The sequence below is a fragment of the uncultured Campylobacter sp. genome (genome assembly GCF_938045345.1).
Taxonomy (GTDB): Bacteria; Campylobacterota; Campylobacteria; order Campylobacterales; family Campylobacteraceae; genus Campylobacter_B.
Window position 1 is genome coordinate 1 of record NZ_CALIMS010000013.1, and the last position, 54,158, is coordinate 54,158.

Consider the following 54,158-nt stretch of genomic DNA (forward strand, 5'->3'; position numbering starts at 1 on the left):
CAGCTAGAGCAAGCGGGATCCAAGACTGCAGATACCGCGTCTACCAATGAGTAAATTCTATAAAATTTACAGACGCAATTATCGGCTTCGCGGTTGCTATGTATCTTGCAAAATTCTATAAATTACGCCGATTTAAAATTTGCGTCGTTTTTGCTTTATAAAACACATGGAATTTTGCCGCTATGACGCAAGCGGTTTGCAAAAAATTCCGGCGCGTATGTAAATTTTAAAAATTCCAAGAGTTGCGGCGCGTTAAATTATATAAATTTAGGCGTTAAAATTCTACCGATATAGACACCCGCGAAATTCGCCGCTTAAAATTTCGCGCTACAAATTCTTAAATTCCATCTCCAGCTGCTTGCGCCAGTCTTGCAGCGAGCGCTCTGCGCTAGCGGCGTATTTTTCGATCAGAGCGTCCGTTTTACTTAGAAACTCAAATAGCTTGCCCTCCCACACGGTGGGGTTTAGGTTGCTTTGATGCATCGTTTTGATATAGACTAACTCCTTGCTAAGAGTCTCGAGCTCGCCTAGATAGCTCTCGCGAGCGCTTTCGTCGTGCAGTTCAAGCCGCTTTAAATCTCGCAGTTTGCCCTCTAAAATATCGCAAAATTTCATATACCTTTGCGAGCTAAGCTCGGGATCTGCGGCGTCTGCGCGCGCGGAAGCCTTTTGGACCTGAAAATACACGAGCGCGCCCACCGCAAGGGCGACTGCGAACATCAAAGCGAAATTAGCCATTTTTTCTCCTTAAGCCGTCTAGGCCCACGACCGCGAGCCCGAACCAAATTAGCGAAAAGCTCAAAATTTTATAAGTCTCAAGCTCCTCGCCGTAAACAAATACCGCGATTAGCATACTCATGCTGGGGCTGATATATTGCATAAAGCCGATCGTGGATAGCGGCAGATACTGCGTGCTTACGGCGAAGGTAAGCAGCGGCAAAATCGTAATCAGTCCGCTTGCAAACAGCAGCGCGCCGCTTACGCTAAAGCCGAAGGCGCCGCTTCCTTTCAACGCGCAGTAGATCAGAAACGCAAGCGCGGGCAGCAGCATCAGCGTCGTCTCGCAAAACAGCCCCTCAAAGCTAGGCACTTTTACCTTCTTGCGTATGAGGCCGTAAAATGCAAAGCTAAGCGGCAGCACGAGCGAGATTATGGGAAGCCTACCCAGCGCGTAAATTTGCACGCCGATCGCCGCAAAGGCTAGCAGAAGGGAAAATTTCGCCGCCGCGCTTAGCCGTTCGTGCAGAAACAAAGCGCCCAAAAGTACCGAAAATAGCGGATTTATAAAATATCCGAGGCTGGTGGCTAAAATTTGATCGGAATTTACCGCGTAGATATAAATGCCCCAGTTCGTGCTGATAAGTAGTCCCGTACAAAGCAGCGTGAGAGCGATTTTAGGGGTGCTAAGAAGGCGCGCGACGTTTTTTAAGCGGTGCGTAAAGCAGAGAAAAACGAGCAGCAGCAGGAAGGACCAAACTACGCGATGCGCTAAAATTTGCACCGCATCCACGTCCTTTATGAGCTTGAAAAATATCGGAAAAACGCCCCACATAACAAAGGTGGCAAGAGCAAGCATTAGCCCTTTAGTGCGGTTTTCTTCCATAAAATTCCTTCCAAATTGCCTAAAGGCGCTATTTTAAGATTTTTTGGGTTAATAAAAGCTTATTTCGGTATAATCGTGAAATTTTACGAAACCTAGGAGGGGCTATGAGTTGGAGTAGGACGTCGTGGAAAGATTATAAAATTTTACAGCAGCCGATCTATCAGGATGAAAGTGCGGTACAGGCCGCCAAAGATCGCCTTTACAAGCTGCCGCCGTTAATTTTCGCGGGCGAGGTTCGCAACCTAAAAGCCGAGCTTGCACGCGCCAGCGAAGGCAAGTCGTTTTTGCTTCAAGGCGGCGATTGCGCTGAGAGCTTTAATGATTTTAGCGCGAATAATATCCGCGATATGTTTAAGGTAATGCTTCAAATGGCGATCATTCTTACCTTCGCGGCGGGTCGCCCCGTCGTGAAGGTAGGTCGTATCGCAGGGCAGTTCGCAAAGCCGCGCAGCAGCGACTTTGAGGAAGTGGGCGGCGTAAGTCTGCCTAGCTATCGCGGCGACATAATCAACGGATTTGAGTTTAACGAAGCGGCGCGAAAGCCGGATCCTGCGCGCATGATCGAGGCGTATCATCAAAGCGCTTCGACGCTGAATCTGCTGCGCGCCTTTTCTCGCGGCGGTCTTGCGAACCTGCACGAGGTGCATAAGTGGAATTTGGGCTTTTTGAAAAAGGGCGAGCTGGAGGCTAAATTTAACGAGCTGAGTGATGAAATTTCGCGCACGCTTAAATTTATGGAGGCATGCGGACTGAGCGCCGCGAATTCTCCGAGCCTTGCCGAGACGGTGCTTTACACCTCGCACGAGGCGCTGCTGCTGCACTACGAGGAGTGTCTGACGCGCATCGACAGCACTAGCGGCGATTGGTACGACTGCTCGGCGCACATGCTTTGGATCGGCGAGCGCACGCGCGGCGCGGACGATGCGCATGTGCATTTTTTAAGCGGTATCAAAAACCCTCTCGGCGTCAAGATCGGCCCGAGCGGCACCGCGGATGAAATTTTGCGCCTTTGCGACAAACTCAATCCACAAAACGAAGCGGGCAGGCTAAACGTTATCATCCGCATGGGTGCGGATAAGATCGGCGCGCGGCTGCCGCAAATTTTACGCGAGCTAAAGCGCGAGGGCAGAACGATCCTATACAGCATCGATCCGATGCACGGCAACACCGTCAAGGCCGCCAACGGCTACAAAACGCGCGAATTTTCTAAAATTTTAAGCGAGGTTCAGAGCTTTTTCGAGATCCACGCTGCGGAGGGCACGCACGCGGGCGGCATCCATCTTGAGATGACCGGCCAAAACGTCACCGAGTGCACGGGCGGCTCATTTAACGTGACGCAAGAGACGCTAAAACAGCGCTACGAAACGCAGTGCGATCCGCGCCTAAACGCAGATCAGGCGCTAGAGCTTGCGTTTTTGCTCGCCGATAATCTAAAAAAGGCGGAATAATCCGCCTTTCGTTGCGCGTAAAATTCGATCGCGGCTTGGAATTTTAGTCGTAGTTTTAGGAGTTTTGACGTAAGCCGGCGCTGCGACGGTGCTTTGCGCTTGAAACGCTTGAAATTTAATCGTAGCTTGGCGCGGACGATTAAAATTTACGCGGCTCTAATCTAAAATTTATATGGAGCAATCACAAAAAATTCCGTAAAATTTTATCGTAGCGGAAAGGCGGCGCCATTAGGTTCTACGAGGAATTTTAATCTTAGCGCTAGAATATGCGACGTCGCGGCAAAGCGTAGAATTTCGCCTGAATCTGTAATGCTTTGTTTGATTTTATTTTAGTTTTGTGGCGCGGTTTGAAATTTCAAAAATTTTACTGTCGCGGAATTTGGAAATTTAATTTTAAGCCTATTAGTAGAAAAAACTATTGCGGCTGATTTAAGAGTTTTGCAAAGTCAAATTCATTAAGCCATTTTGATTTCGCTCTTCATATCTACTATTTTTGACATAGATTACTCCTTAAATTTGATTTTATTGAGTTTCATATATTCTTCAAAATAGTCCCAAGGACCATGATATAGCGTTTCAAGTCCGTTCCCGCAGTTATCTACGCGTATCCTTATCTCGCCATAATTATTGCTTGTCCATGTTTTTGTCGTATTATCTTCTAGTAATGTAGTACCGCGATAAGTAAGTTTATTTAGATCCCTTTTTCCCGTTTCAATTGAATCGATATCTTCACAAAAACTATCAAAATTCCTATTTTTTAACATTGCCATCAGCGAGCCTGTTGTTCCACTATACTTTATAATGTACACGATCTTATCGCTTTCTCCTCGAATTTTATCAGAGGCAGTGAAATTCTTATCGGATTTAAATACTGCAATAGAGTTATATTGAAAAAATTTTAATATCCAATCCGATTCTTGATGCGTTTTTTCATCGTGATACTTTCTCTTGTAATAAACCGAATAATTGAGTTCTCCTTTATCATTAAAAAGCTTGTTATCCTCCCATGGATATACCACGTCTTCATCATCTATAGCTTTTAGTATGGATTTATCTATCTGCGTGACTTGTTTCCCGTCTTTACAAATTTGTCTGCCGATAGACAATAGATTTTCTAAATTTAGTTCTTTAGATACTTTCCAAAATTCACACTTATCATCGGGGCGCTTGTCGCCGTTACACTTACGATAAATTTCCCACCAGTCGATATCAAAGTCTAAATCCTTCGGCCTACTGTCTCTTAAAAAGATTTCATAAAAAGGGTAATTGCTCTTTGCATGCTCATTTTTCAAATACTGCTTAAACGCTATCTCTTTTAGTTCATTATCCGATAAGATGCCAAAATGCAAGGGATTGGTGCAAACTCCGGCGTAGTTTAAACCCATATTTATAGGCATATAAGGGATAAAAGTCAAAATGCAGATGATAAAAATCGCAGAGATTATATAATGGCGCTTTATAAATTTTAGAAAATTAATAAGATATTTTTTCAAAATTCGTCCTCTTATATATTCGTTATTTCGTTAGTTTTATATCGAGTGCGACTACCGCGATTGCGACGTTTGCGTCGTGCGTGATGCTAAGACTTGTGGATTTGATATGAAATTTTTTGCGGATTTTTTTACGTATTTTTAGATGCGGCGCGCCCAGAGCGTCTTTGTAAATTTTGGCGTCTTTGAAGCCGAACTCCGCGCCGATGCCGGTGCCTAGTGCCTTGCTAAGCGCCTCTTTGGCGGCATAGACGCCCGCGATACTTTCGTCGCGTAGCGTGGAGGAGCGTTCGGATTTTTTCAAAATGCGCTTTAGAAATTTCACGCCGTATTTTGCGCGCAGCGCCGCGATCCTGCGCACCGCGGTTATGTCCGTGCCGATCTTTATCACGGTCTGGCGCCCCGCGGCTTAAATTTAATCACGGCTATAAGCTCTCTTTAATCTCGACGTCAATGATCTTATCGCCCTGCCTAATCGCGTCTAAAACCGCCAGGCTAGGCTGATCTACGATACGACCGAACACCGTGTGCACGCCGTCTAGGTGCGGCTGCGCGCTGTGGCAGACGAAAAACTGGCTTCCGCCCGTATCGCGCCCTGCGTGCGCCATCGATAGCGCGCCGCGCACGTGCTTGTGCTTTTGGCGGTCGCATTCGCACTTTATGCGCCAGCCAGGACCTCCCGTGCCGGTGCCGCGCGGGCAGCCGCCTTGGATTACGAAATTTGGGATCACGCGGTGAAAATTTAGCCCCTTGTAAAACCCGCTACGCGCGAGGCTAGCGAAATTCGTAACCGCCTGCGGAGCTTCGTCGCCGAAAAGCTCCAGCCTCATATCGCCCTTTTCAGTTTTGATAACGGCGTATTTATCGCGCGCCAAAGCCGCTGCGTCGATGTCGTAAATTTTTAAGCTTTCCATTTTTTCTCCTATGCGATATTGGTGTAAACTGCCTGCACGTCGTCATCATCCTCTAGCCGCTCTAGCAGTGCATCGATGTCACCAAGCTGATCCTCGCTAAACTCGTGCTTTTCGTTAGCGACAAATTTTAAGCTTGCGCTGATGATCTCAAGCCCTATCTTTTCGATACCTTCGTTTAGAGTGCCGAAGCTTTCGTATTCGCCGTAGATTAGAAGCGTCTTTTCGAGCTCGCCCTTGTCGTTTTCAAACTCGTTGATCTCAAGCTCGCTAAGACCGAAGTCGATGAGCTCAAGCTCCAGCTCCTCGATGTCGCGGCTCGGCAGCTTGGTTTCAAAAACGGCCTTGTGCGAAAACATAAATTTCAAACTGCCGCTCGGCAAAAACTCGCCCTTAGCTTTGTTTAAAATTGACTTAACGTTTGCGACGGTGCGGGTCGGGTTGTCGGTGGCGCATTCGATTATTAAAAGCGCGCCGTGCGGCGCCTTGCCGTCGTAGAAGATCGTTTTGATATCGGCGCTATCTTTGCCGCTTGCGCGCTTGATAGCCGCGTCGATATTGTCTTTGGGCATATTTTGCGCCTTTGCCGTAGCGATCGCGGCGCGCAGCTTGGAGTTCATCAGCGGATCTTCGCCGCCCTCTTTCGCAGCCATCGTTATGGCCTTGCCCAGTTTTGGGAAAAGTTTGCTCATCTTCCCCCATCTAGCTTCTTTTGAAGCGCGTCTGTATTCAAAAGCTCGTCCCATAAAATTCCTTAAAGCTTAAATTTAAAACGGGTGATTATAACGAAAAACCCTTAAATTTCAGGAGCGGGCGTTGAAATAAAATTTATTAAAAAGTAGTATAAGTTTTGAAATTTTAATCCAAAGGAGAGATCCATGGCTTTGAAACAAAGCGTAAAATTTAAGGCGCAAAATATCCACTGCGAAAACTGCGCGAGGACGATCAAAAATGCGCTTAAGGATGATTTTGGCGAGATTGAGGTAGACGTGGCAAGCGGAGTGGTGAGTTTGAGCTTAGATCCGCGCGACGAGGCTAAATTTAAAGAGGAGATGGACGATTTGGGCTTTAGTGTCGCAGAAAAGCTAGCCTGCGCGAACTAACGTAATGCCAAGCAAAATCACTCTAAATATCGTCGGGATGAGCTGCGTAAACTGCTCCAATGCGATCGAGCGGGTAAGTCGCAAGATCGAGGGGGTGCAGGAAGCTCACGTAAATTTCGCAAACGGCAGCGGCGAGTTCGTACTTGCTGATCCGGCGCTTGAGGAGACGCTAAAAGCCAAGATCAAAAAGCTAGGCTACGACATCGCCGTCGATTACGAGGATTTGGAGCGCAAAAAGCGGCGCAACCTCAAAGCGGCGCTATTTAGGTTAATCCTCGCTCTCATTTTAGCCGCGGCGGTAATGGCTGTGGAGATGAGCGGGTTTTTGAGCTTCGTCCCAAAGGCGCTACTTTGCGCGGCAATGGCGTGCGTGAGCCTATTTTACTGCGGCAAGAACTTCTTTTATCACTCTTACGGCTCGCTGAAAAACAGAAGCTTTGATATGAACGTGCTCGTGGCGATGGGAAGCTTTTTTGCGTTTGCCTATTCTCTAACGGCCGCAGTATGGGTCTATACGCACGGCGCGCAGAACGAATTTACCAATCTTTATTTCTCCTCCGCCTCGATGATAATCGCCTTTATCTCGCTCGGCAAATACCTTGAAGAGCGCAGCAAGATGAAGGCGAACGACTACATCAAGGGGTTAATCGATCTAAGCCCCAAAACCGCGCTTTTGATCAAAGACGACGGCACGATAGCCGAAGTGCACGCAGAAGCGCTAAAGCCGGGCGATAAGGTGCTAGTAAAAAACGGCTCGCGCATCCCTTGCGACGGGCTTATCGTAGAAGGCGGCGCACAGATCGACACCTCGCTCATTAGCGGCGAGAGCTTGGCGGTTTATAAAGGCGTGGGCGATGAGGTAAATGCGGGCTGCGTCAGCACGGACGGCGTCATCTACGTGAAGGTGACGAAATTTTCGCATCAGACGCTGCTTGCCGAGATTAAAAATTTGCTGAACGAAGCGGGCAATAAAAAGATGCCAATCGCGCGCTTTGCGGATAAAATTTCAAATATCTTCGTGCCCGCGGTGATTTTGATCGCGCTTGCTAGTTTTATAGCGTGGATGGCGCTTGACGGACGGCTCTCATATGCCGCATCCGCCGCTATTTGCGTGCTTATCATCTCCTGCCCGTGCGCGCTAGGGCTTGCGACGCCGATTGCGATCGTTTGCGCGATCTCAAACGCCGCAAAGGCTGGAATTTTAATAAAAAATCCCGAAATTTTAGAAATTTTAAAAGGCGCCGACGTCGCGGTTTTCGATAAAACCGGTACGCTTAGCAAGGGCGAAATTTCGGTAAACTTCAGCGATCTGAGCGCTCAAGATCTCTACGCTCTAGCAAGCGCGCAAAAGCTTAGCGAGCATCCGATCTCAAAGGCGATCGTAAAATTTGCCGAGCTGAAATTCGGCGAAATTTCTAAATTTAACGGCGAGTTTGAAAGCATCGCGGGCAAGGGGATCGTCGCGAAAAATCCCACCGGCGAAATTCTTTGCGGCAGCGCGGGCTTTCTGCGCGAGCGCGGCGTGGATGCGGGCGTCGAAGTAGAAGCGGAGGAGCTTTTAGACAAGGGCTTTGGCGTCGTTTATTGCGCGATAGGCGGCTCATACGCGGGCTTCATCGCATTTAGCGACGAGATTAGAGCCGAAGCGCAGGGCGTCGTACAGGCGCTGCAAAAAAGCGGCGTAAAAACCGTCATGCTAACGGGCGATAACGCCAAAACGGCAAATTTTGTCGCTCGCAATCTCGGCATCGACGAGGTAAAAAGCGGAGTGCTTCCAAGCAGCAAATATGAGTTCATCAAATCCCTGACCGATGAGGGCAGGCGGGTGCTTTTCGTGGGCGACGGCGTCAATGACGCACCGAGCTTAAAAGCCGCTAGTATCGGCGTCGCGATGAACGGCGGCAGCGACGTAGCCAAGGGCGCGGGCGACGTGATTTTTATAAAAAACGACCTTGAAAGCGTGCTATATCTATTCCGTCTAGGCGGTGCTGCCATGCGGACGATTAGGCAAAACCTTTTCTGGGCGCTCTTTTACAACGCCGTATGTATCCCGATCGCAGCAGGCGCGCTATATCCGGCGCTCGGCGTGCTTCTAAAGCCGATGTACGGCGCTGCGGCGATGTGCTTTAGCTCCGTAACGGTCGTGCTAAATTCCATCAGATTGAAATTTGCTAAATTTTAACGCGACGGATTTTGCGCTAGGCGCGGAATTTTGCGCGGCGAAATTTTAATTGTTCCGTGCAAAACGCGCAAAATTATTTCATTCTGCAAGGAATTTTACCTCGCAAATTCTATCTGGCTACTAATGCGTGTAGAATTCCGCGGAACGGGCTCCACTTGAAAAAATTTTATTTCACGATAAGCCTAGTACGGAATTCCGCCAGATTTGTACAGCTTGCAAAATTTTATTTTACCGCTAGCTCGCGCGTAAATTTTAAAATTTTAGCCTGCCGATCGCTGTGCCCTCATATAGCCCTTCATTGCTGCGCCTCTAACTGCCATTATTTAGCACCGCTCGCCGCTGCGCCGTAAAATTTTAAAAATTCCGCAAAATTTTATAAGGTTGAAAGGAATTCTGTAGAATTCCACCGCCCGCACTAAGTTTTAATAAATAAATTTAAAGGTAAAATAACGCTTCAAATGCAATTCGAGGTAGCGATGCGAAAAATTCTAATGGGTTCGTTTGTTTTTTGCGGCACGCTTTTTGGCGCTTCTTGCGAGCAGATACTAAGCGATCCGCGCGGCTTTTTTAGCAAAGAGCCTGCGGACGAAGAGCTACTGCAAAGCGATTTTGGCTGTAAAGGCTCGCTAGCTGGCGCAGAATTTTTGCAAAATTTAAAAAGCGCAGCTTCTGAGATCAGGGACGAAAATATCGATTGTGTCGGTAACGAAGCCTTGCTGAACGAAAAAAGGCTTGAGCGAACCTTGGCATTTGCGGGGATGGATGGCGAGGGCTTTTTGAGCTATGCTAAAGAGAAAAACTACGCGCAAATTAGCGAAAAATCGCTTGAAGCCTTAGAATTTTACTCCGAGCGCAAGATTGGAAATTTCATCGCTTATGGCAATTTTATGGGCGAGATCTCAGCAGCCAGGGAGGCACTAAGAGATTATTTCGCCGTTAAATTCAACAAAAACGACGCCGATGAGCTGGCAAGCGCCGTGATAGCGGAATTTATCGCATACGCTGCAAAGGATCGCAAGGCGGGAGATTACGGTGAGCTTGAGCTGGCGCTAAAAGGCGGAGTAGGCGCAGATGAGTTCCGTACGCTACTTTTTAGCAAGGATTTTGCTATTTACGAGCTTGATAATGCCCTGGATCTAGCACTTTTGCTAGGATATGACGAGCGCTTTAGCGGCGCTTTGATCGAGCGAGGCGCGCAGGTAAATGCGGGCGAGGAAAACTCGCTATTTTACGCGATGAATAACGTTCAAAGCGCTAAATTTATGATCTCTAAAGGCGCCTTGGTTGGCTATAAAAACTCGCTTGGGCAAACTCCGATATTTTTTGCCGCCGCGGCAAAAAATTATGAGCTCGTAAAGTTGCTAATCTACTCGCACGCTAGCGTAAATGTCCGCCAGATCGGCAGCGCCGAGGCCCAGGCTCTAGCATCGTTAGGCGAGCGTAGCGACGGCTGTGAGCGTTCGGGCGCGGGCAAGACACTGCTGATGTTTGCGGCGCAAAAAAGTACCAAGCAGATCGTTGAATTGCTCGTAAAATCGGGCGCAAACGAAAAGGCGGCCGACGAGGCGGGGCTAAATGCGCTAGACTACGCGCTTGCGGGTGGTGAAGCGGCTACGCGGAGCTATTTGCGCTCGCTTGGATTAAGTCCTACGCAAGTAAGCGATGATTTTACGAGCGATCCGCAAGATGCACCTGAGCGTGAGAATTAGCGGGCTTGATTTAAAGGGTCGCTCGCCGCTTCGTCGTCGTTTTGGGTTTGCAAAAGCTTTATGAGCTTTAAATTTAATGTTTTGCCGCTTTGTAAATTCTATAAATTTAGCAGATTTTTCGAGTGCGAGTTGGTAGAATTTAACGCTTTAAAATTTTATCGCTTTGCTTGCGCAGGTTGCATGCTCTGAAATTTTATAAACGCGCAGGCAGGCTTGAAAAACGGCGATATTTTGCGTTTATGCGCGATAAAATTTTTGCTGAGGGATTTTGCTTTGCGATCAAGAGCGGGATTTCGTCAAATTTTGCGCGAAAAATTTATCCTTTTGCGGCAAAGCAAGTGTCGCAGTGTTGCGGAATTTTACCTTGACTTGGGGGCTTTTGCTATGTTAAGTAGAATTTAAATGCACTTATAAAACGCTTGTGATTACGCCGCGCGCGGTATTTTGCACCGGAGAGATTTTATTGTGCGACAAGTTGCTTAAAAATGCGTTCGCAAAATTGCAAACGCAGCAAAATAGCAGAGTTTGCTGCGCGATTAAGGCGCTCAATAATCGCCGTAAAAGAAAGCGCGTGAATTATGAATAATTGCTGCAATGCGCGCAGAATTTTAAAATTTAACCCCCGATCGGAGGTTAAATTTTAAAATTTTATCAATCATCAAGGATTAAAATGTTAAAAAATTTGCTTATCTTTACGGCGATTTTTTTGCCCGCGCTGGCGCTTGCGGACGTGGAACCCGCCGTGCGAAACAGCGAGCTTTACGGCGTGCTGACGCTTATCCCGCCGGTCGCGGCGATCGTGCTTGCTTTTATCACCAAAGACGTGATTTTGTCGCTGTTTTTGGGCGTGCTAAGCGGAACCTTTCTTATCGGTATGGTCGATCAAAATATCGCGGCTTCGGCGCTTTTCGCTTTTACCGATCTGTGCTCGCGTATGGTAAAATCGATGGCGGATACGTGGAATGCGGGCATTTTGCTTCAGGTTATGTGTATCGGCGGGCTCATCGCTCTGGTGACTAAAAGCGGCGGTACGAAGGCGCTTGCGCTCTGGCTTAGCAAACACGCCGACACTCCCGTTTTGGGTCAAATTTATACTTGGCTGATGGGTATCGTGATATTTTTCGACGATTACGCAAACGCCCTAATCGTGGGCCCGATAATGCGACCTCTTATGGATAAATTTAAAATTTCGCGCGCAAAGTTCGCCTTCATCATCGACGCGACCGCAGCGCCGATCACCGGCATCGCGGTGATCTCCACCTGGGTCGGAGTCGAAATTTCGGCGATCAAAGAGGCCTACTCGCAGATCGGCGTAGAAAACATAAACGCCTTCACCGTCTTCGTTGAGACGATCCCGTATAGATTTTATAATATTTTCATGATCTTTTTCGTAGTCGCCACGGCAGTGATGAGTAGGGAGTTTGGCTCGATGTATCGCGCAGAGATCGCATCTCGCGGCGGAAAGAGCGGAGCTGCGGAGTTTAAAATTAAAAATTTAGAGGATCAAATTTTCGTACCCAAAGAGGGCGTAGTACTTCGCAAGCTAAACGCGATAATCCCGCTAGGGGCGATGATCGTTCTTTCCGTCATCGGGTTTTATTTTAATGGCTACAGCTCGCTGGAGGGCGAGGCTTTGGAGGCGGTCAAGGCAGCTCCTCTTAGCTTTACTTCGATCCGTACCGCATTTAGCGCAGCGGACGCCTCGGTCGTGCTGTTTCAATCCGCGCTCTTTTCATCGATCATCGCCGTCGCTTTAGGCATCGCGCAAAAAATTTACGGCGTCAAAGAGGCGATCGAGGTCTGGGTTGGCGGCTGGAAAAGTATGCTAAATACCGTCATAATCCTGCTTTTTGCATGGTCGCTTAGCTCGGTTATCAAAGAGCTTGGCACTTCGCGCTACCTAGTCGAGCTTCTAAGCGACGCAACGCCGCGCTTTGCTCTTGCGATCGTGATCTTCGTGCTTAGCTCGTTTATCTCATTTTCAACGGGCACAAGCTTCGGTACTATGGGCATCGTCACACCTTTAGCCGTACCGTTAGCGCACGCCGTGGGGCAAAAATACGGACTTAGCGGCGAGGAATTTCACGTTTTCATGTGCGTAAACATCAGCGCGGTGCTTACGGGGGCGATCTTCGGCGATCACTGCTCGCCGATTTCAGATACGACGATCCTCTCTTCGATGGGCGCAGGTTGCGATCACATCGAGCACGTAAGCACGCAGATGACCTATGCTTTGGTCGTTTGCGGCATCAGTATTGTTTGCGGCTACCTGCCTGCGGGCTTTGGGCTTAGCGTGTGGGGATGTCTGATCTTGGGTATTGCAGCTATCATTCTTTTACTGCGCGTGGTGGGTAAAAGAGTGGATGTATGAATTGCGAAAGCTTCGGTAGTTGCGGCAGCTGCACGCTCGGTGAGCCCTATGAGGATCAAATTTCATACAAAAAGCGTCTGATCGCCGATAAGCTTAGAGAATTTTTTGACGGCGAGTTTGAATTTTTTGCCTCGCAACCGCAAAATTACCGCATCAGGGCGGAATTTGGCATCTGGCACGATATTTGGCATAGCGCATTTGATCTTGCCTACACGATGGGCGGCTCACAGAGTAAGAAAATTTTAATTAACGAATGCCCCAAGGTAGCGCTTCCTATCGCAAATTTAATGCCGCAACTGCTGGAAGCGCTTAGGCGGAACGAAGCTTTAAAAGAGAGGCTCTTCGGCGTCGAGTTCATCTCGTGCGCCAGCGGGATTTTGGCGACGCTGCTTTATCACAAGCGCCTGGGCGAGCGCGAGCAGGAGGCAATTTGCGAGCTGGCGGACAAGCTTGGCATCGGGGTTATGGCTCGCGCGCGCGGACAGAAGCTGCTAAGCGGCGAGCTAAGCCTCACAGACGAGCTTTGCGTGGACGGGCGAGTTTATAAATTTCGCTTCGGCGAAAACGCCTTTATCCAGCCCAACCGCGGCGTGAACGAAAAGATGATCGCCTGGGCGAGAAGCTGCGTGGACTTCGGCAAAGAGGGCGCAAGCGAGGTGTGCGCCGCGCAGAATTTCGCCGCAAAGAATTTTACTGAAAAAAATTTTGCCTCGCAAAATTCCGCTGTGCAAAATTACGGCTGCGAGCAGTCTGCCGCGCAAAATTCTACGGATCGAAATTTCGTTTCTGAAAATTCCACTGAATTTGACGCCGCGTGCCGAAATTCTACTCCATCAAATTCTGCGCAAGCGAGATTTAACGGCAAAAATTCCGCGAAATCTAACTGTGCGTCCGCAGGCGAGAGCTCTGCGGATAAAAATTTCGCTCGTAAGGATTTGGACGCGCAAAGTTCCGCCACGAAAAATTTGGATTGCGAAAAACAAAGCGTGCAAAATTCAGCCTGCGAAGGGCGCGGCGCACAAAATTCGGGCCACGAGCAGTCCGCCCCGCAAAATTCGAGCTGCGAACAACATGCCGTGCGCCCAGAAAGCTCCGCCGCGCGCGATCTGCTGGAGCTGTACTGCGGGCACGGCAACTTTACCATCCCGCTTGCGGCTAAATTTAACCGCGTGTTGGCGAGCGAAATTTCAAAAAGCTCGATTGCTAACGCCCGCATAAACTGCGAGCTCAACGGCGTTTGCAACGCGCAATTCGTCCGCCTTAGTGCAGATGAGCTAATGAGCGCATTTGCGCGGCAGCGCGAGTTTGAGCGGCTAAAGGGGATCGATATTTTCGGCTACGATTTTTCGCACGTCTTGATCGATCCGCCGCGAGCGGGGCTCGAGCCTAGCGTGATTGATTTCATAAAAAATTTTCAAAATTTGATCTACATCTCCTGTAACCCGCAGACGCTTTTTGAAAATTTACGCTCGCTTTGCGCTACGCACGAGGTGCGCAGGTTTGCGATCTTCGATCAGTTCGCGCATACGGCGCATATCGAATGCGGCGTGCTGTTGCGGCGCAGGAGCTAGGTGAGCTTAAAACCGAAGTCGCGGATTTAGGTTTCGCGTGGGATAAAATTTCGCCTAAAATATGTATAATAACAAAATTTAAAATTACGAAAGGAAATAAATGGTTGATCTAAATAAAATTATCCAAGCAAAGCGCACGATAAACGATTTCGTCTATAAAACGCCCTTTGCTCTGGCGCCGAAGCTCAGCAAGCTTTACGGCGCAGAAGTGTATCTCAAAAGCGAGAATTTGCAGCGCACCGGCGCGTATAAGATTCGCGGCGCTTACAATAAAATCGCCCACCTCACGGACGAGGAGCGGGCACATGGAGTAATAGCCGCAAGCGCGGGCAACCACGCCCAAGGCGTAGCGATGAGCGCGCAAAAATTCGGCGTGCATGCCGTGATCGTAATGCCTGAAGCCACGCCGCTACTTAAGGTAAGCGGCACGAAGGCTCTGGGCGCAGAGATCATCCTAAAGGGCGATAATTTCGACGAGGCGTATGCGTTTGCACTGGAATATGCCAAAGAGCATAATTTGACGTTCGTACATCCCTTCAACGACGAGTTCGTCCAAGCAGGCCAGGGCACGATCGCACTTGAGATGATCGAGGAGGTCGCAGATCTTGAATACATCGTCGTTCCGGTTGGTGGCGGCGGGCTTGCGACGGGGGTTTGCAGCTGCGCCAAGCAGATCAATCCGGACATTAAAATCATCGCCGTAGCCGCCAAGGGCGCGCCCGCGATGCACGATAGCTTCGTCGCGAAAAAGCCGCTAAATTCCAAATCGGTCCGCACTATCGCCGACGGCATCGCGGTGCGAGATACGAGCGAGATCACGCTTAGCACGATCATCGAGTGCGTCGATGAGTTCGTGCAGGTCGATGACGAGGAGATCGCAAGCGCGATACTCTATCTGCTCGAGCAGCAAAAAATCATCGTCGAGGGCGCGGGCGCGGCGGGAGTAGCAGCGCTGATGAACGCGAAATTTGCATTCCCCGCGGGCGCAAAGATCGGTATCATCCTAAGCGGCGGCAACATCGATGTGCAGATGCTAAACATTATCATCGAAAAAGGTCTTATCAAGTCGCACCGCAAGATGACGATCAACGTCACGCTCGTCGATAAGCCGGGCGCGCTTACGGGGCTTACCGAAATTTTGCGCCGCGCCAACGCAAACATCGTCAAGATCGACTACGACCGCTTCTCGACCAATATCGAGTACGGCGACGCGCAGATTACGATCACGCTTGAGACCAAGGGCAAGGCTCATCAAGAGGACATCGCCTGGGCGCTCAAAAACGCAGGGTATGATTTTAGGGAGATTTTGTAAAATTTCGTCAGAGTTTGTAAAATTTATTTTCGCTCGTGAATTTGCCTGAAATTTCAAAATTTACTCGCTTGCATCCTGATCGCGGCTTATAGCGGGTAAATTTTAATTTGCCCCCTTTTTATATCCACTATGCCGGAACACTTTGCGGCCCGCGGTTTTAAATTTTACGTAAAATTTGAAATTCAAAATATGCGGCGCAGCCGCAGTTTAAATAACGCGGACACAGTCCGCACCGCTAGCGTCGCGCGGGTGGGGGTTGGTAAGGGAGCGGGCGCGCCTCGCAACTCCGAGCGCTGCCCCCTTGCGTATTATACATAATACGTACACTTGCTTAAAATTTATATCGATAAAATTTCAAAAGACTTAAGCCTTAGTAAGCTAAATTTGTAGAGCAAATTTATAGAAATTTCGCCACGTTAAATTTTTTGAGTATTTTTAGCTCTTGGTATATTTCTCTTGGGGCGGGAAGGGGGGCTTGAATTGCGAGGTCACACTTCTCGCAGAGGCGGCGCTACCCCGCAGCACCGCATTGCTCTGCTCGCCCACAAACCCCACCTAACCCCCGACGACGCTAGCGGTGCGAGCCTTGCGGCTCGCGTTAAATTTTATAATCGCGGCTCGCTTCTTTAAAATTTCTTTTGCGATTTTAAAATTTCTTGCCGCAAAAATCGTAAAATTTCAATTGCACTACAAATCGGCGCTGTATTTTGCTAAAATACCGATAAAATTTTAAAGGATGAAATTTGGAAAATTTTGCTTTTCTTCTAAATTTAGTGATATTTTGCATCTTGGTTTTTATGTTTTTTAAGATGCGCAAAAGCGGCGAGCAGGCGGGCAAGCCGCAGATCGCCACCGACATCACGCGGCTTAAAAGCATCGGCGAGCTGAGCGTTTTTAAAATTTACTCCAAAGAGATCGTCACGCGCAAGCAAAACGTAGGCAGCGGGCTGCTGGGCTCGCTCGTCTCGCCGCTGATGACGAAAAAGCAGATCGCCATCATCTTCGAGTTTGAGATCGAGTTTGTTTACGACCTACTAAGCCCCGAGTTTGCGATACTGCCGCAGGGCGAGGATCGCTACGAGATCAAGATGCCGCCGTGCAAATACAAATACTCGATCAAAGATATGAAAATTTACGACGAGAAAAACGCCAAGCTGCTGCCGTTTCTGCTGCCCGATTCGCTAAACGGGCTATTCGGCGCGAGCTTTGACGAGAGTGATAAAAACCTCCTCATCGACGACGCCAAGGACGAGGTCAAGCAGCTCTCGCTAAAAATCATCAACGATCTTGGCGGCAAGATCCACAAATCCGCGACCGATACGCTGGAGGCGATCGCCAAGAGCTTCGGCGCGAAGGAGGTCGGATTTATCTTCCAGGACAAGGCGCTTCAAACGATCGACATAAACTCAAACGAGATCGCAATCGATAAATCGCTAAAATCGCAGATCGAGAAGTAGATGGAGCTTTTTAAGGCGCTTTTTAAAATTTACTTCGCCCGCATGCTCGCGTTTATGGATGCCTGCGCAAGGGCTTGGCAGCGATTTTATGAGCCGATCAGGCTGCGCAAAGAGAAAAAGCGTCTGCGCGCAAAGGGCTATTTTACCGAGGATGCGACGTGGGCGGAGTTTTTCGCGGATTTTAAATTTTGCAAATGCTTCATCATCAAAAAAATCCTCTATCCAAACTTCTATGCTATCAAAAACTCCTCCAAATGGGAGGCGGGCTCAAAGCGGGCTAGCTTTACGGTAGGCTCGTTTGCATACGACGAGATCGCGTGGGTGTGGGTGCCGCGAGCCTTCGACGGCGGGCGGAAAAACGATCTGGAAAAGCTAAAAAATCTACTGCAAAAAATCCCCGCGCTACGTTACGAGCAGAGCGATACCGGGATTAAAATTTTCGGCTACGAGTGCGGCGAAGGGGCCTTATAATCGTATAAAGCGGCATTTGCTTAAATTTCATATTTGCTTGATCTTGCCGAGGATCGCGCCGATGCGGCGCATGGCTAGCGCTGCTTAGATGGATGCAAGCGGGCGGATTTTGGCTGCCATATGTCTTTGACAAAACGGCGCATGCGAGCGTGAAATTTTATCTTTGTAAACGCCCCGGCGCAGTCTAAATTTAAACTCCGCGCGGTATAAACGCAAGCAAATTTTATCTCTGCGTCTGGCTCCATAGACCCTTTGCTTCGGCGGGATTTTTTATATTAAGCCACGCAAGAAGCAGCACTACGGACGCCAATGGATTTAAGATTAAATTTAGCAGTTCCATGCAATTTATGACGCTCATCGTTATAGCGGCGGGGGCCGGTATTTTGAACATCATGCCGTAGATTATGTCTGCGATTAGCAGTGCGGCGTATACGATAAAAAGCTTGCATCCGGTGGCAGCGCGCAATTTAAAATTTATAATTATCCAAGAGAGCGTAACCGCAAAAATCAAATACGGCACGTATATTTGCAGCCTATTACAATCACATCTTCTGAGTATATAAATGGCTGAAAAATATAGTAGCGCCGCAAGCGCGATGCTATAGGCGTATTTGAAGATTATAAAGACCTGCGGGCCCGTAATATTTTGGATGTTTTTAAGCGCGTGATAAAGGAATGTGAAGGCAAAAATCCACACTAAGATTTGAGAATCCAAGTACGCGATCTCGCCTTTTATAGAATACGCCGCGCTGCCGACCAGTAGGCAGAGAGCGCCGAGCGTGCCTTGCAGCTTCGCTCTTTGAAAATCTTCATTCTTTTATACCTTTAAATTTTAATGTGCGGTTCGCTGCTTGCAGTGCACAGATGAACGGCGGGCGATGCTTTGATTATCGCCGCGCGGGCTTTAAATTTAGCTCCGTTACGAACGCTTCATGCTTGGCGTACTGCGAGGGCTATGTCCGGCGCGCCGCGACGATTAGCCTAGCACCGCCACGATGTTTTATGTCCATCGCCGCTATGGAGACTTTAATCTGGTATCGCCGTTATGATGCTTGAATTTGCCGTCGCCGCTCGCGCAATACATTTTTGAAATGGGATTTTACGCAAATTCTGTTTAAAATGGATTTAACTTTTTAAATTTAAAAGCAGCGGAGTAGCTTAAATTTATAACTATCCAAACGCCATTACTATAAGCATAAAAACGCTTATTTTTGATTTTTAAATTTGAGCTGTTTTTAGTAAATTTTGCTTACAAATTTTGTATAATTTTTAAAATTTTATCTCGAAAAGAGGAGCGAGTATGTGTAAAACCGCTTTTCAAATCAAAGCGAATTTACGCTTAAAATCAAAGTGGAGTAAATTCAGCGGTTTTCCACTTTGATTTGAAACGTAAATTTTTATTTTAAAACGGCTTTTTAAATACCCTTTAAAAGTTTAATATATTTGAGTTTAAAAAAGAATTTAGTATAGATTTATCGAGCGATCGATTTTCATATGCTCGTTTTGTAGAAACCGCGCATATACCCTGATCGTCATATCCAAGCTCGCATGTCCTAGTATTTGTGATACCCATTTCAGTGGGATTTCGCCCCTTACTGCGCGCTCGACCATATGCGTCGCGAATGTGTGGCGGGTATGTCTGGCGCTTCGGTATGGGATACCGCATTCGGCTAGAAATTTACGCCATTTGCCGTTTCCAAACAAAGAGGTAGAGCCGAAAAGATGATCGCCCCTTTCCGAAAAGACCCACTCGCTATCCCTATCTTTTTCAAGCTGGGTAATGTATGGCAAGAGCGGCGCAAATATAGGCACGAGCCTATCCTCTCCGGTTTTGGTGCGAGGTTTGACAAGCCCGTCCGTGAGGCTCTTGTTGATCGATATACTCATGGCTTCCATATCTATATCCTCCCAGCGCAGAGCCAAAATTTCACAGCATCTAGCCCCCGTATAGAATGCAAAAGCAAGAAAGCTCTCAAGTCGCCCGCTAGCCTTTGAAAGCATTAGCTCCACCTCCTCCGCCGAGAATGGATCTGTTTTGCTGCGCGGGATCTTCGGATATTTTGCGCCCACAAATGGATTTTTCGCAAGTTTTCCAGCTTCTACGGCTTGCTCGCAGGCTCTGCGCCAGCACAGCACGACGCGCTTGATAGTGCTCGGGGCTAGACCTTCCTCAAGCCCCGCCAGCCACTTTTGAATATCCACTTTCTTGATGCAGGCGGCATCTTTCGGCAGATATTTCGTATGTGAGAACGCGAACTTTTGCTTGCGGCTCTGCTCGAAATTTATCTGCCCGAGAGCTTCGAGATAGTCTCGGGCTATAGTTGTGAGGGTCATATCACGCCTCTTGCACTACCTTGAGCGACCCGAAACGCTTCAGCTCCAACTCGCCGCTTTCGTTTTTGACGACCATATACCAAACCTTACTATCGCTTTTCCAGCTGCCGTCATCAAGCCGTGCCTCAAATTTGTCGCCTTCTTTTGCCCTGAAGGTGAAAGAGGTATCGTAATATTTGTGTTTGCTGTCCCAGTTCTTGCCATTGCAATCGATGAATTCTCTGCTAACCTTGCCGTCTGTAAAGCTTATCCTAGCCATATATGCATGGCCGTTTTTTCTAGGGTCTATGCTCTCAAACGTCTCGACAATGAACTGCTTGTCTGCTTTGCGGCCCTCTATGATAGCCTTTGCTTGGGTGATGAGCTCAAGCAATTTTTCATCCGATAATAAAGCTAGATTTTCCATTATTTACCCTTTATAACGCGTTCAAGTTCGTTGATATCAACGTCCATATCTAGCATGCGTTGATACTCCGCCCGCTTTTCAGCGCTCTTTAGGTTGTGCACGAACCATGAAAAAACCTTTTTGTCGGTATCGTTTAGTCTTATAGCTTCTCTGTCCTCTGCGGAGAGGATAGTATTGATGAATACTTCGATTCGCTCTAGCGTAGTGTTTGACGGGAAAGTTCCAGTGGTGTCTATGGCACCGTGTATGCCGTTTCGCCATCTTGCGATGCCGGAGAGGATCGCGTTTGCTTCGCCTTTGTTGTAGTAGCTTTTCATTTTTTATCCTTTATGGTATAATAAAGGCTCCTTTGGGAGCAACTTGCGGCGAGATGTTTTTTCATTGGGTCTCGCCGCACCTCTTGAGATTGTATCGTTTCAATCTCTTTTTATGGCATCATTGTATCGTATCAATACTTAAAAACTTCTTAATGGTGTATCTTAAAAATACAAAACCTTGATTTTCTTGTATTTTTTTGCTACAATTCCGAAAAATATAATATAGGTAATGCAAAATGGATAAAGAAAAATTTCAAAAAATGCTGGATGCTGCGGGTCTCAACAAAAAAGAGTTCGCCGAAATTTCTAAAATCCCATACCCGACGGTGCGCGGCTGGGGATCCACTACGTCGTTTCCTCCATACCTTGAGTTTTTGATCGAAAGCTACGTCAAAAGCCGCAAATTTGACAAGATCAAAGAGATCATCAAAGACGAAATAGCCGCGGAGCTTTAGAATACGGCGTATAGACGGTTAAAGACCGTTTAAAAGGCCTTTAATCGCATAAATAATTCGTAATAAAAATCCTACTGCTATTCTCCTATCCGATTCACAACCTGCACCGCAAATTCTTGCCCTTTTACGGTGGCAAGCAGTGCGCTCAAAGCCGCACGGGAGTCTTTCACTCCGTGCGCGCCCAAAGATGAACCCAGTAGCACGCAGCCCTCGGTATTGCTTCCGGTATTGCCCGAATGGATCAAGATGCAGCGAGTTTTTGGCACCAGCTCATTCCATAAAAGCGGCAGACGAACTCTAAATTTCGGACTATCGTGCCAGGCTATTTGATACCTTCCTTGCGGTATGCGTCTATCCATGCCGCTCTGCGTGGTATCGGGACCCGCAGGCTCGCAGGTATATCCCTTTAGCACCTCTTTTTCGCCGTCACGCAATACGAAGCGCCCTAGCGTCATATCATCAATCTCCTTGAACCTGGTAATTTCCAAGACCATAAATCCTCCTTAAATTTACTTCTCGGGCGAGCAAAACGAGCGTAGCGACGCAAGGCGAAGCCGAAGCGGCGTTTCTTGCGAGCGTAGCGAAGCAGAGCTAAGCTCGCCTACGAGCAAAAAATTCAAAAGCTAAATTTATTTATAAATTTGACTTTTTTTATTGCCTCGCCAGTTTTGCGCACTAGCACCTTATATCCGCTACCTTGCTTCGGCGTGTCGCTTTTTATCTGCGCGCGTATCATATTTTTTATCGTCTGTTTCAATCCCATTAAAAATCCCACCTTTTTGCCGTTATGTTTACGAATGCGCCGCTAGCCGTGACGCGAGTCTCTACCGCCGTGACGATAAATCTATCCTCTCCAGGTGCTGCAGGCACGCTATAACGGGGCATATCTATCTTTATGATATCGCCTGTGCGCACGCTTTGAAGCGGAGCACGCAGGCTAACCTCGCTTACGCGCGCGCCGTGGTCCAAAAAATACCTGCGGGCATAAGCCTCTATGACGCGCTCGTCCTGATCCAAATCGAGCTTTATTTGACCGTGCAGCTCGTCACTTCGATCAAATATAAACTTCACTGCTCCTCTGGCACTTTTTTTCTCACTCCCTTTGATCTGCGTCATTTCTCCTCCTCCCAAGAATACCAATACCACTTTTTTAATGCTTCTAAATCGCCTCCTTGCGGATGTTCGCCGGTCATATTATAGACATATGCCAGGGCGTTAAATTCGTTTAAAAAGATGTCCGCATAGAGCTTTTCGCGGATCTTTTTATACTGACCGGGGGCTTGCAACCTAGCAAAGTGCCAATACTCGGGCGGCTTTATAGCCTTCCTTTTAGGGGTTCTGCTTTGCGAAAAAATCCCTATACCCCACCATCTTTCATAATAATTTATGGCTCTATCATCCGCCCATAATACTATCTCGGTCAATTCGTCTTTAAGGGAGATCTCCTCCTTATAGGTATATTCACGGACCCGACGACTATCTGGGTAATATTCCGTGTCTAATCCAATATAATATACCTCCATTTTTAGTCTATTTCCCTCTTTGATAAATAGGCTAAGCGCGGTCGTATACCCGGGCAGTGCAGGACCTTTGAATACATCCTCCCCCTTCCAAACCGAGTGCAGAGAAACTGCGGCTAAAAATTTCTTTTTTAACGCGCGCTTAGCTCTTTCAAAGCCGAAGGCGTTTTTGATATATTTTTCGCTTTTGCCTTGTGGATTTTGGCAGAAAAATAATCTATATTCGTTCAGCATGTTTTTTACGGTTTTGAAATAATCGCTTTTTCCTCTTTTGTTTGCAAAATCCAAAAAGGGCGTAGTTTTTGTTTTGCTTCCATCGCTATTAGGAACTGCAAAATATAACTCTCTGCTTAAAGCGAAGCGAAACATCTCCTTTACGCGGATCTTTTTGCCGTCGTCGCAGAATATCAAAAGCTCATCGTCTCTTACATCATAGGTATCGTGATATTGTTGCTTTCGGTCAGGATACGCCTGAATCGACACAAAATCTATGATTGAATTATCATTATAAAACGGTACAAATTTTTGATCGTCGAGATAGATGCGATAATCGCCAAGGGCATAAGTATCATAGCTCTGCCCCACAGGTTTTCTATTGTGTCCGGGCTTTTTACCACTTAGGGGCACCAGATACGAGCCTTCAAGCGCCTTATAGTATTTCCTGCTAACCGCGCCATTAATAAGTTCAAGCTTGATCCACTCTTTGGTCTGTCCCCTATATCCGCCATTGCTTTCGTCTGCTATAAACTCCATCTTAGCCCCACATTAGTAAAATTCCCATTTGTGCGTAAATCCCGCCGCTATCATCCGTAAGCTCCATATTTATGGGCGTAGGTCTGGAGCAATCTCCTATATCTTTTAGATGGTATATGCTACTTTTTTCATCGGGTTTCTCGCTGGACCAGCTAGGATTGCCCGCACTATCTACCGCCTCAAGGCGATATGCCTTACCTCTATCATTCACAAAAAATAGCGGGGTTTTGAAGCTATGAAGCGTTTTTGTGGGATCGGTAGTATCCGGGGCGCTTGAATACTTTATTAGCTTCAATATCGCTTCGATATCTTGCCCGCCCAGCTTCCCGCCCTCGGGTATATAAAGCTTGCCCTGCCATGCGTCTTCGTCGAAGCTCAGTATGGTCGAAAATCTATCTGCTACTATGGCACAATAAACCCTAGCGACGGGGTTTGTTGCCTTAGCCCATACCGTAAAGCGACCCCTAGGGCTTGAAGTACCGTTGCTGCGTTTACGACTAAAAATACTAGAGCTTAGGCTAAAGTCTGAATTCATATCTCCTGAATCCATTTTTAGCGCCTTTTCGCAGGCGGCATCTTTGTATAATACTATGTCAGCCATCTTCAATCCTTCTCTTTAATTTCATTAAAATCGCAGTTAAATTCGTTTGCGAAATAGCCGATATTCATCGTTTTTTCTAGCTTTTCGTCTAAATATAGCTCTAGTTTATAAGCTCCGTAATCGCTAAATTTAATCTCCACTTCCCCGAAAGGATCGGCGTTAAAGCTTTGCGCGCCGAGCTTAAAGCCGGCATGCGCGATAAGCGCGCTATCTACATCAAAATCACGCATCAGGCTAAAGGTATGGGTATAGCCTTTAGGATAAAACTTCGTAATCTCGTATTTATGCAAATGATCTATTTGCAAATTTTTATACTCCGCTTTGATGCTTAATGCAGAGGGTAGGTCGCGAGCAGGGCATACGAAAAGATAGATATTGCTTTCATAAGCTACCTTTAGCGTTCCGCTTAAAGGGCCCTCGAAGCAAAGCACATTATCTTTATAGATATTGCCGTGCTGCTCTTGCGCCGTTTGCTTGCTAAATTGCAGCGGCGTTCCGTCAAGGCTTACAGCTATTAGTCTTTTAATAAAGCCCGTAAGTTTTACGTGGATATCCTCGCTTAGCTCAAACTCCTCCACCGCGCGATAATCCGCGAAAAAGGAGGCGTTAGGTGCGTTTAGGCTAATATCTTTCACCTCCCAAGCCGGGGTTGCGAAAATTTTACCTACCGCGCGAAGCGGAGAGATTACGTAAACATCGCCGTTTTCGTCGTCCTTATATCTTAAAACCTCCCTCGGGGTTACCGGGTGGGGATCGGGATCGATTACCGCAGTAAGCTCGGCTTCGGAATAGATATCCTCGTTTTTATCGTTAAAAATTATCGTATCGATGTTTTGCGGTGCGCCAAGGCTAAGATTAAAGTCTATTACGTTATCCTCGTTAAATTCCATTACGGGCGTAGCATCACGAGCGATATAAAATCTATCGCTTATAAAAATTCCGCGATCATTCGCCCAAAAACTAAGCCCTATGCCCTCTAGCGCCGAGGCTAGCGATTGAACGTCCGAATATGAAAGCCCTGCTAGCGGAGTATCTTGCGGTGCATCGCAAAGAAAGCTTACCCTTTGCCCCAAAAGGGCTAAATCTTTTAAGCTTGATATCCCTTTGGGTAACTTAAGCGGGGTTTTGGCGACGAGCTTTTTAAAATTTGCATCTATGCTTAAAACTTCGCTCACCTCGAAAAGGCTATCCTCAAAATGCGAGCAGCTTATTATAATTTCATCTATCGGAGCAGAGAGAGAGGAAGCGGCTATTTTTAAAGACGCCGTAGCTTGCAGCTCGCCTTCCTCGCTACAAATGCTAAGCTCGCTAATGCCGCGAAGCTCACTTTTTACGCCGCCTTTTAAGGCAAAGACCTTAAAGCCGTATTCTACTACCATCGCTCTACCTTTTTATAAATCGTAGCGGCGGGGCGGTAGGCTCTATTCCTCCAGCAAAAAGCAAGAATTTTTGAGTGCAGAGCGGGCTTTAAGATGAAATTTTCCTCAATTTTAAGATTATAAATTTTTGCTTTGATCACGGCTAGCTTAAAGTCATATTGTGCACTTCCACGGGCATTGCCGTTAGTAGCTAGATAAAAATTAGCGGCGACTCCCTTCGGCCTTATGGCTCCGAATATTAACATACTCAGATACTTATCCGTATAGCTATCGCAATATCTCGTCCATGGACGAGTTTGCGAAATTTCTACCTTATATCCTAATTTGAGTTTATGCACGGTCGCTCCAATACGCCGCTAAATAATAGCGGAAATCCACCCGCTTCGTAACGTCGGCAAAGCTTACCCGCCTGATAAGTTTGACGGCATGCACCGCCTTACTCGCAGAAGGTCCGCTTTCAAATAAAGGAAGCAAAAGAAAGGCGAGCTCCCCCTTTTTGATATAGGATAGATCCTCGCCCGTAAAGCTTATTTTATTACCATTTACCTTATCTACTCGCAAGGCGTTTGTCGTGCCTGAAAAAGCATAACATTCCCCCTCGGTCGGCATACCGCCGCTTAAGGAATTAAACTCTAATGCGTCTTTTCCCTCGCCGCTTACTTCGAATATTTTCATCTCGGTTCCTCCGACGCTTGCACCTAGATACTCTATATTACGCTTTTCATAGATTAGAGTTATATGCGGATAAAAGGTAGCGGCGAGATCCGTAATTTTTGCATAGATCGTTACTTCGTCGATTTTTGACGAGGGGGCCAAAATCGAAATCGCAGGATCCGGAAACGGTCTATCCCCCGTAGATACCGCCTGAGTGCATTCCTCGTTTTTATAAAAATTTATATTCGTTGCCATTAAACTGGGTCTCCTTTTTTATAAATTTGACTTTTCGCAAAATTTTTAAACCTCTCTGAATTTAAGCGTCAGATAAAAGAGCGGCTCTGCGCTTTTAAAAAGCGGTTCCGCGCTTACTGCAGCGTCCGTATAATCAAATCTTGCTCTGATTTGCCCTGTATCAGTTAGCAATACAAGCTCGCTATCAGCAGAGCTTTCGGCTAGAGCGATTAGGGCGTCTATGCAGCTTTTGCTTTGCCATGCGATCTCGTCGCTGGAAAACACGAGAGCTCTATTTTTACGCTCCCTCAAAAATACGATCTCCGCTCCGCTTATAGCGGTCTCGCTTGCCGCTGTTAGCGAGTAATTTCTAAACTCGTCTTGTAAAAACAAAGGCTCGTCGAGCTTTACGTTTTCTACGGCTTTTAATTTCATACTCCGACCCCTTTTAAATATCTTTGAAGCGCCGCCGCGGTGTCCTCGTCGGTTTGAGCTTTGTAGCTAGCCCCGCCTAGATTGAAGTTTAAATTTACGTTTTTAGCAGCAGCGGCATTCGGTTTTAAAAACTCGGCGGCATAACCCTCTATATTCAGACCCTGCTTCGCTCTAGATAACAGATCCTCGGCAAGAGCGCGGAAATTCGTAAAATAATCGTTCCCTTTGATTTTAAAAAATCCCGGGTATTGCTTATTCCATGACCTAACTGCGTCGAGCCCGTTTCTAAAAAGCTTTTTATCGATCATCGCATAGAATTTATCGGAGAGCCTATTGGCTAGTCTCCTAACGTCTGCGGAGCTTATGCTCATATCTATTCTTTGCATAAACTCACTATTTTGGCGAGCTAATACAAGTCCGCCGCCAGCGAAGCGAGCTAGCTTCTCTTTTGGGATCGCTCTAGCGTTTAGCCGTGCAAAAAATTTAGCGCCGTAGTAGTCCACAGCTTTGACGTTTTGGATAAACTCACCTCTGCTTAGTAGCGCAGGCACATCATCCCTGCCTACGGTATCATGTCCGGCAATCTTGCCGCTATACCTTTTAAAAAGCCCTACAGCTCCACCGGTAGCGAAAGCTGCGGCATTTGTGCCTTTAATTTTACCTCCGCCTATGGTTTTGACATGGATCGTATGGACCGATGATGTGGGCCTTTTAAGCGCCTCGATCGTCTTTTGCGCCGCCTTGGCGTCCGGATCGATCGTATGGATGCTTGAGCTTGGAGATTGCAGGCTTTTTTTCGCCTCCTGCGCCGCCGCGTCGTCTGCGGTTATTTTGATGCTAGCCCCTCCGTTCATTGCGTCTTTAAGCTCGGCGATTTTGGTTTTTACATCCTCGAAACCCTCGGCGCTAAAATCTATCTTGCCCTCTGCAGCCCTCTGTTTTAGTGCAATCAGCTCGTTGTAGAGTGCCTTTTCACTCTGCAAGCTAGCCTCTACCGCCGCCTTTTCAGCAGCAATATTTGCCATCTTGGCATCATGGGCGGCAAGATCGGCATTTTTTTGCATCTCATTGGCGCTTAAATTTAGCGCCAAAATTTCATTTACTGTATTTTTATAATCCGCGGCTCTATTGATAGTTTGCGCGTTTTTGCCACTTCCTAGGCTCTTTTGTGCGCCCAAGCTATCGTTGATTTTCGCGGCTTGATCGGCATAGCGCTTGAAGCTTTCCAGATCTTTATTATTGAGCGCCTCTTTTGCTGCGCTAAGCGAGCGGGATAGAGCTAGGCGATCGTCGTTGAATTTTGCTTCCTCGCTCATTCCTGCTTGATTTGCCAGGCGGATCTTTTCTGCTGCGCTAAATTCCAAGTTCTCGCGGTTGCGTGCGTATTTTTCCTCTATACCCACTCGCTGCTGCGCCATCTTTTCTAGCTGCGAGTTGTAGCTTTGCTCCTTTGCAAGCAGTGAGGCAATCGTGCGGTCATGGCTTTTTATACGCGCATCTGCATCTTTTAAAAACTCGTTTAAAAGCCTTTTATTGTCATTTATAATCGCGTTATTTGCAGCCTCGCGCGCATCCACCATAGAGGTAAGACCCTGCTTAAGTCTCTCTATTTGATTAATCTGCAGTTCAATCTGATTTTTTGCGTCCGCTTCTACAACCTTATCAAGCCTTACCTCTTTTAGCCCCTCAAGGCTTGCTCTAAGCCCTCTAAGCGCTTCATCTGCGGCGGCTATCCCTTTTGCGGCAGCTTCCGTGCTTAAATTTTCATTTTTGCCTAGGTTCCATACATTGCCCGTCTTTTCTAATTCTACGCCTAAATTTGCTAAGCTGTTGCGAAAATCATTGGTATTTTGCGTCGCTTTAAGCATATATGAAGGCAGGTCAAATTTAAGATTTGCGGGGATATAAAATATGTTATTGAAAGCCTCGGCGAGTTCTCCGAGCCCCTTTGCCGCGGTAGAGAAAACTCCCGCGTCCTTTTCTCCGGCGAGCCAGTCGGGCATAGCTATATCGCCTAAAGCGGAGGCTGCTTTTATAAGCGAGCCTATAGAGTTTGCAAGCAGCGCCGCAGCATTAGCGGCAGCCTCGAAGGTGTCTTTGTTGAAAATACCGCTTGCGATCTCATTTATGCCCTCGCCGAAGTTCGCTAAAGCCTGCCTAAGCGTCGTATCGTTTGAGAGATACTCGTTTATTTCGGCAAAGGAATTTTTAAGTCCCTCAAACAAAGGCTTCGTAGCCTCTCCTTGCAGCTCCGCCATAGCCGCTTTATAAGAGCTTACCAGGGCTTCAAATTTCGGAGCGCTAAAGGAGGCTTGCTCGCCGAAAATTTTAAGCTTTTCGTTCATCACGTCGAAAAACGAGCCGTTTTCTATCGCGCTTTTTAGGCTTTCGGTTTGAAGCCCCAAGGACTTCAAAAATCGCCCGAAGTCGGTATTTGTTTGGATAATGCCTGCGCCCACGCTATCTAGCGTCGCTTTTAGGGAGTTTACATCAGCCCCTGAGCTTTGAGCCGCGTATGAGATATTGCGAAACAGCGCGAGAGCCTTTTCTAGGCTCATATTTGAGCTAGCGGTAGAATAAAAGCTCGTAAACATCGCGGCTAGATCGCTGGAGCTGAAATCTAGCTCGCTATCGAGCTTTTTAAGCTCCTCAAGAGCCGCGCTCGCCTTTTGTCCGCTAAGCTTCCATTTCTCGAAAGGATCGAGCTTGCCGCTTTTTTCCGCGACATTTATCAAGCTTCTTAGCCGAGCATTTAAATTCTCTATAGTGGTGTTGTTTTCTAGCCCGGCGGCGATAAACTCCCTAACACCCTGAGTAGCGCTAGATATAACCGAGCTGAGCCCTCGCAGCGAGATTGTCAAATTCGCGAACGCATCGGATTTGATCCCATCTAGCGCGCTTTTGAGTATACCCGTGCTTTTGCTCGCCTTTTGTGCAGCAGCCTCTACGTCCGATAGCCCTTTTTTGACCTTTTCGGCACCGCTGGCGTCTGCTTCGACACCTATTTTTATCTTCAAATCAGCCATGCGCTTTGCCTTAAATTTTGATATAATATGCTTTCAGGAGACGAGCAAATGGATCTATTCGGTTTTACAGATAAAAACGGCGAAGGCTTGTTTGGTTTTTTAATGTGCCTTGCGATAGCGACGCAGTTAAAAGAGTATTTTGCGCGCAAAAAGGCGCAAAGGATTGCCGCAAAAATCGAAGCACAAAAGCGCCTAAGCCGCTCGGAGATAGATTTTATATTTAAAAATATAGATAAATTTAGCCGCGAGCAGCGAGCCGAAGTTAGGATTTCGCCTAAAGACGAGCCTTTTGTGCGTGAGCTTGCTCGAAAAAGCGGAATAAGCTTTACCCGCGCCTCATAAAAATCAAGCTTTAGCAAATTCCTTAAGCCTTTCGATACCGCTTCTTTCATCCCTTCCCTCGCTCATAAATTTTTTAAACGCCCGGTCGTCCGCGAAGCGCGCAATTCTAACCGCCGCAGAAATTTCTTTTAGTTTCTGGCTCTCTATCTGCGAAAAGCCCTCTATTGCTTCTTTTGCGAAGCTAAAAGGAAACTCCCACGCCCTAGCCAAGCCGTGCTTTAGCAGGTAGCAGATCCAATAGGCTATTTTTTTTTACCGCCCTCGCCGCTTGCGGTAAGATCGCCGTAGGTTAGGCGCAAAATCTCCTCGTAAAGCTCATTTGCGGCGCTATAGCCTAGGTTTTCAATCTTATCTGCGCTAAGATCGCAGCACTGCTTTAAAATTTCGGCTATATCGTCGTTTTTGATGATGCCCGATTGAATTTTATAAATTAATCCGATGGATAATTCTCTAATCGTAATGCCGTTTTTCAACGTCTTTTTTTTAAACAGATCCATTCTCACTCCTATTTAACTCGTTTTATAGGGAAATTTAGATCAAAAATGTAGGCGTATAGGCTTTCGCTTATAAAACGCGTCTCGGCACTTTTTAAGATGATGACACGCCTTTCTGCCTCATCTTTTAAAAGCTTGTTGCTAAGCGCCATGATCTCATCTAAAATTCCGTAAATTTCGCAATCTAAAGTATTGCGCGCTAAAACGATTTGAAATTTTAGGCTAGTTTCGTTCGCGCTAATTCTCTCAAAGCCGCTAAAAATCAGATAATCGCCGTTTTGATCTATAAGCGCCGTATTCGCTACCGCCGTAAGATTTAGCTTAGCTGTTAGATACTCCAGCGTCTCTTTCATTTTGGCTCCTCATCGTCTCTAAGCGTAAATTTTTCTTTAAAGAAGTTTATTGCTATATCCAAAACCCCGCTTCCTTTAAACGCCCCTATGCCGCAAATCGCAAGGCTAAGGCGCATATCCTTGGCATAAAAAAACGCGATCTCATAAATGATATAGGCGCTAAAACAGCCGTCGCAAAGCCTTGTAAAAAACGAGCGCAGCGCTATCGCCGGCGATTTTTCGGTTGCGGAAGGCTGTCTAAACCATGCTACTATGCTGCCTGCGACGCCGACGGCACAGACATAAGCTAGATACTCCATTTCTCATGCTTTGCCGTGTGGGCTCAAGCGCCCAGGAGACGCCGTAAGTGCTCCGCTAATGCCTATGCAGCACGACCACGCCAAAAATAGCGCATTCGTATTGCGGATAAAAAGCTCAAGTAGCGCAAAAAGCTCTAAATTGAAAATCACCAAAAGCACCGCGCGCAGTAGATAGAGCAAAAAAGGCTTCATTCGTTCGCCCCTTGCGTGCAATCTTTTGCGATCTGCTCGCACTTTAGAAAATATGCCATTAGCGCCTTGTGCGCTTCAAAGTCCGAACTCTCAGCAGGGCGCAGAGGCATTTTTAGGTTGCATTTTACAGGGATGAATACCTGTTTTATCTGCGGCTCTTTAGCGCAGCCTGCAAGCATAAAGACGCTAAAAAGCGCTATTAAAAAGCATTTTATACGCTCTAAGCTCACTCTCACAGCCTTTGTCCTTTATATAAATTTTTGAAACGCTCTTAATCTTATCCTCATTCAGCCCGCTTGCTTTAATCTGCAGCGACTTTATCGCCGCGTTTTGTAAGCTTAGGCTTGCCGCGCAGCTTTGAGCTTCCGCCTGCTTTGAAGCGTAGGCATTATTAAGAGACGAAATTTCAAATTTCAGCTTCGTAATCCATGCTGTGCTTAGCACGCAGACCGCAATTAGAGCGTAACCCAAAGCCCGCACGTTCAAAAAAGGCATAACCCTATCCTTAAAGAGCGCAAATTTCAAAGAATTGATTCCCTGCCGCACGGGTTTCATCTTTGAGAATATCGACGCTAAAGCTGATAGAGAGCCAATCATCGCCTTTAAGTGCAAAATCTCCGTCCGCTCTTAAGGAGCATTTATAAAAAGTCGCCTTCATCGCGCTTCCCGTCGCCGCCTCGCCGATAAACATAAGCGCGCACTCCAGTTTGCTGTTTTTAAAGGCGCTCATCTTCTCCTTTTGGATACCGGCGCTCAGCGCCAAAGTAACCTCTCCGGAAATATCTTTTAGAAATTCGACTATACCGCTATTTGCGTGATACTTATAGTCCTCATCCTTTTTTGGAGCGGTGCCGCCTCCGCCTACGGTGGCACTAAGATTGCCGCCTACGGCTCCTAGATCGACGATTTCGCCCGCTTTGGCGTCGGTAATTTTAACGTTAGCCGTTTTTTCGCTTTGCGACGTTTCGCCAAAATAGGCTCTGGCTAAATTCTTTATCGAAATTTCATCACTTTTAAAGCTCATACTCGCACTTTGGCTTTTTACGATAGTCTTATCTATCGCCTGCGTTGCCCCCTCAGTGTTGGTATGCTCTAGCTTCTCAAGCTCGGTCTTTATGCTTACCTCCGAGCTGAGCCCGAAGTATTCAAATCTGCCCGTAGGTTTGCCCTCTTTATAGACGTCAATATAGAGTTTACCGCCGCCGAGGGTTACGTAATCGCTACTGCTAGCCATATTTTTCTCCTTTGTTTTAAATTTGATTTAGCTCGCTCTTGCGTTGCCCGCTCTTGATTATCCCGCCGCTGCCGTCGTCATTTTTTATCGCTGCCGCTTCTCTTAGAGCTTCGTTTGCCAGTATCTGATCCAGCTGCGTCGGCTCTATTTTCAGTAGTAGCTTGAGTCGAAACATCGCCAGATCCATTAGCGAGGGTTTCGGAATCGCCTTTCCCTTGCTCAGCGCTCTGGCTTCCTCCATCGCCCGCTTCGCTAGAGCTTCGCTCACTTCCGCCTTGTTGAATAGACTCTGCCTCGCTCTGCTTAGAAATTCCTCGTCCATCTTCTAAAAAATCCTCCGCACAATAATGCATCTTATCTCCTTATTTTCCTGTAGACATATAGGCAAGCTGCCACAATGCGTATCCTGCGTTCATAAAGCTTTTGCAGCCAAATAGTGCAGCGTCTTTCATAAATTTATGGTCGTCGCTGCTCTCAAAGACGCCATCTTTCGCAACTTGAAGCACAAAAGGGCGCACCGGTTTGCCTAGATCCATCAAATACCACTCAGTGCCCGCGATCTCCGGCAAAACGAGCAAACTATAACGCTTAAAAGTAGGGTTTGTTTCGCCTGCGGTTAAATGCTCCTTATTTACCGCAGTAATCGCCGCGGCAAGGTTTTTAGGACCGCAGATTAGATGCGTCGGACTTACGCCCAGGGCTTGCCCGGTGTCGCCTTTGATGCTGATCATATAGGCTTCCGCAGCTAAAAGATGCGCCGTATCCAGCGCGCCGGTGCCGCTATTTGCATAGGTATCGCTGCCCACCGCATGATCGGCGGCAAAAAACGCCTTACCGTCGTAGCATTTGCCCTTTGTGGAGTCGGCCGCATTGGCTAGAATTTTCGCCACTAGCGCGCCGCCAAATTTTTTCGCATTGAACGCCATCTGTTCGATCGCAGGTTTATAGAGCCCGACTTTGTCATATTCAAGATGAGTATTTGGCACCGTAACGCTAGCTTCGAAAGGCTGATTTTCTAGCGCATAGCCATAATCCTTGAACTTTTTGATATCTCTATCGCCGACCCACTCTTTCATCATCGGAAAGTTACCCAGCCAAACATATTTCTCGCTTAGATCGTTGCTTTCTACGCGCATAGCAAGAACATCCGCCTCGCTTTTGGTATCGTTGAAGGTCTTTTGAAAGACCGCCTTAAAGCCGATCGATGTCTCTTCAAAATTTGCCATTATTTAATCTCCTTTGCATATTCCTCTTCGCTCAGCCCCAAAAGCGAGACTACCTTTTTCTGCTCGTCGCTCAAGGAGGACGCGCTATTTTTTTGAAGCTCCTTTTTGCTGAAAAATGCCCCCAAAAGCGAATTGAGTTTTTGTACTTGCCCGTCTAGCGCCGTGATCTTTTCTACTATCGCGTTGCTTTCTTTTGCATTCGCTTCGCTTTCTGCAGCAGTACTCTCTTTCGCGTTTGCTTCGCTTTTTTGAGCCGCCGTATCCTCCGCTTTGTCGCGAGCGGCATTTGTGCTAAGCTCCTCTATTTGCTTGCCCAGGGCGTCTATTTTCGCCGAAAGCTCCGAAATTTCTTTATCCATCTCTTCCTCTCCTTTTGAGTTGATTGCATTATTTAGCAAATTTGGGCGATTTACAAGCCCTACGCTATCAAGCCCGATCACCCGTCTATTCTCGCCCATATCGAAAACGGGGCTTAGGTATCGATATGCCCGCGAGCCTATAAGCTCCTCGCCCGTCTTATTGAGGCTGAGGCTCGCGTAAACTCCGCCGTCTCTAAGCTCGAAACTATCCTTATCAAACCACCCTAAAGCCGCGCCAAAGCTGTGGTTTTCATCGAGGGCGATATCAAGGGCGTTTTTTTCTATGGAGGCTATCAGCGCGGCACCGTCGATCCGAAACGCTCGCCCGTCAAGACCTATCACTTCGCCGACCGGAGAAACCTTTACCTTTTCGTCCTGCTTAAAATTTAGCTCTAAAACGCTATTTATACCTTGTCTCATACTGCCTCCGTCTCGAAATTTGGCGGTATTATACGCACAAATGCTGCTGAAATCACTCTATTTAGGGGCTATCAAGAGTGAAATGAAAAAAATTTCGAGCTAAAATGTGAGGTAAAACAACGTAAAAGTATAAATATTGCAGCGGATTAAAATGCAGGCGATATTTTAGGATAAAGTAGGCGTAGTTTAAGCGATTTTTGAGTGCGCGTGCGAGACGGGCTAGATTGTCCCGTCGCAGCACGGCGCAACTCTAAAAAATCGTTTGAAATCCGTCGATCTTTAGAAAATTTAAGGAGAGCGATGTGGACGTTAAAACGGCGCGCGATATGTTTATTAGGGGTTACTCAATCACCGACATCGCAACTGCTTGCGGCGTAAGTCGCCAAAGCATCTATGCCGCCAAGGCTAGAGCAAAAGCCGCGGGCGAGGACTGGGATGAGCTGGCACTTGCAAAAAACAGAGAGCAGAGTAATACCATCAAAAGCGAGCAAGGTTTTATCCTTGCGCTGATAGAAAGCTTCGAGCGGGCGTTTTCACAGATGCAGGAGCTGCCGCCTCAAGAGAGACTAGAAATTTTAAAAGATTATACGCAAACCTATTATAGTCTTAAAGCCCCATTAAAAACGGATTTGAAGGCTCAAATGCTAGACGCCGCAAGCCGCGCGATAAATGAGATTGCTGATCTTGCCACGAAGAAAAAATGCGATGCCGTGACGGAGTTTTTAGCTGCGAATGCGGATGAAATTTTACGCCGGGTGCTCAAGCAATGATTGCAAACGAAAATATCGAAGCGCTTCGCGCCAAGCTCAAAGCCCTCAAGCGCGCCGCTGATCCACAAAGAGACGCTAGGATAAAGGCTGCGCGCGCAAGCTTTAAAGAGTGCGTGCGGATCTATTTTGGCGCTCACGTGCGCTTACCTGAAACCTCGAAATTTAGGGCAGATTTCTATAAAAATGAGGCAGGGTTAAGCACGAAAAATAGGCATCTGCTTTTTAAGGCTTACAGAGGAGCTGCCAAAACCACTCTAATCTCACGGCTTTGGGTGCTCTTTAATACCGCGGTAACTGCACGAAAGCGCAACTGCGTAATCATCAGCGCGACGATTAATCTCTCTAAAAAGACGATCGAGTTTATAAAAAATGAGCTTGAGGAAAACGAACTTTTGATTAGAGATTTTGGTATCAGCAAAGGCGATAAATGGACGGAGGAGGAGATCGTATTTTATAGCGGTAAGCAGGCGTTTAAAATTTCCGCTTACGGCGCAGGCAAAAAGATCCGCGGCGAAAACTGGCGAGGATTTCGTCCGGATCTTATCATTTGCGACGATCTGGAAAACGACGAAAACGTAAAAACGAAAGCGCAGCGCGACAAACTTTATGAGTGGTTTGAAAAGGCTATTATGAAGCTGCCTGCCCGCGGCGATAACGCTTATAATATCGTCGTAGTAGGCACGACGTTGCATTACGATAGCCTGCTCTTTCGCATCGAAGCAAGAGCGGATTTCAAAACTCTATCCTATCCGCTGGTGCGCGCTTTTCCCGCAAATGTAGATGATAAAAAATGGGATATGAAAGAGCTGCTGCTAGATGACAGCAGGCTGGATAAAGAGCCCATAAAACAGGAGTTTTTAAGCTCCAAAGGCGCCTTTATGAGCGAATATCAAAACGAGCCGCTGAGTAAAGAGGAGGCAAGCTTTAGCGGGTATCAAACTTTCGAGCAGATGCCTCTTTGCGACGCCTATTATATGGGGATTGACCCCGCATTAGGAAAAAGCAAGGGCGATTATTTCGCCGTAGCTACGCTTGGGGCGTATGAGGGCAAATTTTATGTAAGCGTTAAGATGGCAAAAGTAAAGCCCGAGCTTATGATGGATCGCATCATAGCAGCGGCGCTTGAAATTTTACGGCTTAACCGCCCGCTTAAAATCGCGATCGAAACTATTCAGTTTCAGGAGTTTTTTAAGGATATGCTCGATAAAAAAGCCCGCGAACTGGGGCTTTATCTGCCTATCATAGAGCTTAAAAACAGCGTGCCTAAGCAGCTTCGCATAGATAGCCTAACCCCGCCTATAAATAACGGCGTGATCCTAAGCGATAAAAACTCGCTCGTTTTCATAGACGAGCTTGATACCTACCCTAAAAGCGCGCATGATGACGGGCTGGATGCGCTAGAGATGGCATGGCGCATCGCAAAGGTACCGGCGTTTGATTATGCAAGGGCTAGGCAGATAATAAAAGAGCGGAAACGCAAACGCGATATGATAAAAGATATGTTGCAGAGCTAATAAGAACAATGCCGTTTAAACGCTTTTAAAAACCGTTTAAAAGCGTTTAAATATTTTTGGACGTGCGATTTATCGTCCAAGGGCTAAAAGGCGCTTAAAACGCACGCAAATGAATTTTAAGGATAATGGATGAAAAAACAAGATTTAAGATCGCTCATTAAGCTTTTAAGGCCTAAAGGAGCTTATTCTAAGACCGACGTAGCGGGATATGTAGAGCTAAGCCCCTCTAAGATCCGCGCCGCACTGCTTACTAAACAGCAGAATTATCTATTCCCTGCATTTTCGCTCATAATGGATAAGGATAGCGCCGTAGGGGCTGAAATAGAAAAGCGTTTAAGTTCGGTAGAGAATAAATTTTTTACCCACGATCTAGGCGAGGATCAAAACGAAAATATCGAGCAGATTATCGAGGCGGGTCTGCAAGCAAGGCTTTTCGGGCTTGCGGTGCTGGAGGTATATGCGGACGAGGACGCGAACATAAAATTTGACGTAGTAGATAGAATATATATCAATATTGTGGAAAACAAGCCATATCTACGGATAGGCTCACGCGATATTGAAGCCAAAGAGCCGTTTTTCATCGTAGTGAGGCAGGAAGATCCGGCGCTGCTGAAAATTTTATGGCTCGTGTTTGCCAAGCATTTCGTGCTGAGCCATTACCTGAAATTCGTGGAGTTTTTGGGCGTGCCGCCTCTTATTGGCAATAGCTCAAGTGGAGACGAAAACGTCATCACACAAATGGCTGAAGCGCTTGAGAGTATCAAAAGCGGCAGTTACGCGGTGCTAGGACCTAGCGATATCGTCAAGGTGCTGGAGGGTAGAGGAAGCCAAGCCGATTTTATGGAGTTTGTGCGCTATTGTGATGCCGAGATCGCCAAGGTCATCAACGGCTCGGTATTGAGTTCGAATGCAAATACCGCGCAAAGCGGCAGCTACGCAATGAGCAAAACCCACGAGCAAAACCGCGCCGAGATAGTCGCTGCGGACGTGAAATTCGTAACCCGTCTGGTAGAGCGGATATACGCACGTCTTGGCAAAAAGGCAAATCTAAACATCCAAATTGAAAAGGACGTGGATCTGCTTCAGCGCGCGCAGATGCTGCAAATTTTGCACGAGCTAGGCTATGAGATGAGCGTAGAGGATATGGCAAAGGAGTTTGACCTGCCTCCTAGCGCAAAAAGCGCGCCGAAAAATACGGAAGGTAAGCCAGCCGCACAGACGGACGCAGAAAAAAATTCTGCGAATGCGACAAAACAGGGCAAATATCTTACAGAGATAGAGAGGCAAACCGCGCAGCACGATTTTAGCGCCGCAAGCTCGCAAATTTCATCATACGTTAAAAGCGTGGTAGATAAAGCCCAAACCTACGAGCAGGCTTACGAGATACTTGCTAAAAATCCACTCGGTTTTAAACTCGATGCGCTGGAGGATGAGCTATTTCGGATTATAGCGAATGCTGAAATTTTAGGCGCGGATGACGATGAATATTAGCTTTTTTGCTCCGCCGCAGCAGGTCGTACAATATATCAAAAAGAAACGGGCGGAACTTCATTTCGATTATGACGAGATTATGCACGAGGCGCATCATCGCGTCTTTACTGTCGCAAAGATCACGCGGCTTGATCTGCTGAAAGATATTCAAGATAGCTTAGCTCTTGCCGCGCAAAAGGGGCAAGGATTTGATGAATGGAAGCGCGGCATCAAAGATACCCTCGCGCGCAAAGGCTGGCTCGGAGACGTAGTCGTAACCGATCCAAAAACGGGCGAGCAAAAGCAAATTTACGTCGGCGACAGGCGATTAAAAAATATCTATAACACCAATATGCGAGTAGCCTATGCCGCCGCGCGCTATCAGAGCCAAATGAGCTCGGATCTGCCGTATTTTCGTTACGTCGCGGTGCTGGATGATCGCACCAGGGCGAGCCACCGCGCGCTGCACGGGCTGATACTGCCTAAAAACCATCCGTTTTGGGATAAGGGCTATCCGCCGAACGGCTGGAACTGTCGCTGCAAGGTGCAGGCGGTAGATGACGACGATCTGCGGCGAGAGGGCTGGAGCATAGCGGAGGATATCCCGCATACTAAAATCCACCCCGACTGGGCATATAACGTCGGCAAGACGGATAATTTAGACGAGGTTTTATCTGAAAAGCTCGCGAAATTTAGCAAAAGCCGCGCGAATTCAAAGAGCCTTAAAAATGCGGTAAAAGATGATTTAAATGACTTTTCGCATAAGCGCGATCTTTATGTTTGGCAGGCCTCGCTACTTGAAGCCGTAAGCGAACTATTGATAAAGAAAAATATAAAGAGCCCTATAAATACCTTTCAAGTAGGAACCCTAAAACCGAATATAGTGAAATTTTATAACGAAACGATGCAAACCGAGCTAGCAGATATAGGTATAGTCTTAAATAAAGAGAAAATTTTGCACTTTTCGCCCGAACGCAAGAGCAAATACGATCAGGCACTTCGCATAGATGAAATTAAAGAGTTGGTTAAAATTTTAGATAAGACTAAAAGATATTTTTTTGATAAAAAGAGCAAAAAAGATATTTTGATTTTTTGGGATGATGAGCAAGATAAGAGCAAGATTAACAAAGCGGTCATAACACTAGATTACACGATAAAGAAATTTGGAATATCTAATTTAATCGTTACTCTAGGTAAGATAGATAGGAAAGATTTGAGGACATACGATTTAGAGGAAATAAAATAAAGCCGCTTGCGGGAGTCGAACCCGCCATCCGCTAATAAATTAGCCAAGTTACCAACGTTACTTGCATAAGCGGCTTTATTAAGGCGATTATACCACCAAGGCGGAAAAATGTCAATAAAAATCACAGGCATGGAGGAGATAGAGGCAGAGCTTACAGCGCTGCAGAATAGCCTAAGCGGAGCGCAGATGAAAAGCAAGCTATCAAGTATCGGCGAAAAGGTAAAGCTGCAGATAGAGCTAAGCTTCGAGCGAGAGCGCAGCCCATTTGGGCAGGCGTGGGCGCCTCTTAGCGCAAATACCGCCATAGCATATATGAGAAAAAGTGGCGCACCTAAAGGCGCAAGGGCGCGTAACCGCGTATTTTTGGCGAAATTCGGCGCCGGCGGCAGCAAGAAGATTTTACGTCTAAGCGGAAATTTAGCGGATCGATGGAATGTCGAGGCAGGCGAAACCAGCGTTACAATAAGCAATAATAGCTCGCGCGATGGATTTCCTTATGGGCTAACGCATCAATTCGGCTCACATAACGGCTGGGGGCGCGGTATCTATATCCCTGCTCGTCCGTTTCTGCCGATAGATAAAAGCGGAGCGCTTCTGCCCTCGTTGCAAAAAGATATAGAAAGCTATCTAATCCGTGAAATAGAAAAGGCGGTAAAGTAGAGTTTTTATGATTTTATGGGATTATTCGGGGCGGTCTAATTTTTCTTTCAGAGTCTCTTTTGCATATCTATTTAGCTCCTCATCGGTTTTTAAAATTTCTATCGTGCAGAAGCTGGTGCCGCATTTGGGGCATTTGCGCCAACGCTGCACCGTAGTGCTTTTGATCGTGGCTATGACGCAGGTTTTTTCGTAGGCACACTTCGGGCAGATCATACTTGCCCTTTGCTGGCACGAAATTGTGCGATCTTGCTTAGCCCGGTGATTAGCTTGCTTGCGTTTGCCGCGCTTAGCTTTGCCAGCTGCTCTTCCTTGCCGAGCAAAATTTTACATTGCCGCATCGTAAAGCCCAAAAGCCCCCGCTCGTCCATACCAAGGTGGGCGGCAAGCGCGCTTATGCGAGCAAACTGCGACGGGCTTATTTTTTTGACGACGGGCTTCGCGTCTTTGCTGCTCCGCTTCGCCTTGCAGAGCTTACCGCTTGCATTGTAGATCAAATTTCTCCCCAGTACGTCGGGCTTGAAGTCCGTCCCGTCCTCTGCGCGGCCGCATAAAATATCAAGCGCGCGCTCAAGCTCGCTTATGCTTAGCTCCTTGCAGCTATAGACGCCGAAGCGGAAGCCAAGCCAATCCTCCCACGCATCCGCCGCCTTTATTTGCTTGTATAGTGAGGCGGTGTGAATGCGGGTTAGAAGCTGCTTACGGTAGATCTCTTGGGATTTGGTCATCGCTTGTCCTTTAGATATATGAAATTTCGTGGGGCACTTTTTACTCCGAAATATCTTATATTTTGAGGTTTTTTATATCTTATTGGCTCTTCTAAAAAATACCAAGAGGCACATTTTTTACCCTTAAAATATTCGTCGAATTCCTCTTTAGTAATTCCCGAGCAGTCCAAATAGCAAGCCCATACCGCCTCTTTGTTTTCGCTTCTATCGGCTCTTTTGACTTTTACCTCGCCGACCACCTTTTTTATCGGCGCCGTGGCATATAAAAATATCCTATCATTTGCGATAGAGGCTAGTGCTTTTCTATATTCTACTTTTTTTAACACCACCAAGTATCATATCTGCAAATTTAGGCTTTATGGATAGTAAAATAGCCATCGTTTTTCCTTAAAATTTTAAACTCTTTAACAAGCCTTTAAAGATGATTAAAAGGCTTGTTAAAGGGCTTAACGCCCTTTAACAAATGTCTTTAGTTTCGCTCTTCTGACATATCTAGGCAAAAGCCTATATTTATTATCTCTTGAGCCTTTAAATTTGCTCCAGTATATTTGAAACATGCTCTCTTTTGAAGTTAGCGAGTCGTTTTTCATCTACTATCCTTTTTAGACATTTGCGCTTTGCAAATTCTCTATCTTAGTCTCTATGCGGAAGTTATCTTTAACCGTGCGCTTTAGCCCAAGCTTAACGAGGCTTGCGTCATCGAGCTCCACGATAGCTTCTTTGTTTATAGTCTCTTCGTACGTGATGCAATCATCAAGCTTATAGCTCTTTAGCGCTTTGATGAGCTTTTCGACCTTTTCTTTGATGCGCGGCAAGCTTACGCTCTTGCTTAGTTTGTATCCGATCTTGCCGAAGGTGAAATCCTTACTACGCTTTTCGGCAAACTCCGCCTTATTGCTTTCACAAAATGCGGTGATTTGAGCTTCGATATATTTCTTTTCGCTGTCTAGCTTCTCAACCCGGGCTTTTTGTGCGTCCTTGATCTCGTTGCACTTTAGCGTTATCTCGCCGTTTATATCGGTCAAAGCCACCTCAAGCTCACATACTCGCTTTAGCGCGTTATCGACGTCTGCAAAATTATTTATCTGCATCTTTTTCTCCTTCTTTTAAATTTTTGATTTTTTCAAGCACAATTTTATAGGCATGAATCGAACCGTCCATTCGCATTTGAATGAGTGCTAGCGGAGCATTCGAAAAGACATCCGCGGGCTCGTAATGATATCGCTCGTCCGCCTTGATTTCCGCTATCTCGCCTTTCACGAATTTTTCAAGTTCACTAATCGTCTCTTCTTCCTCTGCTTTGAGACTATTTAGGATTTTGCCCGCCGTCTCTATGGTGGCATCTGCCGTCGCCTGTGCTACTGCAAGCACAGGATCATCATCGTATGGTGGCTCTACTCTAGCGCTAGCGTAGCCGTGGCTGAGTTCTGCTTCATTTATCATGCGGCATATGAGCTTTTTTGTTGCTTCCATATCTTTTCCTTTCTAAAATTTTAAATTTTTCGGCTAGGCTGTATTTTATGACGTAGCCGTATCGTAAGCAGATCGGAAGTTTATTTTTATTCTTCTTTACGATCCGCACAGCCATTACTCAAACAAGCTAAATTTCAGCTCCCTCGCGCCGAGCTGCCTTGCAAGCTCTCGCTCGTATGCCATACCCTTGCTATTCTCGCTACCCTCGCAGGCAAAAAAGTAGTAGTAGCTGCATACCGAGAGGAGCTCCTCGCAGTTTTTCATTATTCGCTCGCGCTCTAGCTCGCTATACACTCCCATCCATGCAAGCACGGGCGATATAGGCTCGTAGCCGTTAGCGCGCACGATGGCGCAGGCTTGCTCGGCAAGCTTGCGGGCATAGTAGTCGCGATCTCGCTCATGCTTGCACGGGATACTTGCATACGGCGAGCTTACGAAACAGAGCCTTGCCGTTCGTTTGTCCATATTTTTCTCCTTTCCTTTAAAATTTAAGCTTTAGCGCTTATATAAACCCTCGCAGAGGGCTTGATAAATGCTATGCCTCTTTTAGATATTTTAAAATTTTCTCAATATACGAATCGTTTGCCATCGTCTCATCGGCGCAGATGTGAAGCCTACCAAAGCTCGCGATTTCCGCGCAGGGCTTTTTAGATCCGTAGCAAAAACTCACATAAAACGCCCAGCCCTTTACAAGCTGCCCGCCTCTTATTTCGTCGCGACGCACCGAGCGCAGACCTACGCGCACCATAGCGGGCACGGCGGCGCTCATCTTTGCGTGCAGTTCGCGCAAAGAGCTCGCGCTGTAGTTTTCGGCGCTTAGATTGATTAGATCTTTCAGCTTCAACTCTTCGTTCCTTTTAGGCTCCAGCCGCTACCGAGCCTTTGAGCTCTGCATTTTTCTATCTCTGCGATAGTCTCAAATATTGCCATCCACTTCCCATGATTTCTAGGGTGCTTGAGTTTCGCAAGTGCTGCCCGCTCTATAGCAGCTACGCGCCCTACGCTGATGCCGAATATCGCCGCAAGCTCTTTACGGCTGGCGTCGGCATCATCTCTTAGATCTCTTGCGCTTTCGCGCTTACTTAGTACGGCTCTCATCTTTTTTCTCTTCAAACAGCACACGTTCTTTGTGCTCGCCCACTTTACCGATATTGAAGCTCTCTACCGGGCGCAGATAGCCCATTACTCTCGTATAGACGATGCACCTGGTGCGTTTGGCTTGCAGCTCTTTAGGAAATTTCATATCCGCTCCTTTATTTGACTTTATAAGACGCCCGCACGGGGCGCCATTTAAAATCAAAGCTGCCTAACTCCAAATCGTTCCTAGTCCTCGATGAAATCTCGGCACCGGTACCGCTATGCTCTCGCGGTGTCTTCTCTTTGCAATCCAACCTCGCGGGGTGTGAAATAGAATGAATGAGTGCGCGATTATGATCTCATCCTTGCAAGCTTTTAGATCGCTCATTTTCATACCCTTATACGCTTTCATCTCTTATTCCTCCTTATAAAATTACCATGCCGCAGGCTTGGGCTATGATCTCCTCGCCCACGGCGCAGCCGTTAAGAGCCGCTAGGCGGACCGACTTTTTGTGCAACTTTTCGGACGCGCGGAAGTTGCCTTTGGCGTGAGCGAAGATCCCCGTGCCGTAAAAGGCATCGCTCTCCTCTTTACTGAGCCCCTGCATAGCCCATTTGCCGCAAATGCGGCTATATAGCTGCCTAAGCTCCTTATTGCGCCCCACTAAATTCTTTAGCAAAATCTCCGTGCCCGCTAGAATTAGCGGCGTGCTCGAAAAATCGTAAATTCTACGTAGATCCTCAAGCGCTCTTAGAGGCAGATGCTCGGCTTCGTCGATTAGCAGCACCTTATCGGCGGTTTTTAAGAAGCTTGAAATCGCTTTTAATTTTGCATTCGCGCTGCCCGCGGCTTCCAGCTTTAGCGCTTCGCATAGCTCGCCAAGCAAAGCGTTAGCGTTGGTGTGGCAGGTAGCCTCAATAAGTACCGCGTTAGGATTTTTGGCAGCAAAGTCGCGTAGTATCGTGCTCTTGCCGCTACCTGCGGTGCCGTAAAGCAAAGCTATCTCGCGCTCGCCTACGGCTTCGGAGATGACGAAATTCGCCATCTTATAATCCCGCGAGTTAAAAATTTCATCTCGCGCGGGCGAGGTGGCAAACTCTTTTGCTTTTTTGGCGCTAGCGTCGATATAGGCGCTTATCTTGGCTGCGATCGCCGCATTATCGCCCCTGTATTTGCCCGCGCGAAACTGGCTAATCGCTCCTGGGCTAATGCCCAAAGCCCGCGCAAGCGCGCTCATACTCACGCTTCCGCCCTCTAAGAATTCGTTTAGCTTAGATATAATCTCTTGCATATTTTCTCCTTTGCCCGTAAGGGGCTTTTAAAAGACATATTATGTCCTTTAAAAGCGCCTTATCCGCAGACTACTTCCTCAAAGCTCTTTATCTTGCGCTCCGCTTTGCGCTGCGCAGCTTGCGCGCTTAAAATTTCATCGCTCAAAGCTACGCTAGAGTTCAAGCTTTTAGCCCCTTTTAGCGCGGCATCTATTAGCCTGCTTTCGTTATTTGCCGCTTGCGGCTTAGGCATCGTGGCAGGCTTAGCTTCTACCATGCGCACTATCTGCTCAAAATCCGCTCGGTGTGCGATCGATGCAGCGTCCATCTGCTTTTTGGTCTCCTTTAGGCGCTTATTAAATAGCTTTTGCGCGCTTTTGGCCTCCTCGGCGCTCACTCCCTCATCCAAATCAAGCGTAGAGGCAACGCCGATAAATTTGTTATCCTCGCTCCACAAAAAGCACTCATTTATATTATTGACGTTTTTGCTGACCCATACGCGCTCAAGCCCATACATCTCCACGCTATAAAACCTCACGCCGCCTAGGCTAATGCCTTTTTTATGCACGTGTTTTAGCTCTCGTCCGCCAAGACGCGCGCTGATGCTTAGAGCGTCCATATACACAGCATCGCCTATCTTTGCGCTATACGCAGCTGCGCAGGTAGTATCAAGGCGCTCGAGGTAGCGTGTGTTTAGAAATTTTTCCGCATACATATCCATTAGCTCTTGCACCTCGTTTAGATTTTTTAGCATCGTTAGGTTTGTTTTGTAGCCTCTTTTTAGGCGGCGCTCTTTTTTAGAGCGGAAAAACTCTATAGCCTGGCGCTGCGAGATATTGTGTCCGATGAAGCCCGCCAAATTTGCGCTGAAGCTATGCTGCAAAGCTCTAAAATTTCGTTCTACGTAGGGCTTAAGCCAGCCGCTATAGGCTCTTACCGCCTTATATTCGATATCAAGCGCGCCTAAAACCTCTTTCATATATTCGCTCTTAAACGCCTTGCCGTTATCGCCCTTGATTACCTTCGGCTTGCCGTAGCGCACGATATATTTAGCGACGGCTCTAGCGATAGAGAGGGAATTCTCACTATCGCTGATGTGAAAGGTCGCTACTCCGCTATACGTATCGATTAGGGCAATGATGGTGTAGCGCTTTTGCCACTCTTTTACATAGTTTTGAAATTCGTCTTTGTCTTTAAAGATAGTGCTGACGTTTTGCCAGCCGATGAGATCGCAAAGCTCGCTAGCGCTGCAGATGAGATCGAGCGGACTTCCGTCTATTTCCACGACCTCGTTTATCGTGCTTACGGCGTAGTTACTGATGCCAAGAGCCGGTAAGCCGCGACCGACCGCTCCATCCTCGCCGTAAAGGATGATGTTTTTTACAAGCTTATTTTTGTTTAGGTAGTTGTTTACGAAGCGATTTACGACCTCATAGCTTACAATCTCGTCTCTTTTGCCTTGAAAATCCTCAAAGTTTATGAGAGAGTTTTTTGCCGCGTGATAATTTAGTGCTTTGTAGATGTTTGTTATATCTACCTTGCCCATACCGCTGCATGCGAGTATCAGTTCCACACAAAGCGGCGCAAGACCTAGCGCGTCAAGCTTTAGGGTCTTATTATTATCCCGCTCGTCCACTAGCGCATCCAGCCCGCCTCTTTTAAATTTACGCTGCCAGTCGTAGAGCTTATTTGCGGTTACCTTTACGGGGCATATCTTTTTCGCGTTGATATACTCCAGAAAAGCAGCCTCACTTATCTTGCCTTTTGCATCTTCCCACGCCTTGATTACGTCGTATTTCTCAAAAGCGGCCTTGCGTTTTTTATCCGAGCAAACGGCGATAGCCGGGAGGCTTGCCGCGCTGCTCGGATCGCTTGAGTTCGGCTCTGCGCTGTTTAAATCTCGCCTCGCGCCGCCCGAGCCCGGCTCGGTGCCCAAGCTTGGCGCACTATCGCAGCTTAATGTATTGCTTAAGTTTAACGTATCGCCGCTTGCGAACGGATCTGCCGCAGCCGCGCCGTTTAAATTTGCTCCGCCGTGCTTATTGTCGCAAACGCTCTCGCTTTGTCGCGAAATTTCGCTGCTTTCGTTGTTTATCAGGCTATCGTCAATCCAAATTTGAAGGGTTTTACCACCGCGACCGATGCCATCTGTGTAGGTGAAACCTAATATATTAGGTTTAATAGTGCAAAATTTTTTCCCACTAGCTTGGGCTTTAACTACTCTTCTTTGTAGTTTTCTTAAATTTACACTTAAAATTTCAGCCGCACGTTTGGAATTTACCCACATTAGGCTACCTTTATGCCGTCTTTTTCTAGTATCTTTTTAGCTTTTTGGCTTATATAGCCCTTGTAAAAGCTGCTTAAGCTTAGTCCTCGCATCGCACAGTAGTCTTTTAGATCATACTTTAGCTTTTGCTTCACGGCCTTTGAGACCGGTTTTACTCTATATCCTGGCATATTTGCTCCTTTTTTAGATTTTTCCATTATTAAAGTAAAAACTTAAGCGCTTTGCCGATATAATATTATTCAAAAATTCCGCAAAAAAGGGGATATTATGGAAACTAGAAAAGATGAGCCGAAAGCTAAGAGTCTTGAAAATTACGAGAAAAATTTGAAGCTAAATCTCGAAGCTAAACGCAAAGATTTAGATAATATCACTACCTCTGTCATCCCCTCTCAATTAACCCTGATTAGGATGTTTCTGTGGCTTTCTTTTAGTATCGTAGGTGCGGCTTTTTATGCGATAAAACTAGATGAGATAAGCTCATCGCAATTTTATTTTTTATCGGCGATCGTTATAACTACCGTGGCAATAATTACTCTTTGCCTAATAGCCATTAAAAGCAGTGCCGTTAGGCTCACTGCCAATCTCGATAACGCATATTTTAAAGATAATATCGCGCAAGACGATAGCGAGCATGCGCAGGGACTAATAGCTATGTTAGACGTTACGTCGCAAGCCTTAGGCCTCGCTCAAGATAACGTAAATAAAACCGGTAGAATTTTAAGAGTCGTTACTTACTTATCTTTCGCGGTAATATTTTTTATCTCTTCGTTTGCTATAGTTTCCGTATATCACGAGAAAGGAGGTGAAAATATGGCTGAAGAGAAAAAGGATAAAAGTGCCGAAGTCGCCAAAACGGTCGATAGTCGCCCGGCGTTTAATCAGTCTACGCAGATTAAACCGGCTCAAATGCGAGCAAATAGCCGCAATATTACCGGCGAATCTCAAAGTGGCGGATTTAACATTACCGCAAGCAAAAAACCAAAGCAGAGCGATAATGCAAACGCCACCGACAAGACGGACGAAGAATGATCCTGCGGCCTCTCGTTTTAGGGAGCGAGAGGCCCATTTATTCATCGAACAAAAATAGATAGCTCCACAAAATAAACACTATCCACCAAACCATATCATCCATATGATCTCCTTATCTTTACCTTAACAATGGAAATTCAAAGAACTTTTAGAAAATCTTAACCTTTTTATAGGTATCATCTTTTCTAAGTATATTTTGAATTATAACCTAATTTATTAGGTTTGTCAAGGGGTTCCTGTGGATTTAGCTCAAAAGATTAGTTTTTTAAGAAAAGAAAGGGAATGGTCGCAAGACGAACTAGCCAAAATATCTGGAGTTGGGAGATCTACTATTCAACTATACGAAAGCAAAAAAGCAAGTAAAAATCCCACTAGAGAGAATTTACAGAAAATAGCTAATGCTTTTGAAATTAGTATTTCAGATTTAGCAAATGAAAATTTTGACGTAAGTATTGACGTTAGTGATGACGTAAGTATTGGCAAAAATGACGTTAGTCCCTCAAACCTTAAAGAAACCGAGACGGATCAAATTTTTATCCGCAAGCTTAGCTCATCCGTAGGCGCCGGCGAAAGCGTCGATATAAACGGCATCGAGATCTACGACACCGATGTATTGGTACCTTTTTCTCGGATGCTTTTTAAGGTATGCCCCAAAAATACGAGTAGGATTCGCTGCATGCCGGTAGAGGGCTACTCTATGGTGCCGATGCTTTATCCGGATAGCTGGGTGATTGTGGACGTCACGGCAAAATTTGAAGGAGATGGGCTATATATCGTCAATTACTGCGACCATTTTATGGTGAAGCTGCTACAAAAAAGCCCCGACGGCGTACTGCACATCAAAAGCGTCAATAAAGAATACGATAGCTACGAGATAGGACCGGATAGCGATTTGCAAGTATATATCGTCGGCAAGGTCCTACGTTGCGTAATATGAAATCGATATAAAAGGATAAATTTATGGATTTATATGAGGATTTACAGCGCCTGGGTGCTCGAATATCGAGCATCAAGGACTCCGTACAAACCGAAGAAGCCACGAAGCACTCGTTTGTGATGCCGTTTTTTCAAATTTTAGGCTACGATATATTCGACCCTAACGTCATAGTGCCCGAATTCACCGCCGATGTGGGCATCAAAAAGGGCGAAAAGGTCGATTACGCTATCATGCACGAGGGTAAGCCGCTCATCATCGTAGAGGTCAAGAAGCACACCGAAGTACTCGACAAGCATTCAAGCCAACTATATCGATATTTCGGCGTTACGGACGCTAAATTTGCATTGCTGACCAACGGCGTAGAGTATCGCTTTTACTCCGACATCAACAAGGAAAACAAGCTCGACGATAATCCGTTTCTCATCGTAAACCTCGATGAGCTCAATAAACGCGACGTAAAGGCTCTTGAGCGCTTTACGAAAAGCGATTTAAATATCAGCTCGATACTGGAGATGGCGAATAAGCAGCGCCGCATACTTGAGATAAAAAAGATATTTGAGGAAGAAACCGCTAGGCCTAGTGACGATCTAGCGAGGATGTTTGCCTGCAGAATACTTCCGCAAGGAACGCGCATAACTGGAAGTGTGCTAGAGGACTTTAAGAGCTATACAAAAACCGCTCTGAGTGAGATAGTGACCGATCTTGCCTCAAAAAAGATAAATTCCGTACGTGCGGGCTTAACGGCAAATATCACGGACGAGGATGACGAAAGTAGTAATGATGAAGCCAAGATTGTAACTACACAAGATGAGCTGCAGGGCTTTTTTATCATTAAATCAATACTGGGTGAATATGTGGAGCTCGATAAAATTTATGCAAGGGATACTCAAAGCTATTTTGGAGTACTCTTTGACGACAATAACCGCAAATGGATAGCTAGATTGCACTTTAATACGGCGAAGAAATATATTGGCATTCACGAGATAGAAAAACAAGAGACTAGATATCCACTCGAAAAACTCGAAGATATTTATAAATTTAGAGATAAGCTTATCGCCACACTCAAAAGAGTGCAGGGCGCAGAAGATGCAGAATAGCAAAAATGCTTTTAATGCCCATTTAAACGGGTGTTAAAAGCCGTGTAAAATTTCGTAAGGTTTTTGTCAAAAAATTTAAATCAAATTTTGCCACTTTGATTTTGAATAAATTTGCTCCTAATCCCTATCCTTGGGCGACTATCTCAAATTTTTTCCCACTTTGACTTCTGACAAAACTTTACAGTATGAGATTTATCATTATATTGTTTTTGGTGGTCGGCGGCTGTTTTGGAGGCAATATAACCGACTTTCAAAGTTTGGAAAAATTTATCAAAGACGGGCAGGCGGAAGGATATTTTCCTAAAAAGATTTTAGTGACGCAAGGATTTGATACCACCGTATTAGAAGACGTGAGTTTAAATTTTAGCAAAACCATATATTGGGATATAAATTCTCGCTGCAACCAAAACGCAGACGAAATCATTATAGCCAAAAGCGATACGAGGCACTCTATAATTTGCCCCGGAAATAACAACGTCTATATTTTGACTGGCGGCAGAAGTGATGTGGAAGACCCGTGGGGAAACGATATCTTCGTAATGGGCGAGAACGATGATAAAATTTCAAAAAGCTGGGGTACGAATATATTTATCTTCGGCAAAAGATGGGGGCACGATAAGATAGAAATCGGCGATTCTAGAATAAATCCGGCGTCAAACCCTGAATACAAAAACGAATTTCCTTACGAGTTTAGCCACTTTTTCATCTTTGATAGTGGGGTTAAAAAGGATGATTTAGTTTTTAACTTCAACAAGATAATAAATTTAAAAACAAACGACTCTATAGAACTTACGGATTTAAATGGTATAAATTTGATTTTTAAAGACGAGCCGGGTAAATACTATGGTACAAATTCATTAAAGGAGATTTACGACGAAATCTCTCCCGTCGCATCCAAAACCGAAGAGAGTTTGAGCGCGGATGAGATACAAACGCTGCTTCACAAAACGGCATATTCAGACAACGCCGAAGATGCTAAAAAATACTGCGAAATGGGCGGTGATCCGAATTTTAAAGGTCATGAAAATACCACTCCCATCGAAATGGCGGTAATGCTAGGTAGCGAAAATTCGCTTCGCGCGATGCTAGAGTGCGCAAAAAGACTGACCGATAGCGCAATGATGATGAGCGTATTCGGAAGCCAACACGACAATGAGAAGAGTTTTAGGCTCGTAAAGCTTTTAGAAAAATACGGCGGAAATTTTAAAGCAAAGGATAGGGATGGTTGCTCCATGGTAAATTATGCGGCAAGTTCTCATAGTCTAGAAATCGTAAAATATCTAGTAGAAAGAGGCGCCGATCCAAAAGCTAGATGTTCTCATAACCAAAGCGTAACTCCATCGGATTGGGCAAGGAAAAATGAGGATAAAAGAGTATATGAGTATCTAAAAAGCCTAGAAGCCAAATAAAAGCTATGCTAAATTTGACTTCTTTATCGTTTGCTTTGAATCAGCGCGATTAAATTATTAGCGTTTTTGATGCAGATAGCAATGCGCAGCAAGCTTTTATGATATCGATTTGGCTTATGGCTGCAACGACGGAACTTATTTATGTGCCATCTAGAATGGGCGGCATATCGGACTCTCTATAGCACCAAGATTTGCGGCTATGCCAAAAAGCTTTAAGTTTTCGGCGAAAATTTTATTTTGTGTTATTTTTGCCAAAAATATATAATTTAATCCAAAATTTATATACACTTCGCTATTATCTCACTTCTAATTTCGCGGCCCACTCGTCTAGTGGTTAGGACGCTGGCCTCTCACGCCGGTAACAGGAGTTCAAATCTCCTGTGGGTCACCATTTCGTTGCTTAAAATCAATTAAAATTTTCTAGAATTCGGTTGCCTGCCCTTGAAATTTAAGACCTCATTTGATTTTGGAGTATTTTGATTAAAAATTCATCATATTTTTACCGAGGCTAATTGCTCTAGAATTAAAGTCGCGCGAATTAGAATTTAGATCAAATTGTAAAATTCACGGCTAAATCCCGCTGCTTATATTTTCAAGATTACGCAATCTATTCCAGTTCTGTTCGTTCTGTAAATTTCGCATATTTTGTCGCTGCTGCATCTGCCCCATCTGCTGCTGCGCTTGCTGTTGCATTAGGCTTCGCTGCGTGGCGCTATACTGCTGCTGCGCTCTTTGCTGCGCTTGCGCGCTATTCGCCCTAAATGAATTAAGCGTATCTTGCGATACCGCTTGCTCTTGCGCCTTTCGCGCGACTTCGGCGTCGATTTTTTGCCGCTTCGCGCAGCGGTTTGGCTGCTTCTTATTTAGCGAGCTTGCGACGTCGCACCTACTCGCGCCTGTTGCAAACAAAGCCTCCTTGCCGTCCTGCGAGAGCGGCGAGCAGCCGCAAAGCAAGACGACCAAAATAAGGGCAAGGAAAAATTTTAACTTCATAGCCACCTCTTAAATTTTATCTTTAATTCCCGACCGACGTTAATCCGCACCCTTTGCTAGGTCGAATCCGCACTGCGTCACAAGCGCCTTATCGCTTGCGATGCTATCGCCGGTGGTGGTTAGGAAATTGCCCGTAAGCGCCGAGTTGATGCCGCATCCAAGCGCCGTGCGCACGTGCTCGCCCAAATTCCGCCTGCCGCCTGCAAAGCGCAAGTACGCGCGCGGCAAGATGAAGCGGTAGATCGCGATCGATTTTAAAATTTCATCGTGCGCTAGCGGCGCGGCGTTTTGCAGCGGAGTGCCCTTGATCGGGGTCAGGATATTGATCGGCACGGAGCTAACGCCCAGCTCTCGCAGCTGCAGCGCCATATCGATGCGATCCTCCATGCTCTCGCCCAGCCCGAAAATCCCGCCACTACATACGTCAAGCCCCACGGCGCGGCAGTTTTGTATCGTTTGGATGCGGTCGTCGTAGCTGTGCGTCGTGCAGATCTGCGGATAAAATTTACGCGAAGTCTCGAGATTGTGATGATAGGTCTGCACGCCGCTTGCTTTAAGCAGCGCCAGCGCGGGCTTTGAGGCGATTCCCAGCGAGGCGCACAGATGCAGCCGCGTTTCGCTTCGCAGCCGCTCATAGATCGCGCAGTATGCTCTCAGATCGGAGCTTTTTTGAGAAATCCCGCGCCCGCTGGCGACGAGCGAGAAGCGGTGCGTTTGCTCGGTTTCGTTTGCAAGCGCGGCGCTTAGTACCTGCTGCTCGCCCAAAATTCCGTAAGTCTCGCAGCCCGTGTTAAAATGCGCCGACTGCGCGCAGTATTTGCAGTCCTCACTACAGCGCCCCGATTTTACGTTTATGATCGTGCAGAGATTAAATTTATCGCCGCAAAACTCGCGTCTGATCTCATCCGCAGCCGCAAAAAGCGCGCCTAAATCCTCGCATTGCGCCAGCTCTAACGCCTGCTCCCTTGTAATCTCGCAGCCGCCTATCACTCGATCTTTCAGCTCAGAAACATAAAATTTGTCTATCAATACTTAGCCTTTTTGAAAAAAATGCGTAATTATACAACGCTAAATTTAAAGCAAAGCTCGCGCGTGAAATTTTGATGCAGGAATTTTTCGCTAAAAATTTACGCGGAATTTCACGCCCCCCACGCCGCTTTTGTGCCTCGATTTTTGCGGACGGCTTGTCTGCGGTATCTGCGTGCGATTTATCGTTTTGAAATTTTATTTTGGCTAAAATTGCGGCTTTAAATTTAAAGGCAAAAAATGAAATACGACGTTATCGTTGTGGGCGGCGGGCATGCGGGCATAGAGGCGAGCTTAGCCGCCGCAAAAATGGGCGCAAAGACGCTGCTAATTACGATCTTGGCCGAGCAGATCGGCGCTGCGAGCTGTAACCCCGCAATCGGCGGCCTTGCCAAGGGGCATCTGGTAAAGGAGATCGACGCGCTGGGCGGTCAGATGGGGCTTGCGGCGGATGCATGCGGGCTGCAATTTAGAATTTTAAACGAGAGCAAGGGCCCTGCGGTGCGCGGCTC

The 54,158-nt window shown here is 46.6% G+C and carries 68 protein-coding genes, 2 tRNA genes and 1 pseudogene (1 of these 71 running past the window's edge); 24 read left to right on the plus strand and 47 right to left on the minus strand.

The features are described from left to right. Positions 1–327: 327 nt before the first annotated feature. Both Q0144_RS03295 and rarD read right to left on the minus strand, forming a co-directional pair. Positions 328–738, minus strand: a complete 411-nt coding sequence (locus tag Q0144_RS03295) for a hypothetical protein (RefSeq protein WP_298061691.1) — start codon at positions 736–738, stop codon at positions 328–330. Further along, positions 731–1,603, minus strand: coding sequence for an EamA family transporter RarD (gene rarD / locus Q0144_RS03300; protein WP_298061693.1), 873 nt, complete (start codon positions 1,601–1,603; stop codon positions 731–733). The genes Q0144_RS03295 and rarD overlap by 8 nt, the downstream gene beginning before the upstream one ends. Before the next feature lie 104 nt (positions 1,604–1,707). Here rarD and Q0144_RS03305 point away from each other — a divergent pair, with 104 nt between their 5' ends. Then, positions 1,708–3,051, plus strand: a complete 1,344-nt coding sequence (locus tag Q0144_RS03305; protein WP_298061696.1) for a class II 3-deoxy-7-phosphoheptulonate synthase — start codon at positions 1,708–1,710, stop codon at positions 3,049–3,051. A 503-nt stretch (positions 3,052–3,554) separates the two neighbouring features. On the opposite strand, the gene Q0144_RS03310 is transcribed toward Q0144_RS03305, so the two are convergent. Genes Q0144_RS03310 through Q0144_RS03325 form a run of 4 tightly spaced genes read right to left on the minus strand, consistent with a single transcriptional unit; the run spans position 3,555 to position 6,198 of the window. After that, positions 3,555–4,544 (minus strand): hypothetical protein, encoded by a 990-nt coding sequence (locus Q0144_RS03310; RefSeq protein WP_005872098.1) that lies wholly within the window; start codon positions 4,542–4,544, stop codon positions 3,555–3,557. A 22-nt stretch (positions 4,545–4,566) separates the two neighbouring features. Then, the gene (gene acpS, locus Q0144_RS03315) at positions 4,567–4,929 is read right to left on the minus strand and encodes a holo-ACP synthase (protein WP_298061821.1); all 363 of its coding nucleotides are present in this window, start codon (positions 4,927–4,929) and stop codon (positions 4,567–4,569) included. Positions 4,930–4,966: 37 nt separating this feature from the next. Beyond that, complete coding sequence (locus Q0144_RS03320) at positions 4,967–5,455, minus strand: peptidylprolyl isomerase (RefSeq protein ID WP_298061698.1); 489 nt, start codon at positions 5,453–5,455, stop codon at positions 4,967–4,969. Positions 5,456–5,463: 8 nt separating this feature from the next. Then, positions 5,464–6,198 (minus strand): YebC/PmpR family DNA-binding transcriptional regulator, encoded by a 735-nt coding sequence (locus tag Q0144_RS03325; protein WP_297988357.1) that lies wholly within the window; start codon positions 6,196–6,198, stop codon positions 5,464–5,466. A 132-nt stretch (positions 6,199–6,330) separates the two neighbouring features. Between Q0144_RS03325 and Q0144_RS03330 the strand changes: the two genes are divergently transcribed. From Q0144_RS03330 to Q0144_RS03375, 10 genes and pseudogenes are all read left to right on the plus strand, one after another. After that, on the plus strand, positions 6,331–6,555 hold the full coding sequence (locus Q0144_RS03330; protein WP_297988354.1) for a heavy-metal-associated domain-containing protein: 225 nt from the start codon (positions 6,331–6,333) through the stop codon (positions 6,553–6,555). Between the two features lie 4 nt (positions 6,556–6,559). Next, entirely contained in the window at positions 6,560–8,737 is a 2,178-nt protein-coding gene (locus tag Q0144_RS03335; protein ID WP_298061700.1) for a cation-translocating P-type ATPase, read from the plus strand. Positions 8,738–9,195: 458 nt separating this feature from the next. Continuing rightward, positions 9,196–10,446, plus strand: coding sequence for an ankyrin repeat domain-containing protein (locus Q0144_RS03340; protein ID WP_298061704.1), 1,251 nt, complete (start codon positions 9,196–9,198; stop codon positions 10,444–10,446). 670 nt (positions 10,447–11,116) lie between these two features. Beyond that, positions 11,117–12,817 (plus strand): Na+/H+ antiporter NhaC family protein, encoded by a 1,701-nt coding sequence (locus tag Q0144_RS03345; protein ID WP_298061706.1) that lies wholly within the window; start codon positions 11,117–11,119, stop codon positions 12,815–12,817. Further along, positions 12,814–13,392: pseudogene (locus Q0144_RS03350) on the plus strand (tRNA (uridine(54)-C5)-methyltransferase TrmA); the annotation flags it as partial. The gene Q0144_RS03345 and the pseudogene Q0144_RS03350, both read left to right, overlap by 4 nt. Positions 13,393–13,419: 27 nt before the next feature. Beyond that, positions 13,420–14,388, plus strand: coding sequence for a methyltransferase domain-containing protein (locus Q0144_RS03355; protein WP_298061823.1), 969 nt, complete (start codon positions 13,420–13,422; stop codon positions 14,386–14,388). Between the two features lie 100 nt (positions 14,389–14,488). After that, complete coding sequence (gene ilvA, locus Q0144_RS03360; RefSeq protein ID WP_005872070.1) at positions 14,489–15,700, plus strand: threonine ammonia-lyase; 1,212 nt, start codon at positions 14,489–14,491, stop codon at positions 15,698–15,700. Between the two features lie 480 nt (positions 15,701–16,180). Then, positions 16,181–16,330, plus strand: coding sequence for a hypothetical protein (locus Q0144_RS03365; RefSeq protein WP_298061708.1), 150 nt, complete (start codon positions 16,181–16,183; stop codon positions 16,328–16,330). Positions 16,331–16,443: 113 nt separating this feature from the next. Continuing rightward, a complete protein-coding gene (locus Q0144_RS03370) occupies positions 16,444–17,157 on the plus strand; it encodes a DUF4230 domain-containing protein (protein WP_298061710.1) in 714 nt (237 codons plus the stop codon). Then, positions 17,158–17,628, plus strand: coding sequence for a hypothetical protein (locus tag Q0144_RS03375; RefSeq protein ID WP_298061712.1), 471 nt, complete (start codon positions 17,158–17,160; stop codon positions 17,626–17,628). It begins immediately after the preceding gene. 223 nt (positions 17,629–17,851) lie between these two features. On the opposite strand, the gene Q0144_RS03380 is transcribed toward Q0144_RS03375, so the two are convergent. The 4 genes from Q0144_RS03380 to Q0144_RS03395 all read right to left on the minus strand — a co-directional run bounded on the left by Q0144_RS03380 (position 17,852) and on the right by Q0144_RS03395 (position 20,685). After that, positions 17,852–18,343 carry a hypothetical protein gene (locus Q0144_RS03380; RefSeq protein WP_298061714.1) on the minus strand — a complete coding sequence of 164 codons (492 nt, stop codon included), beginning with the start codon at positions 18,341–18,343 and terminating at the stop codon, positions 17,852–17,854. A 746-nt stretch (positions 18,344–19,089) separates the two neighbouring features. After that, complete coding sequence (locus Q0144_RS03385) at positions 19,090–19,962, minus strand: site-specific integrase (protein ID WP_298061716.1); 873 nt, start codon at positions 19,960–19,962, stop codon at positions 19,090–19,092. 1 nt (position 19,963) lies between these two features. Continuing rightward, positions 19,964–20,368 (minus strand): hypothetical protein, encoded by a 405-nt coding sequence (locus tag Q0144_RS03390; protein ID WP_298061718.1) that lies wholly within the window; start codon positions 20,366–20,368, stop codon positions 19,964–19,966. Further along, complete coding sequence (locus Q0144_RS03395) at positions 20,368–20,685, minus strand: hypothetical protein (protein WP_298061720.1); 318 nt, start codon at positions 20,683–20,685, stop codon at positions 20,368–20,370. Before Q0144_RS03395 ends, Q0144_RS03390 begins: the two co-directional genes overlap by 1 nt. A gap of 236 nt (positions 20,686–20,921) precedes the next feature. On the opposite strand from Q0144_RS03395, the gene Q0144_RS03400 reads away from it, so the two are divergent. Next, complete coding sequence (locus Q0144_RS03400; protein ID WP_298061722.1) at positions 20,922–21,140, plus strand: XRE family transcriptional regulator; 219 nt, start codon at positions 20,922–20,924, stop codon at positions 21,138–21,140. Positions 21,141–21,217: 77 nt separating this feature from the next. Here the strand turns inward: Q0144_RS03400 and Q0144_RS03405 are convergent, their stop codons facing one another. The 10 genes from Q0144_RS03405 to Q0144_RS03450 form a co-directional block, all read right to left on the minus strand. Next, complete coding sequence (locus Q0144_RS03405; protein WP_298061724.1) at positions 21,218–21,634, minus strand: DUF5675 family protein; 417 nt, start codon at positions 21,632–21,634, stop codon at positions 21,218–21,220. 122 nt (positions 21,635–21,756) lie between these two features. Beyond that, complete coding sequence (locus tag Q0144_RS03410; RefSeq protein WP_298061726.1) at positions 21,757–21,903, minus strand: hypothetical protein; 147 nt, start codon at positions 21,901–21,903, stop codon at positions 21,757–21,759. After that, the gene (locus Q0144_RS03415) at positions 21,903–22,256 is read right to left on the minus strand and encodes a hypothetical protein (protein ID WP_298061728.1); all 354 of its coding nucleotides are present in this window, start codon (positions 22,254–22,256) and stop codon (positions 21,903–21,905) included. The genes Q0144_RS03410 and Q0144_RS03415 overlap by 1 nt, the downstream gene beginning before the upstream one ends. Further along, positions 22,253–23,413, minus strand: coding sequence for a hypothetical protein (locus tag Q0144_RS03420; RefSeq protein ID WP_298061730.1), 1,161 nt, complete (start codon positions 23,411–23,413; stop codon positions 22,253–22,255). Before Q0144_RS03420 ends, Q0144_RS03415 begins: the two co-directional genes overlap by 4 nt. Position 23,414: 1 nt before the next feature. Next, positions 23,415–24,014 carry a hypothetical protein gene (locus Q0144_RS03425; protein WP_298061732.1) on the minus strand — a complete coding sequence of 200 codons (600 nt, stop codon included), beginning with the start codon at positions 24,012–24,014 and terminating at the stop codon, positions 23,415–23,417. A 2-nt stretch (positions 24,015–24,016) separates the two neighbouring features. Continuing rightward, complete coding sequence (locus tag Q0144_RS03430; protein WP_298061734.1) at positions 24,017–25,393, minus strand: hypothetical protein; 1,377 nt, start codon at positions 25,391–25,393, stop codon at positions 24,017–24,019. Continuing rightward, entirely contained in the window at positions 25,387–25,731 is a 345-nt protein-coding gene (locus Q0144_RS03435; protein ID WP_298061736.1) for a hypothetical protein, read from the minus strand. Before Q0144_RS03435 ends, Q0144_RS03430 begins: the two co-directional genes overlap by 7 nt. Then, on the minus strand, positions 25,724–26,302 hold the full coding sequence (locus Q0144_RS03440; RefSeq protein WP_298061738.1) for a hypothetical protein: 579 nt from the start codon (positions 26,300–26,302) through the stop codon (positions 25,724–25,726). Before Q0144_RS03440 ends, Q0144_RS03435 begins: the two co-directional genes overlap by 8 nt. Before the next feature lie 45 nt (positions 26,303–26,347). Beyond that, positions 26,348–26,716 carry a hypothetical protein gene (locus tag Q0144_RS03445; protein ID WP_298061739.1) on the minus strand — a complete coding sequence of 123 codons (369 nt, stop codon included), beginning with the start codon at positions 26,714–26,716 and terminating at the stop codon, positions 26,348–26,350. Beyond that, a complete protein-coding gene (locus tag Q0144_RS03450; protein WP_298061740.1) occupies positions 26,713–29,742 on the minus strand; it encodes a hypothetical protein in 3,030 nt (1,009 codons plus the stop codon). The genes Q0144_RS03445 and Q0144_RS03450 overlap by 4 nt, the downstream gene beginning before the upstream one ends. A 48-nt stretch (positions 29,743–29,790) precedes the next feature. On the opposite strand from Q0144_RS03450, the gene Q0144_RS03455 reads away from it, so the two are divergent. Further along, complete coding sequence (locus Q0144_RS03455) at positions 29,791–30,084, plus strand: hypothetical protein (protein ID WP_298061742.1); 294 nt, start codon at positions 29,791–29,793, stop codon at positions 30,082–30,084. A 3-nt stretch (positions 30,085–30,087) separates the two neighbouring features. Here the strand turns inward: Q0144_RS03455 and Q0144_RS03460 are convergent, their stop codons facing one another. The 11 genes from Q0144_RS03460 to Q0144_RS03510 are packed head-to-tail and all read right to left on the minus strand — an operon-like array spanning position 30,088 to position 34,661. Beyond that, positions 30,088–30,294, minus strand: coding sequence for a hypothetical protein (locus Q0144_RS03460; RefSeq protein WP_298061744.1), 207 nt, complete (start codon positions 30,292–30,294; stop codon positions 30,088–30,090). Between the two features lie 32 nt (positions 30,295–30,326). Beyond that, positions 30,327–30,581 carry a hypothetical protein gene (locus tag Q0144_RS03465; RefSeq protein WP_297950710.1) on the minus strand — a complete coding sequence of 85 codons (255 nt, stop codon included), beginning with the start codon at positions 30,579–30,581 and terminating at the stop codon, positions 30,327–30,329. A gap of 8 nt (positions 30,582–30,589) precedes the next feature. Beyond that, positions 30,590–30,931, minus strand: coding sequence for a hypothetical protein (locus Q0144_RS03470; protein ID WP_298061747.1), 342 nt, complete (start codon positions 30,929–30,931; stop codon positions 30,590–30,592). Then, positions 30,928–31,230: a hypothetical protein gene (locus Q0144_RS03475; protein ID WP_298061749.1), complete on the minus strand. Its 303-nt coding sequence runs from the start codon at positions 31,228–31,230 to the stop codon at positions 30,928–30,930. Before Q0144_RS03475 ends, Q0144_RS03470 begins: the two co-directional genes overlap by 4 nt. Before the next feature lie 3 nt (positions 31,231–31,233). Beyond that, a complete protein-coding gene (locus Q0144_RS03480; RefSeq protein WP_298061751.1) occupies positions 31,234–31,422 on the minus strand; it encodes a hypothetical protein in 189 nt (62 codons plus the stop codon). After that, on the minus strand, positions 31,419–31,652 hold the full coding sequence (locus Q0144_RS03485) for a hypothetical protein (protein WP_298061753.1): 234 nt from the start codon (positions 31,650–31,652) through the stop codon (positions 31,419–31,421). The genes Q0144_RS03480 and Q0144_RS03485 overlap by 4 nt, the downstream gene beginning before the upstream one ends. Then, complete coding sequence (locus Q0144_RS03490) at positions 31,609–31,917, minus strand: hypothetical protein (protein WP_297950717.1); 309 nt, start codon at positions 31,915–31,917, stop codon at positions 31,609–31,611. The genes Q0144_RS03485 and Q0144_RS03490 overlap by 44 nt, the downstream gene beginning before the upstream one ends. A 10-nt stretch (positions 31,918–31,927) precedes the next feature. Beyond that, positions 31,928–32,656, minus strand: coding sequence for a hypothetical protein (locus tag Q0144_RS03495; RefSeq protein WP_298061756.1), 729 nt, complete (start codon positions 32,654–32,656; stop codon positions 31,928–31,930). 16 nt (positions 32,657–32,672) lie between these two features. After that, positions 32,673–32,978 carry a hypothetical protein gene (locus tag Q0144_RS03500; protein ID WP_298061760.1) on the minus strand — a complete coding sequence of 102 codons (306 nt, stop codon included), beginning with the start codon at positions 32,976–32,978 and terminating at the stop codon, positions 32,673–32,675. Positions 32,979–33,018: 40 nt separating this feature from the next. Continuing rightward, a complete protein-coding gene (locus Q0144_RS03505; protein WP_298061762.1) occupies positions 33,019–33,882 on the minus strand; it encodes a Mu-like prophage major head subunit gpT family protein in 864 nt (287 codons plus the stop codon). Beyond that, a complete protein-coding gene (locus Q0144_RS03510) occupies positions 33,882–34,661 on the minus strand; it encodes a phage protease (RefSeq protein ID WP_298061764.1) in 780 nt (259 codons plus the stop codon). The genes Q0144_RS03505 and Q0144_RS03510 overlap by 1 nt, the downstream gene beginning before the upstream one ends. A 302-nt stretch (positions 34,662–34,963) precedes the next feature. Here Q0144_RS03510 and Q0144_RS03515 point away from each other — a divergent pair, with 302 nt between their 5' ends. The 4 genes from Q0144_RS03515 (at position 34,964) to Q0144_RS03530 (ending at position 39,661) form a co-directional block, all read left to right on the plus strand. Continuing rightward, positions 34,964–35,431 carry a DUF1804 family protein gene (locus Q0144_RS03515; RefSeq protein WP_298061766.1) on the plus strand — a complete coding sequence of 156 codons (468 nt, stop codon included), beginning with the start codon at positions 34,964–34,966 and terminating at the stop codon, positions 35,429–35,431. After that, complete coding sequence (terL, locus tag Q0144_RS03520; RefSeq protein ID WP_298061768.1) at positions 35,428–36,945, plus strand: phage terminase large subunit; 1,518 nt, start codon at positions 35,428–35,430, stop codon at positions 36,943–36,945. The genes Q0144_RS03515 and terL overlap by 4 nt, the downstream gene beginning before the upstream one ends. A gap of 129 nt (positions 36,946–37,074) precedes the next feature. Continuing rightward, a complete protein-coding gene (locus tag Q0144_RS03525; protein WP_298061772.1) occupies positions 37,075–38,436 on the plus strand; it encodes a DUF935 family protein in 1,362 nt (453 codons plus the stop codon). Continuing rightward, entirely contained in the window at positions 38,426–39,661 is a 1,236-nt protein-coding gene (locus tag Q0144_RS03530) for a phage minor head protein (RefSeq protein ID WP_298061777.1), read from the plus strand. The genes Q0144_RS03525 and Q0144_RS03530 overlap by 11 nt, the downstream gene beginning before the upstream one ends. Here Q0144_RS03530 and Q0144_RS03535 read toward each other — a convergent pair. Continuing rightward, positions 39,662–39,735 (minus strand) — tRNA-OTHER (locus tag Q0144_RS03535). Between the two features lie 34 nt (positions 39,736–39,769). Between Q0144_RS03535 and Q0144_RS03540 the strand changes: the two genes are divergently transcribed. Beyond that, positions 39,770–40,321 (plus strand): phage virion morphogenesis protein, encoded by a 552-nt coding sequence (locus Q0144_RS03540; RefSeq protein ID WP_298061779.1) that lies wholly within the window; start codon positions 39,770–39,772, stop codon positions 40,319–40,321. Positions 40,322–40,342: 21 nt separating this feature from the next. On the opposite strand, the gene Q0144_RS03545 is transcribed toward Q0144_RS03540, so the two are convergent. From Q0144_RS03545 to Q0144_RS03605, 13 genes are all read right to left on the minus strand, one after another. After that, positions 40,343–40,534, minus strand: coding sequence for a hypothetical protein (locus Q0144_RS03545; protein ID WP_298061781.1), 192 nt, complete (start codon positions 40,532–40,534; stop codon positions 40,343–40,345). Next, positions 40,531–41,046 carry a hypothetical protein gene (locus Q0144_RS03550; protein ID WP_298061783.1) on the minus strand — a complete coding sequence of 172 codons (516 nt, stop codon included), beginning with the start codon at positions 41,044–41,046 and terminating at the stop codon, positions 40,531–40,533. Before Q0144_RS03550 ends, Q0144_RS03545 begins: the two co-directional genes overlap by 4 nt. Further along, positions 41,043–41,375: a hypothetical protein gene (locus Q0144_RS03555; RefSeq protein WP_298061786.1), complete on the minus strand. Its 333-nt coding sequence runs from the start codon at positions 41,373–41,375 to the stop codon at positions 41,043–41,045. The genes Q0144_RS03550 and Q0144_RS03555 overlap by 4 nt, the downstream gene beginning before the upstream one ends. A 273-nt stretch (positions 41,376–41,648) precedes the next feature. After that, positions 41,649–42,137 (minus strand): host-nuclease inhibitor Gam family protein, encoded by a 489-nt coding sequence (locus tag Q0144_RS03560; RefSeq protein WP_298043126.1) that lies wholly within the window; start codon positions 42,135–42,137, stop codon positions 41,649–41,651. Further along, positions 42,124–42,519 (minus strand): hypothetical protein, encoded by a 396-nt coding sequence (locus tag Q0144_RS03565; RefSeq protein ID WP_298043124.1) that lies wholly within the window; start codon positions 42,517–42,519, stop codon positions 42,124–42,126. Before Q0144_RS03565 ends, Q0144_RS03560 begins: the two co-directional genes overlap by 14 nt. Positions 42,520–42,633: 114 nt before the next feature. Next, a complete protein-coding gene (locus Q0144_RS03570) occupies positions 42,634–42,984 on the minus strand; it encodes a hypothetical protein (RefSeq protein WP_298061788.1) in 351 nt (116 codons plus the stop codon). A 70-nt stretch (positions 42,985–43,054) separates the two neighbouring features. Next, complete coding sequence (locus tag Q0144_RS03575; RefSeq protein WP_298061789.1) at positions 43,055–43,363, minus strand: hypothetical protein; 309 nt, start codon at positions 43,361–43,363, stop codon at positions 43,055–43,057. Next, complete coding sequence (locus tag Q0144_RS03580) at positions 43,360–43,617, minus strand: sigma factor-like helix-turn-helix DNA-binding protein (protein WP_298061791.1); 258 nt, start codon at positions 43,615–43,617, stop codon at positions 43,360–43,362. Before Q0144_RS03580 ends, Q0144_RS03575 begins: the two co-directional genes overlap by 4 nt. Then, entirely contained in the window at positions 43,598–43,762 is a 165-nt protein-coding gene (nrdD, locus tag Q0144_RS03585) for an anaerobic ribonucleoside-triphosphate reductase (RefSeq protein ID WP_298061793.1), read from the minus strand. Before nrdD ends, Q0144_RS03580 begins: the two co-directional genes overlap by 20 nt. A 63-nt stretch (positions 43,763–43,825) precedes the next feature. After that, on the minus strand, positions 43,826–44,008 hold the full coding sequence (locus Q0144_RS03590) for a hypothetical protein (RefSeq protein WP_298061795.1): 183 nt from the start codon (positions 44,006–44,008) through the stop codon (positions 43,826–43,828). A 13-nt stretch (positions 44,009–44,021) separates the two neighbouring features. Beyond that, on the minus strand, positions 44,022–44,888 hold the full coding sequence (locus Q0144_RS03595) for an AAA family ATPase (RefSeq protein ID WP_298061797.1): 867 nt from the start codon (positions 44,886–44,888) through the stop codon (positions 44,022–44,024). A gap of 59 nt (positions 44,889–44,947) precedes the next feature. Beyond that, the gene (locus Q0144_RS03600; protein ID WP_298061799.1) at positions 44,948–47,155 is read right to left on the minus strand and encodes a transposase family protein; all 2,208 of its coding nucleotides are present in this window, start codon (positions 47,153–47,155) and stop codon (positions 44,948–44,950) included. Next, on the minus strand, positions 47,155–47,325 hold the full coding sequence (locus tag Q0144_RS03605) for a hypothetical protein (RefSeq protein WP_297895305.1): 171 nt from the start codon (positions 47,323–47,325) through the stop codon (positions 47,155–47,157). The genes Q0144_RS03600 and Q0144_RS03605 overlap by 1 nt, the downstream gene beginning before the upstream one ends. 97 nt (positions 47,326–47,422) lie before the next feature. Between Q0144_RS03605 and Q0144_RS03610 the strand changes: the two genes are divergently transcribed. From Q0144_RS03610 to Q0144_RS03630, 5 genes are all read left to right on the plus strand, one after another. Then, a complete protein-coding gene (locus tag Q0144_RS03610; protein ID WP_298061802.1) occupies positions 47,423–48,184 on the plus strand; it encodes a hypothetical protein in 762 nt (253 codons plus the stop codon). 238 nt (positions 48,185–48,422) lie between these two features. Beyond that, on the plus strand, positions 48,423–49,121 hold the full coding sequence (locus Q0144_RS03615; protein ID WP_298061804.1) for a helix-turn-helix domain-containing protein: 699 nt from the start codon (positions 48,423–48,425) through the stop codon (positions 49,119–49,121). A 23-nt stretch (positions 49,122–49,144) separates the two neighbouring features. Then, entirely contained in the window at positions 49,145–50,218 is a 1,074-nt protein-coding gene (locus tag Q0144_RS03620; protein ID WP_298061806.1) for a type I restriction endonuclease, read from the plus strand. A 185-nt stretch (positions 50,219–50,403) separates the two neighbouring features. Beyond that, positions 50,404–51,627 (plus strand): ankyrin repeat domain-containing protein, encoded by a 1,224-nt coding sequence (locus Q0144_RS03625; RefSeq protein WP_298061809.1) that lies wholly within the window; start codon positions 50,404–50,406, stop codon positions 51,625–51,627. 316 nt (positions 51,628–51,943) lie between these two features. Then, positions 51,944–52,018, plus strand: a tRNA-Glu gene (locus tag Q0144_RS03630). 179 nt (positions 52,019–52,197) lie between these two features. Here Q0144_RS03630 and Q0144_RS03635 read toward each other — a convergent pair. Further along, positions 52,198–52,620 carry a hypothetical protein gene (locus Q0144_RS03635; protein ID WP_298061811.1) on the minus strand — a complete coding sequence of 141 codons (423 nt, stop codon included), beginning with the start codon at positions 52,618–52,620 and terminating at the stop codon, positions 52,198–52,200. 39 nt (positions 52,621–52,659) lie between these two features. Then, on the minus strand, positions 52,660–53,649 hold the full coding sequence (gene bioB / locus Q0144_RS03640; protein WP_298061813.1) for a biotin synthase BioB: 990 nt from the start codon (positions 53,647–53,649) through the stop codon (positions 52,660–52,662). Between the two features lie 237 nt (positions 53,650–53,886). Here bioB and mnmG point away from each other — a divergent pair, with 237 nt between their 5' ends. After that, a protein-coding gene (mnmG, locus tag Q0144_RS03645; protein ID WP_298061815.1) for a tRNA uridine-5-carboxymethylaminomethyl(34) synthesis enzyme MnmG crosses the window boundary here: on the plus strand, positions 53,887–54,158 show its beginning. The gene runs 1,621 nt beyond the window's last position; 272 of the gene's 1,893 nt are visible here — the first part of the coding sequence; the start codon lies at positions 53,887–53,889; the stop codon falls past the right edge of the window.

What these genes read in the sequence shown, in the direction of transcription:
- Q0144_RS03295 (WP_298061691.1), bottom strand. Translation starts at nt 738, where the DNA reads ATGGCTAATTTCGCTTTGATGTTCGCAGTCGCCCTTGCGGTGGGCGCG.
- rarD (WP_298061693.1), bottom strand. Translation starts at nt 1,603, where the DNA reads ATGGAAGAAAACCGCACTAAAGGGCTAATGCTTGCTCTTGCCACCTTT.
- Q0144_RS03305 (WP_298061696.1), top strand. Translation starts at nt 1,708, where the DNA reads ATGAGTTGGAGTAGGACGTCGTGGAAAGATTATAAAATTTTACAGCAG.
- Q0144_RS03320 (WP_298061698.1), bottom strand. Translation starts at nt 5,455, where the DNA reads ATGGAAAGCTTAAAAATTTACGACATCGACGCAGCGGCTTTGGCGCGC.
- Q0144_RS03325 (WP_297988357.1), bottom strand. Translation starts at nt 6,198, where the DNA reads ATGGGACGAGCTTTTGAATACAGACGCGCTTCAAAAGAAGCTAGATGG.
- Q0144_RS03330 (WP_297988354.1), top strand. Translation starts at nt 6,331, where the DNA reads ATGGCTTTGAAACAAAGCGTAAAATTTAAGGCGCAAAATATCCACTGC.
- Q0144_RS03335 (WP_298061700.1), top strand. Translation starts at nt 6,560, where the DNA reads ATGCCAAGCAAAATCACTCTAAATATCGTCGGGATGAGCTGCGTAAAC.
- Q0144_RS03340 (WP_298061704.1), top strand. Translation starts at nt 9,196, where the DNA reads ATGCAATTCGAGGTAGCGATGCGAAAAATTCTAATGGGTTCGTTTGTT.
- Q0144_RS03345 (WP_298061706.1), top strand. Translation starts at nt 11,117, where the DNA reads ATGTTAAAAAATTTGCTTATCTTTACGGCGATTTTTTTGCCCGCGCTG.
- Q0144_RS03355 (WP_298061823.1), top strand. Translation starts at nt 13,420, where the DNA reads ATGATCGCCTGGGCGAGAAGCTGCGTGGACTTCGGCAAAGAGGGCGCA.
- ilvA (WP_005872070.1), top strand. Translation starts at nt 14,489, where the DNA reads ATGGTTGATCTAAATAAAATTATCCAAGCAAAGCGCACGATAAACGAT.
- Q0144_RS03375 (WP_298061712.1), top strand. Translation starts at nt 17,158, where the DNA reads ATGGAGCTTTTTAAGGCGCTTTTTAAAATTTACTTCGCCCGCATGCTC.
- Q0144_RS03385 (WP_298061716.1), bottom strand. Translation starts at nt 19,962, where the DNA reads ATGACCCTCACAACTATAGCCCGAGACTATCTCGAAGCTCTCGGGCAG.
- Q0144_RS03390 (WP_298061718.1), bottom strand. Translation starts at nt 20,368, where the DNA reads ATGGAAAATCTAGCTTTATTATCGGATGAAAAATTGCTTGAGCTCATC.
- Q0144_RS03395 (WP_298061720.1), bottom strand. Translation starts at nt 20,685, where the DNA reads ATGAAAAGCTACTACAACAAAGGCGAAGCAAACGCGATCCTCTCCGGC.
- Q0144_RS03400 (WP_298061722.1), top strand. Translation starts at nt 20,922, where the DNA reads ATGGATAAAGAAAAATTTCAAAAAATGCTGGATGCTGCGGGTCTCAAC.
- Q0144_RS03405 (WP_298061724.1), bottom strand. Translation starts at nt 21,634, where the DNA reads ATGGTCTTGGAAATTACCAGGTTCAAGGAGATTGATGATATGACGCTA.
- Q0144_RS03410 (WP_298061726.1), bottom strand. Translation starts at nt 21,903, where the DNA reads ATGGGATTGAAACAGACGATAAAAAATATGATACGCGCGCAGATAAAA.
- Q0144_RS03415 (WP_298061728.1), bottom strand. Translation starts at nt 22,256, where the DNA reads ATGACGCAGATCAAAGGGAGTGAGAAAAAAAGTGCCAGAGGAGCAGTG.
- Q0144_RS03420 (WP_298061730.1), bottom strand. Translation starts at nt 23,413, where the DNA reads ATGGAGTTTATAGCAGACGAAAGCAATGGCGGATATAGGGGACAGACC.
- Q0144_RS03425 (WP_298061732.1), bottom strand. Translation starts at nt 24,014, where the DNA reads ATGGCTGACATAGTATTATACAAAGATGCCGCCTGCGAAAAGGCGCTA.
- Q0144_RS03430 (WP_298061734.1), bottom strand. Translation starts at nt 25,393, where the DNA reads ATGGTAGTAGAATACGGCTTTAAGGTCTTTGCCTTAAAAGGCGGCGTA.
- Q0144_RS03440 (WP_298061738.1), bottom strand. Translation starts at nt 26,302, where the DNA reads ATGGCAACGAATATAAATTTTTATAAAAACGAGGAATGCACTCAGGCG.
- Q0144_RS03445 (WP_298061739.1), bottom strand. Translation starts at nt 26,716, where the DNA reads ATGAAATTAAAAGCCGTAGAAAACGTAAAGCTCGACGAGCCTTTGTTT.
- Q0144_RS03450 (WP_298061740.1), bottom strand. Translation starts at nt 29,742, where the DNA reads ATGGCTGATTTGAAGATAAAAATAGGTGTCGAAGCAGACGCCAGCGGT.
- Q0144_RS03455 (WP_298061742.1), top strand. Translation starts at nt 29,791, where the DNA reads ATGGATCTATTCGGTTTTACAGATAAAAACGGCGAAGGCTTGTTTGGT.
- Q0144_RS03465 (WP_297950710.1), bottom strand. Translation starts at nt 30,581, where the DNA reads ATGGATCTGTTTAAAAAAAAGACGTTGAAAAACGGCATTACGATTAGA.
- Q0144_RS03470 (WP_298061747.1), bottom strand. Translation starts at nt 30,931, where the DNA reads ATGAAAGAGACGCTGGAGTATCTAACAGCTAAGCTAAATCTTACGGCG.
- Q0144_RS03475 (WP_298061749.1), bottom strand. Translation starts at nt 31,230, where the DNA reads ATGGAGTATCTAGCTTATGTCTGTGCCGTCGGCGTCGCAGGCAGCATA.
- Q0144_RS03480 (WP_298061751.1), bottom strand. Translation starts at nt 31,422, where the DNA reads ATGAAGCCTTTTTTGCTCTATCTACTGCGCGCGGTGCTTTTGGTGATT.
- Q0144_RS03490 (WP_297950717.1), bottom strand. Translation starts at nt 31,917, where the DNA reads ATGCCTTTTTTGAACGTGCGGGCTTTGGGTTACGCTCTAATTGCGGTC.
- Q0144_RS03495 (WP_298061756.1), bottom strand. Translation starts at nt 32,656, where the DNA reads ATGGCTAGCAGTAGCGATTACGTAACCCTCGGCGGCGGTAAACTCTAT.
- Q0144_RS03500 (WP_298061760.1), bottom strand. Translation starts at nt 32,978, where the DNA reads ATGGACGAGGAATTTCTAAGCAGAGCGAGGCAGAGTCTATTCAACAAG.
- Q0144_RS03505 (WP_298061762.1), bottom strand. Translation starts at nt 33,882, where the DNA reads ATGGCAAATTTTGAAGAGACATCGATCGGCTTTAAGGCGGTCTTTCAA.
- Q0144_RS03510 (WP_298061764.1), bottom strand. Translation starts at nt 34,661, where the DNA reads ATGAGACAAGGTATAAATAGCGTTTTAGAGCTAAATTTTAAGCAGGAC.
- terL (WP_298061768.1), top strand. Translation starts at nt 35,428, where the DNA reads ATGATTGCAAACGAAAATATCGAAGCGCTTCGCGCCAAGCTCAAAGCC.
- Q0144_RS03525 (WP_298061772.1), top strand. Translation starts at nt 37,075, where the DNA reads ATGAAAAAACAAGATTTAAGATCGCTCATTAAGCTTTTAAGGCCTAAA.
- Q0144_RS03530 (WP_298061777.1), top strand. Translation starts at nt 38,426, where the DNA reads ATGAATATTAGCTTTTTTGCTCCGCCGCAGCAGGTCGTACAATATATC.
- Q0144_RS03540 (WP_298061779.1), top strand. Translation starts at nt 39,770, where the DNA reads ATGTCAATAAAAATCACAGGCATGGAGGAGATAGAGGCAGAGCTTACA.
- Q0144_RS03545 (WP_298061781.1), bottom strand. Translation starts at nt 40,534, where the DNA reads ATGATCTGCCCGAAGTGTGCCTACGAAAAAACCTGCGTCATAGCCACG.
- Q0144_RS03550 (WP_298061783.1), bottom strand. Translation starts at nt 41,046, where the DNA reads ATGACCAAATCCCAAGAGATCTACCGTAAGCAGCTTCTAACCCGCATT.
- Q0144_RS03560 (WP_298043126.1), bottom strand. Translation starts at nt 42,137, where the DNA reads ATGCAGATAAATAATTTTGCAGACGTCGATAACGCGCTAAAGCGAGTA.
- Q0144_RS03565 (WP_298043124.1), bottom strand. Translation starts at nt 42,519, where the DNA reads ATGGAAGCAACAAAAAAGCTCATATGCCGCATGATAAATGAAGCAGAA.
- Q0144_RS03570 (WP_298061788.1), bottom strand. Translation starts at nt 42,984, where the DNA reads ATGGACAAACGAACGGCAAGGCTCTGTTTCGTAAGCTCGCCGTATGCA.
- Q0144_RS03580 (WP_298061791.1), bottom strand. Translation starts at nt 43,617, where the DNA reads ATGAGAGCCGTACTAAGTAAGCGCGAAAGCGCAAGAGATCTAAGAGAT.
- nrdD (WP_298061793.1), bottom strand. Translation starts at nt 43,762, where the DNA reads ATGAAATTTCCTAAAGAGCTGCAAGCCAAACGCACCAGGTGCATCGTC.
- Q0144_RS03590 (WP_298061795.1), bottom strand. Translation starts at nt 44,008, where the DNA reads ATGAAAGCGTATAAGGGTATGAAAATGAGCGATCTAAAAGCTTGCAAG.
- Q0144_RS03595 (WP_298061797.1), bottom strand. Translation starts at nt 44,888, where the DNA reads ATGCAAGAGATTATATCTAAGCTAAACGAATTCTTAGAGGGCGGAAGC.
- Q0144_RS03600 (WP_298061799.1), bottom strand. Translation starts at nt 47,155, where the DNA reads ATGTGGGTAAATTCCAAACGTGCGGCTGAAATTTTAAGTGTAAATTTA.
- Q0144_RS03605 (WP_297895305.1), bottom strand. Translation starts at nt 47,325, where the DNA reads ATGCCAGGATATAGAGTAAAACCGGTCTCAAAGGCCGTGAAGCAAAAG.
- Q0144_RS03610 (WP_298061802.1), top strand. Translation starts at nt 47,423, where the DNA reads ATGGAAACTAGAAAAGATGAGCCGAAAGCTAAGAGTCTTGAAAATTAC.
- Q0144_RS03620 (WP_298061806.1), top strand. Translation starts at nt 49,145, where the DNA reads ATGGATTTATATGAGGATTTACAGCGCCTGGGTGCTCGAATATCGAGC.
- Q0144_RS03625 (WP_298061809.1), top strand. Translation starts at nt 50,404, where the DNA reads ATGAGATTTATCATTATATTGTTTTTGGTGGTCGGCGGCTGTTTTGGA.
- Q0144_RS03635 (WP_298061811.1), bottom strand. Translation starts at nt 52,620, where the DNA reads ATGAAGTTAAAATTTTTCCTTGCCCTTATTTTGGTCGTCTTGCTTTGC.